53 protein-coding genes (1 of these 53 running past the window's edge) are annotated in these 54,230 nt (G+C 66.4%); 30 read left to right on the top strand and 23 right to left on the bottom strand.

The genetic code is table 11. The annotated features are described in order from the left end of the window. Window positions 1-442 carry the 5' portion of a lipoprotein insertase outer membrane protein LolB gene (gene lolB / locus PSEWESI4_RS10760; RefSeq protein WP_187671204.1) on the bottom strand. Its footprint begins 176 nt before the window's first position, so the window shows 442 of its 618 coding nt (coding positions 1-442); the start codon lies at window positions 440-442; its stop codon lies off the left edge, out of view. A gap of 3 nt (window positions 443-445) precedes the next feature. Next, complete coding sequence (locus PSEWESI4_RS10755; RefSeq protein ID WP_187671203.1) at window positions 446-2,176, bottom strand: tetratricopeptide repeat protein; 1,731 nt, start codon at window positions 2,174-2,176, stop codon at window positions 446-448. Window positions 2,177-2,358: 182 nt separating this feature from the next. Here PSEWESI4_RS10755 and hemA point away from each other — a divergent pair, with 182 nt between their 5' ends. The 6 genes from hemA to PSEWESI4_RS10725 all read left to right on the top strand — a co-directional run bounded on the left by hemA (window position 2,359) and on the right by PSEWESI4_RS10725 (window position 8,153). Beyond that, the gene (hemA, locus tag PSEWESI4_RS10750) at window positions 2,359-3,627 is read left to right on the top strand and encodes a glutamyl-tRNA reductase (RefSeq protein ID WP_187671202.1); all 1,269 of its coding nucleotides are present in this window, start codon (window positions 2,359-2,361) and stop codon (window positions 3,625-3,627) included. Continuing rightward, a complete protein-coding gene (prfA, locus tag PSEWESI4_RS10745) occupies window positions 3,624-4,706 on the top strand; it encodes a peptide chain release factor 1 (protein ID WP_187671201.1) in 1,083 nt (360 codons plus the stop codon). The genes hemA and prfA overlap by 4 nt, the downstream gene beginning before the upstream one ends. A 180-nt stretch (window positions 4,707-4,886) precedes the next feature. Next, complete coding sequence (prmC, locus tag PSEWESI4_RS10740) at window positions 4,887-5,714, top strand: peptide chain release factor N(5)-glutamine methyltransferase (RefSeq protein ID WP_187671200.1); 828 nt, start codon at window positions 4,887-4,889, stop codon at window positions 5,712-5,714. Window positions 5,715-5,931: 217 nt separating this feature from the next. Next, entirely contained in the window at window positions 5,932-6,690 is a 759-nt protein-coding gene (locus PSEWESI4_RS10735) for a molybdopterin-synthase adenylyltransferase MoeB (RefSeq protein WP_187671199.1), read from the top strand. Then, complete coding sequence (murI, locus tag PSEWESI4_RS10730) at window positions 6,680-7,474, top strand: glutamate racemase (RefSeq protein WP_187671198.1); 795 nt, start codon at window positions 6,680-6,682, stop codon at window positions 7,472-7,474. Before PSEWESI4_RS10735 ends, murI begins: the two co-directional genes overlap by 11 nt. Before the next feature lie 166 nt (window positions 7,475-7,640). Beyond that, window positions 7,641-8,153: an acyloxyacyl hydrolase gene (locus PSEWESI4_RS10725; RefSeq protein ID WP_187671197.1), complete on the top strand. Its 513-nt coding sequence runs from the start codon at window positions 7,641-7,643 to the stop codon at window positions 8,151-8,153. Between the two features lie 438 nt (window positions 8,154-8,591). On the opposite strand, the gene eco is transcribed toward PSEWESI4_RS10725, so the two are convergent. Both eco and PSEWESI4_RS10715 read right to left on the bottom strand, forming a co-directional pair. Further along, a complete protein-coding gene (gene eco, locus PSEWESI4_RS10720; RefSeq protein WP_187671196.1) occupies window positions 8,592-9,068 on the bottom strand; it encodes a serine protease inhibitor ecotin in 477 nt (158 codons plus the stop codon). A 384-nt stretch (window positions 9,069-9,452) separates the two neighbouring features. Next, the gene (locus PSEWESI4_RS10715; RefSeq protein ID WP_187671195.1) at window positions 9,453-10,439 is read right to left on the bottom strand and encodes an NAD(P)/FAD-dependent oxidoreductase; all 987 of its coding nucleotides are present in this window, start codon (window positions 10,437-10,439) and stop codon (window positions 9,453-9,455) included. A 196-nt stretch (window positions 10,440-10,635) separates the two neighbouring features. On the opposite strand from PSEWESI4_RS10715, the gene PSEWESI4_RS10710 reads away from it, so the two are divergent. The 3 genes from PSEWESI4_RS10710 to PSEWESI4_RS10700 all read left to right on the top strand — a co-directional run bounded on the left by PSEWESI4_RS10710 (window position 10,636) and on the right by PSEWESI4_RS10700 (window position 14,098). Beyond that, window positions 10,636-11,538, top strand: a complete 903-nt coding sequence (locus PSEWESI4_RS10710) for a TIGR01777 family oxidoreductase (RefSeq protein ID WP_187671194.1) — start codon at window positions 10,636-10,638, stop codon at window positions 11,536-11,538. Between the two features lie 12 nt (window positions 11,539-11,550). Continuing rightward, complete coding sequence (hemH, locus tag PSEWESI4_RS10705) at window positions 11,551-12,579, top strand: ferrochelatase (protein ID WP_187671193.1); 1,029 nt, start codon at window positions 11,551-11,553, stop codon at window positions 12,577-12,579. Between the two features lie 145 nt (window positions 12,580-12,724). Beyond that, the gene (locus PSEWESI4_RS10700) at window positions 12,725-14,098 is read left to right on the top strand and encodes a spinster family MFS transporter (RefSeq protein WP_187671192.1); all 1,374 of its coding nucleotides are present in this window, start codon (window positions 12,725-12,727) and stop codon (window positions 14,096-14,098) included. A gap of 201 nt (window positions 14,099-14,299) precedes the next feature. On the opposite strand, the gene PSEWESI4_RS10695 is transcribed toward PSEWESI4_RS10700, so the two are convergent. Further along, the gene (locus PSEWESI4_RS10695; RefSeq protein ID WP_187671191.1) at window positions 14,300-15,574 is read right to left on the bottom strand and encodes a uracil-xanthine permease family protein; all 1,275 of its coding nucleotides are present in this window, start codon (window positions 15,572-15,574) and stop codon (window positions 14,300-14,302) included. Between the two features lie 3 nt (window positions 15,575-15,577). After that, window positions 15,578-16,216, bottom strand: a complete 639-nt coding sequence (gene upp, locus PSEWESI4_RS10690) for a uracil phosphoribosyltransferase (protein ID WP_187671190.1) — start codon at window positions 16,214-16,216, stop codon at window positions 15,578-15,580. Between the two features lie 219 nt (window positions 16,217-16,435). Here upp and PSEWESI4_RS10685 point away from each other — a divergent pair, with 219 nt between their 5' ends. The 4 genes from PSEWESI4_RS10685 (at window position 16,436) to PSEWESI4_RS10670 (ending at window position 18,351) form a co-directional block, all read left to right on the top strand. Then, a complete protein-coding gene (locus PSEWESI4_RS10685) occupies window positions 16,436-16,993 on the top strand; it encodes a hypoxanthine-guanine phosphoribosyltransferase (RefSeq protein ID WP_187671189.1) in 558 nt (185 codons plus the stop codon). Between the two features lie 3 nt (window positions 16,994-16,996). After that, the gene (locus PSEWESI4_RS10680; protein ID WP_187671188.1) at window positions 16,997-17,470 is read left to right on the top strand and encodes a WbuC family cupin fold metalloprotein; all 474 of its coding nucleotides are present in this window, start codon (window positions 16,997-16,999) and stop codon (window positions 17,468-17,470) included. A gap of 82 nt (window positions 17,471-17,552) precedes the next feature. Continuing rightward, window positions 17,553-17,840, top strand: coding sequence for a PA4642 family protein (locus PSEWESI4_RS10675; RefSeq protein WP_187671187.1), 288 nt, complete (start codon window positions 17,553-17,555; stop codon window positions 17,838-17,840). Window positions 17,841-17,940: 100 nt separating this feature from the next. Then, on the top strand, window positions 17,941-18,351 hold the full coding sequence (locus PSEWESI4_RS10670; protein WP_187671186.1) for a VOC family protein: 411 nt from the start codon (window positions 17,941-17,943) through the stop codon (window positions 18,349-18,351). 75 nt (window positions 18,352-18,426) lie between these two features. Here the strand turns inward: PSEWESI4_RS10670 and mqo are convergent, their stop codons facing one another. Continuing rightward, the gene (mqo, locus tag PSEWESI4_RS10665; protein ID WP_187671185.1) at window positions 18,427-19,926 is read right to left on the bottom strand and encodes a malate dehydrogenase (quinone); all 1,500 of its coding nucleotides are present in this window, start codon (window positions 19,924-19,926) and stop codon (window positions 18,427-18,429) included. Window positions 19,927-20,368: 442 nt separating this feature from the next. Continuing rightward, on the bottom strand, window positions 20,369-20,599 hold the full coding sequence (locus PSEWESI4_RS10660; protein WP_187671184.1) for a hypothetical protein: 231 nt from the start codon (window positions 20,597-20,599) through the stop codon (window positions 20,369-20,371). A gap of 223 nt (window positions 20,600-20,822) precedes the next feature. Between PSEWESI4_RS10660 and PSEWESI4_RS10655 the strand changes: the two genes are divergently transcribed. Continuing rightward, window positions 20,823-21,407, top strand: coding sequence for a YajG family lipoprotein (locus PSEWESI4_RS10655; protein ID WP_187671183.1), 585 nt, complete (start codon window positions 20,823-20,825; stop codon window positions 21,405-21,407). 53 nt (window positions 21,408-21,460) lie between these two features. Here the strand turns inward: PSEWESI4_RS10655 and PSEWESI4_RS10650 are convergent, their stop codons facing one another. Further along, on the bottom strand, window positions 21,461-23,011 hold the full coding sequence (locus tag PSEWESI4_RS10650) for an AmpG family muropeptide MFS transporter (protein WP_187671182.1): 1,551 nt from the start codon (window positions 23,009-23,011) through the stop codon (window positions 21,461-21,463). A gap of 43 nt (window positions 23,012-23,054) precedes the next feature. Further along, window positions 23,055-23,402, bottom strand: a complete 348-nt coding sequence (locus tag PSEWESI4_RS10645) for an MGMT family protein (protein WP_187671181.1) — start codon at window positions 23,400-23,402, stop codon at window positions 23,055-23,057. 225 nt (window positions 23,403-23,627) lie between these two features. Between PSEWESI4_RS10645 and PSEWESI4_RS10640 the strand changes: the two genes are divergently transcribed. Further along, entirely contained in the window at window positions 23,628-24,656 is a 1,029-nt protein-coding gene (locus PSEWESI4_RS10640) for a DUF481 domain-containing protein (RefSeq protein WP_187671180.1), read from the top strand. 256 nt (window positions 24,657-24,912) lie between these two features. On the opposite strand, the gene PSEWESI4_RS10635 is transcribed toward PSEWESI4_RS10640, so the two are convergent. Continuing rightward, the gene (locus PSEWESI4_RS10635; RefSeq protein WP_187671179.1) at window positions 24,913-25,671 is read right to left on the bottom strand and encodes an SDR family oxidoreductase; all 759 of its coding nucleotides are present in this window, start codon (window positions 25,669-25,671) and stop codon (window positions 24,913-24,915) included. A 102-nt stretch (window positions 25,672-25,773) separates the two neighbouring features. Here PSEWESI4_RS10635 and PSEWESI4_RS10630 point away from each other — a divergent pair, with 102 nt between their 5' ends. The 9 genes from PSEWESI4_RS10630 (at window position 25,774) to PSEWESI4_RS10590 (ending at window position 33,286) form a co-directional block, all read left to right on the top strand. Further along, on the top strand, window positions 25,774-26,511 hold the full coding sequence (locus tag PSEWESI4_RS10630; RefSeq protein WP_187671178.1) for a HugZ family pyridoxamine 5'-phosphate oxidase: 738 nt from the start codon (window positions 25,774-25,776) through the stop codon (window positions 26,509-26,511). 65 nt (window positions 26,512-26,576) lie between these two features. Then, window positions 26,577-27,029 (top strand): FxsA family protein, encoded by a 453-nt coding sequence (locus tag PSEWESI4_RS10625; RefSeq protein ID WP_187671177.1) that lies wholly within the window; start codon window positions 26,577-26,579, stop codon window positions 27,027-27,029. Between the two features lie 429 nt (window positions 27,030-27,458). After that, window positions 27,459-27,752 (top strand): co-chaperone GroES, encoded by a 294-nt coding sequence (locus PSEWESI4_RS10620; protein ID WP_187671176.1) that lies wholly within the window; start codon window positions 27,459-27,461, stop codon window positions 27,750-27,752. 47 nt (window positions 27,753-27,799) lie between these two features. After that, window positions 27,800-29,440, top strand: coding sequence for a chaperonin GroEL (gene groL, locus PSEWESI4_RS10615; protein ID WP_187671175.1), 1,641 nt, complete (start codon window positions 27,800-27,802; stop codon window positions 29,438-29,440). Window positions 29,441-29,617: 177 nt separating this feature from the next. After that, window positions 29,618-30,301, top strand: coding sequence for a response regulator transcription factor (locus PSEWESI4_RS10610; RefSeq protein WP_187671174.1), 684 nt, complete (start codon window positions 29,618-29,620; stop codon window positions 30,299-30,301). Continuing rightward, window positions 30,291-31,607: a sensor histidine kinase gene (locus PSEWESI4_RS10605; protein WP_187671173.1), complete on the top strand. Its 1,317-nt coding sequence runs from the start codon at window positions 30,291-30,293 to the stop codon at window positions 31,605-31,607. The genes PSEWESI4_RS10610 and PSEWESI4_RS10605 overlap by 11 nt, the downstream gene beginning before the upstream one ends. A 45-nt stretch (window positions 31,608-31,652) precedes the next feature. Continuing rightward, window positions 31,653-32,330 carry a class I SAM-dependent methyltransferase gene (locus tag PSEWESI4_RS10600; protein ID WP_187671172.1) on the top strand — a complete coding sequence of 226 codons (678 nt, stop codon included), beginning with the start codon at window positions 31,653-31,655 and terminating at the stop codon, window positions 32,328-32,330. Between the two features lie 6 nt (window positions 32,331-32,336). Beyond that, window positions 32,337-33,053, top strand: a complete 717-nt coding sequence (locus tag PSEWESI4_RS10595) for a lipopolysaccharide kinase InaA family protein (protein ID WP_187671171.1) — start codon at window positions 32,337-32,339, stop codon at window positions 33,051-33,053. 2 nt (window positions 33,054-33,055) lie between these two features. Then, on the top strand, window positions 33,056-33,286 hold the full coding sequence (locus PSEWESI4_RS10590) for a hypothetical protein (protein ID WP_187671170.1): 231 nt from the start codon (window positions 33,056-33,058) through the stop codon (window positions 33,284-33,286). Between the two features lie 105 nt (window positions 33,287-33,391). Here PSEWESI4_RS10590 and PSEWESI4_RS10585 read toward each other — a convergent pair whose 3' ends face one another. The 6 genes from PSEWESI4_RS10585 to PSEWESI4_RS10560 form a co-directional block, all read right to left on the bottom strand. Then, window positions 33,392-36,457 carry a multidrug efflux RND transporter permease subunit gene (locus PSEWESI4_RS10585; protein WP_187671169.1) on the bottom strand — a complete coding sequence of 1,022 codons (3,066 nt, stop codon included), beginning with the start codon at window positions 36,455-36,457 and terminating at the stop codon, window positions 33,392-33,394. Between the two features lie 99 nt (window positions 36,458-36,556). Then, window positions 36,557-37,711: an efflux RND transporter periplasmic adaptor subunit gene (locus PSEWESI4_RS10580; RefSeq protein WP_187671168.1), complete on the bottom strand. Its 1,155-nt coding sequence runs from the start codon at window positions 37,709-37,711 to the stop codon at window positions 36,557-36,559. A gap of 220 nt (window positions 37,712-37,931) precedes the next feature. After that, window positions 37,932-39,026, bottom strand: a complete 1,095-nt coding sequence (locus PSEWESI4_RS10575; RefSeq protein ID WP_187671167.1) for a DUF1513 domain-containing protein — start codon at window positions 39,024-39,026, stop codon at window positions 37,932-37,934. Between the two features lie 13 nt (window positions 39,027-39,039). Then, window positions 39,040-40,104 carry an imelysin family protein gene (locus PSEWESI4_RS10570; protein WP_187671166.1) on the bottom strand — a complete coding sequence of 355 codons (1,065 nt, stop codon included), beginning with the start codon at window positions 40,102-40,104 and terminating at the stop codon, window positions 39,040-39,042. A gap of 10 nt (window positions 40,105-40,114) precedes the next feature. Continuing rightward, entirely contained in the window at window positions 40,115-41,533 is a 1,419-nt protein-coding gene (locus tag PSEWESI4_RS10565; RefSeq protein WP_187671165.1) for a di-heme oxidoreductase family protein, read from the bottom strand. Window positions 41,534-41,782: 249 nt separating this feature from the next. Further along, window positions 41,783-43,123, bottom strand: coding sequence for an imelysin family protein (locus tag PSEWESI4_RS10560; protein WP_187671164.1), 1,341 nt, complete (start codon window positions 43,121-43,123; stop codon window positions 41,783-41,785). Window positions 43,124-43,313: 190 nt separating this feature from the next. On the opposite strand from PSEWESI4_RS10560, the gene PSEWESI4_RS10555 reads away from it, so the two are divergent. After that, entirely contained in the window at window positions 43,314-43,886 is a 573-nt protein-coding gene (locus tag PSEWESI4_RS10555; RefSeq protein WP_187671163.1) for a LemA family protein, read from the top strand. Window positions 43,887-43,888: 2 nt separating this feature from the next. Beyond that, window positions 43,889-44,788 (top strand): GIDE domain-containing protein, encoded by a 900-nt coding sequence (locus PSEWESI4_RS10550; RefSeq protein WP_187671162.1) that lies wholly within the window; start codon window positions 43,889-43,891, stop codon window positions 44,786-44,788. Between the two features lie 316 nt (window positions 44,789-45,104). On the opposite strand, the gene PSEWESI4_RS10545 is transcribed toward PSEWESI4_RS10550, so the two are convergent. Beyond that, on the bottom strand, window positions 45,105-47,174 hold the full coding sequence (locus PSEWESI4_RS10545) for a putative bifunctional diguanylate cyclase/phosphodiesterase (protein ID WP_187671161.1): 2,070 nt from the start codon (window positions 47,172-47,174) through the stop codon (window positions 45,105-45,107). Between the two features lie 240 nt (window positions 47,175-47,414). Between PSEWESI4_RS10545 and PSEWESI4_RS10540 the strand changes: the two genes are divergently transcribed. Continuing rightward, on the top strand, window positions 47,415-47,579 hold the full coding sequence (locus PSEWESI4_RS10540) for a hypothetical protein (protein WP_187671160.1): 165 nt from the start codon (window positions 47,415-47,417) through the stop codon (window positions 47,577-47,579). Between the two features lie 51 nt (window positions 47,580-47,630). Here the strand turns inward: PSEWESI4_RS10540 and PSEWESI4_RS10535 are convergent, their stop codons facing one another. From PSEWESI4_RS10535 to PSEWESI4_RS10520, 4 genes are all read right to left on the bottom strand, one after another. Further along, window positions 47,631-48,212, bottom strand: a complete 582-nt coding sequence (locus tag PSEWESI4_RS10535) for a superoxide dismutase (protein ID WP_187671159.1) — start codon at window positions 48,210-48,212, stop codon at window positions 47,631-47,633. 212 nt (window positions 48,213-48,424) lie between these two features. Then, window positions 48,425-49,267, bottom strand: a complete 843-nt coding sequence (locus tag PSEWESI4_RS10530; protein ID WP_187671229.1) for an EamA family transporter — start codon at window positions 49,265-49,267, stop codon at window positions 48,425-48,427. Window positions 49,268-49,545: 278 nt separating this feature from the next. Further along, window positions 49,546-50,148 (bottom strand): LysE/ArgO family amino acid transporter, encoded by a 603-nt coding sequence (locus PSEWESI4_RS10525; RefSeq protein ID WP_187671158.1) that lies wholly within the window; start codon window positions 50,146-50,148, stop codon window positions 49,546-49,548. Window positions 50,149-50,153: 5 nt separating this feature from the next. Further along, the gene (locus PSEWESI4_RS10520) at window positions 50,154-50,561 is read right to left on the bottom strand and encodes an ACT domain-containing protein (RefSeq protein WP_187671157.1); all 408 of its coding nucleotides are present in this window, start codon (window positions 50,559-50,561) and stop codon (window positions 50,154-50,156) included. A gap of 95 nt (window positions 50,562-50,656) precedes the next feature. Between PSEWESI4_RS10520 and PSEWESI4_RS10515 the strand changes: the two genes are divergently transcribed. Both PSEWESI4_RS10515 and PSEWESI4_RS10510 read left to right on the top strand, forming a co-directional pair. Then, window positions 50,657-51,547 (top strand): LysR family transcriptional regulator ArgP, encoded by an 891-nt coding sequence (locus PSEWESI4_RS10515; RefSeq protein ID WP_187671156.1) that lies wholly within the window; start codon window positions 50,657-50,659, stop codon window positions 51,545-51,547. Between the two features lie 159 nt (window positions 51,548-51,706). Further along, entirely contained in the window at window positions 51,707-52,696 is a 990-nt protein-coding gene (locus PSEWESI4_RS10510) for an NAD-dependent epimerase/dehydratase family protein (protein WP_187671155.1), read from the top strand. A 24-nt stretch (window positions 52,697-52,720) separates the two neighbouring features. On the opposite strand, the gene PSEWESI4_RS10505 is transcribed toward PSEWESI4_RS10510, so the two are convergent. After that, on the bottom strand, window positions 52,721-52,993 hold the full coding sequence (locus tag PSEWESI4_RS10505; RefSeq protein ID WP_187671228.1) for a hypothetical protein: 273 nt from the start codon (window positions 52,991-52,993) through the stop codon (window positions 52,721-52,723). 373 nt (window positions 52,994-53,366) lie between these two features. On the opposite strand from PSEWESI4_RS10505, the gene PSEWESI4_RS10500 reads away from it, so the two are divergent. After that, window positions 53,367-54,179: an ATPase gene (locus PSEWESI4_RS10500; protein WP_187671154.1), complete on the top strand. Its 813-nt coding sequence runs from the start codon at window positions 53,367-53,369 to the stop codon at window positions 54,177-54,179. Window positions 54,180-54,230 lie beyond the last annotated feature (51 nt).

Raw genomic sequence — 54,230 nt, 5'->3', positions numbered from 1 at the left:
TCAGGCGGCTCCGGCTGTCCGGCGCGGGCAGGCCGCGTACCCACCAGACCAGGTGGGAGACCGGCAGGCGCCAGCCGAGTTGCTGTTCCAGCAGGGCTTCCGGCGAGGCGGCCTGGTAGCGGCCCTGGTTGGCCACTTCCAGCACCACTTCGCCACTGTGTCCGGTCAGGCGCGTGGCGCCACGGCCGAGCGGGCCGGACAGGCGGATGTCGAAGTAGTCCTGGCGCTGCAGCCAGAACAGGGTGCCGCTACCGGAGTCCTTGGGCGCACGGATGCCGACCTTGCCGCTGATCTGCCAGGCGTCGAGGTCTTCGGTCTGTTGCTTGTGGGTCTGCCAGCGGGCCGGGTCGCCCTGGCCTTGCAGGGCTTCCTGGGGGGCGAGGGCGGCGCAGCCGCTCAGCAGGGCGAGCAGGCCAAGGGCGAGAAAATGGCGTAGGTACATGGATCAGGGCGTCTCGGAACCGGTCAGGCGCAGCAGGGTCTTGCGCAGGATGCTGTTGTCGGGCTGTTTTTCCAGGGCGTCGGCCCAGACCTTGCGGGCCTCGCTCTGTTTGCCGGAGACCCAGAGCACTTCGCCCAGGTGGGCGATGACTTCGGGGTCGGGGTAGCGCTCGGCGGCCTGGCGCAGCAGGCGCTCGGCTTCGTCGAGATTGCCCAGGCGGTAATGGGCCCAGCCGAGGCTGTCGAGGATCGCCGGATCTTCGGGGTCTATCTGGTAGGCCTGCTCGATCAGCTCCTTGCCTTCGCTGTAGCGGGTGGTGCGGTCGACCAGGGTGTAGCCGAGGGCATTGAGCGCCATGGCGTTGTCCGGCTCGCGCTCGATGATGAAGCGCAGGTCCTTTTCCAGTTGGCTGAGGTCGTCGCGCTTCTCGGCCAGCATCGAGCGGGTGTAGAGCAGGTTTAGATCGTCCGGGAACTGTTCCAGGGCCTGCTGGATGGTGCGCCAGGCGGCTTCGTACTGCTCGTGGTTGGAGAGCGCCTCGGCTTCGATCAGGTACAACTGGATGGCGTAGTCGGGTTGGTTGTCGCGAGCCTTGGCCAGGCGCTGCGAGGCTTCGGCGCCGCGTCCCTGCTTGAACAGCAGGTCGGTCTGGCGCAGTTGTGCCGGCAGGTAGTCGTTGCCGGCGCCGACCAGGTTGTATTCGATCAGCGCGCTTTCCTTGTCGCCCAGTTCCTCGTAGGCGCGGCCGAGGTTGAAGTGGGCGGCGTCGACATGGCTTTGCCGCTCGACCAGTTCTTCCAGGTAGACGATGGCTTCCTTCCAGGCCTTGGCTTCCAGGCAGACCAGTGCCAGCGAGAAGCGCAGGTCGTCGTCATCCGGCGATTGCTGCAGCAGGGTGGTGAATTCTTCCTGGGCTTCGTCCAATCGGTCCTGTTCGACCAGCAGGCGGGCGTAGGTCAGGCGCAGGCGGCGTTCTTCCGGATGCTGTTTGATGCCTTTCTTGAGCAGGTCGATGGCTTCGTTGCTGCGCTGCATGCCTTGCAGCAGGCGGGCACGTAGCAGCAACGGGGCGACATCGTGGGTGGCTGCAGGCTGGTCTTCGAGCAGTTCCAGGGCTTCTTCCGGGCGGCCGTCCTGTTGCAGCAGCAGGGCCTTGCCGAACAGCAACTGGCCGTTGTCCGGGTGCTTGGCCAGCAGGTGGTCGAAGCTCTGCAGCAGGCCGGCGCGGGTATCCGGGTCGGTTTCCGCAGCGGACAGGGCGAGAAAGTCGAAATGGGTGTCGCCCTGGCCCTTGAGCACGCGCTCCATGTAGTCCATGGATTCGTCGTAGCGACCGGCGCGGGCCAACTGGATGGCGGCGGCGCGCTGGGCGTCGATGGTGTCCGGGGCGTTCTTCGCCCAGATCAGCGCGGTGTCCAGGGCCGCCTGGTCGGCACCGAGGTACTCGGCGATGCGGAAGCCGCGCTCGGCGATGCCGGCATCCTGGGTGGCCTTGGCCTGCTCGACATAGTTGCCGAGGGCGATATCGAAGCGGTTGCGCTGCCCGGCCAGTTCGGCGGTGAGCAGGGCGTACAGGGTTTCCGCGCTGAACGAGCCGTACACTTCCGGCTTGGCTTCGGCCTGCGCCGGGCCGGCATCCTCGACCGGCGGACTGCCGTCGGGCGATGGAGTGCTGAGTGATTGGCAGCCGCCGAGGAAGGCCAGGGCGGCGAGCAACGCGAGCGATTTGTTCATATGAATAAAGAGAGGGCGACTAGCCTGCGGTTTGCGCATGATGACACAAGCCGTTGGGCAAACCCATGGGACGAGTGCGTGTGCGGTCTGACCTGAAGGTTAGGACAATAAGTCGCAGTGGTTGTTCTCGATGGGGCGACGTAGGACAATTAGCGGCTTCCCGTTTTCGTCAGCGACCCTGCATGGCCTTCCTCGCCCTCGGTATCAACCACAAGACTGCCCCGGTGGAAATCCGCGAACGCGTGGCTTTCACCCCCGAGCAATTGGTCGATGCCCTGCAGCAGCTCTGCCTGTGCACCGCCAGCCGCGAGGCAGCGATCCTCTCGACCTGCAACCGCAGCGAGCTGTACCTCGAGCAGGACGGAGCGGCTGCCGAGCGCGTGCTGGCCTGGCTGGCCGAGTACCACCAGCTCAACCTCGATGACCTGCGCGCCTGCGCCTACGTGCATGAGGACGACTCGGCGGTGCGCCACATGATGCGCGTGGCTTCCGGGCTCGACTCCATGGTGCTCGGCGAACCGCAGATCCTCGGCCAGATGAAGTCCGCCTTCGCCGTGGCGCGCGAGGCCGGCACCATCGGCCCGTTGCTCGGACGGCTGTTCCAGGCCACCTTCAGTACCGCCAAGCTGGTGCGTACCGACACCGCGATCGGCGAGAACCCGGTGTCCGTGGCCTTCGCCGCGGTGAGCCTGGCCAAGCAGATCTTCAGCGACCTGCACCGCAGCCAGGCATTGCTGATCGGCGCCGGCGAGACCATCAGCCTGGTCGCCCGCCACCTGCACGACCAGGGGGTCCGGCGCATCGTCGTCGCCAACCGCACCCTCGAACGCGCCAGCCTGCTGGCCGAGCAGTTCGGCGCCCATGCCGTGCTGCTCTCCGACATTCCCCACGAGCTGGTGAGCAGCGACATCGTCATCAGCTCCACCGCCAGCCAGTTGCCGATCCTCGGCAAGGGCGCGGTGGAAAGCGCGCTGAAGCAGCGCAAGCACAAGCCGATCTTCATGGTCGACATCGCCGTGCCGCGCGACATCGAGGCCGAGGTCGGCGAGCTGGACGACGTCTACCTCTATACCGTCGACGATCTCCACGAAGTCATCGCCGAGAATCTCAAGAGCCGCCAGGGCGCCGCGCAGGCGGCCGAGGAACTGGTCGCCGCCGGCACCGAAGACTTCATGCAGCGCCTGCGCGAGCTGGCCGCGGTGGACGTGCTCAAGTCCTACCGCCAGCAGGCCGAGCGCCTGCGCGACGAGGAACTGGCCAAGGCCCAGCGACTGCTGGCCAATGGCAGCTCCGCCGACGAGGTACTGGCGCAACTGGCGCGCGGGCTGACCAACAAGCTGTTGCACGCGCCCAGCGTGCAGTTGAAGAAACTCTCCGCCGACGGCCGCATCGACGCGCTGGCCGTAGCCCAGGAACTGTTTAGCCTCGACGAAGGCGACGCGAAACCATGAAAGCCTCTTTGCTGAACAAGCTGGACACCCTCCAGGACCGTTTCGAGGAACTCACCGCGCTGCTCGGCGATGCCGAGGTGATCAGCGACCAGAGCCGCTTCCGCGCCTATTCCAAGGAATACGCCGAGGTCGAGCCGGTGGTCGAGGCGTTCCGCGCCTACCGCAAGGTGCAGGATGACTTGCAGGGCGCCCAGGCGCTGCTCAAGGACAGCGACCCGGACCTGCGCGAGATGGCCGAGGAGGAAGTCGCCCAGGCCAAGGAGCAACTGGTCGAGCTGGAGAGCCGTCTGCAACGCATGCTGCTGCCCAAGGATCCCAACGACGGCCGCAACGTGTTCCTCGAAATCCGCGCCGGCACCGGCGGCGACGAGGCGGCGATCTTCTCCGGCGACCTGTTCCGCATGTACTCGCGTTACGCCGAGCGGCAGGGCTGGCGGGTCGAGATCCTCTCCGAGAGCGAGGGCGAGCACGGCGGCTACAAGGAGGTGATTGCCCGGGTCGAGGGCGACAATGTCTACGCCAAGCTCAAGTTCGAATCCGGCGCGCACCGCGTGCAGCGCGTACCGGAAACCGAGTCGCAGGGGCGCATCCATACCTCCGCCTGCACCGTGGCGGTGCTGCCGGAACCGGACGAGCAACAGGCCATCGAGATCAACCCGGCCGATCTGCGCGTCGATACCTATCGTTCCTCCGGCGCCGGCGGCCAGCACGTCAACAAGACCGACTCGGCGATCCGCATCACCCACCTGCCCACCGGCATCGTGGTCGAGTGCCAGGAAGAGCGTTCGCAGCACAAGAACCGCGCCAAGGCCATGGCCTGGCTGGCGGCCAAGTTGCAGGACCAGCAGGATGCCGCCGCCCACAAGGAAATCTCCGAGACCCGCCGCCTGCTGGTGGGCTCCGGTGACCGCTCCGAGCGCATCCGCACCTACAACTATCCGCAGGGGCGGGTCACCGACCACCGCATCAACCTGACCCTGTACAGCCTCGACGACGTGTTGTCCGGCGGGGTCGACGCGGTGATCGAGCCGTTGCTCAGCGAATACCAGGCCGACCAGTTGGCGGCGCTGGGCGATTGACATCGGTTCTCTGGAACCCCGCGTGCGCGGGGTGGACGGGGTGGAAGAGACGAAGCGTGTTCAGACTCCGTCATTCCCGCGAATGCGGGAATCCAGTCCGCAAGGGTGGATGACGCTTTTTCATCCACCGGAAGCCTGCACGGTGGATCGGTGAAGCGCGATCCACCCTACGAGAGAAACATGGCCACCATCGAATCCCTGCTCAGCGCCGCCGAACTGCCCGACTCGCCCACGCCGAGGCTGGATGCCGAGCTGCTGCTGGCCGCCGCGCTCGGCAAGCCGCGTAGCTATCTGCGCACCTGGCCGGAAAAGGAAGTGGAAGCAGTCGTGGCCGAGCGTTTCGCCGCAGCTCTGGAGCGTCGCAGAGCTGGTGAGCCGGTGGCTTATATCCTCGGTCGCCAGGGTTTCTGGAGCCTCGATCTGGAGGTCAGCGAACACACCCTGATCCCGCGTCCGGATACCGAGCTGCTGGTGGAAACTACCCTGGCCCTGCTGCCAGGCACCCCGGCCAAGGTGCTCGACCTCGGCACCGGCACCGGTGCCATCGCCCTGGCCCTGGCCAGCGAGCGGCCGGCCTGGCAGATCACTGGCGTGGATCGTGTCACCGAGGTTGTGGCGCTGGCCGAGCGCAATCGTCTGCGCCTGGGACTGGGCAATGCCGATTTTCGGCTCAGCCAGTGGTTCTCCGCGCTGGCCGGCGAGCGCTATACGGCGATCGTCAGCAACCCGCCCTATATCGCCTCCACCGATCGCCACCTGGGGGAGGGCGACGTCCGCTTCGAGCCGGCCAGCGCACTGGTTTCCGGCCATGACGGGCTCGACGATATCCGCGCGATCATCCACGCGGCGCCGCAGCACCTGGAAGCCGGCGGCTGGCTGTTGCTCGAACACGGCTACGATCAGGACGAGGCGGTGCGTGGACTGCTCGTCGCGGCTGGCTTCCAGTCGGTGGAAAGCCGCCGCGACCTTGGCGGCCACGAGCGGATCAGCCTGGGGCGCTGGTCATGATGCCCTTCGCAGGCGTAACGATCCTGTCCCGACATCTGGACTCCCGCGTGCGCGGGCGTGACGAAGTGACGAGCGGCGCCGCCGTCAGTCATGCCCGTGCGCGCGGGAATCCAGGCAGCGTTCCGGCACCTGCACTGCGTGATGCCCCGTCATTCCCGCGCACGCGGGAATCCATTGAGCACCGGTCTGTGGGCGCTCCCGAATGCGTGAGGTGACGATGCTGACTGACGAAGAATTGCTGCGCTACAGCCGACAGATCCTGCTGGCGCAGATCGACATCGACGGCCAGGCACGCCTCAAGGCGAGCCGCGTGCTGATCGTCGGTCTCGGCGGGCTGGGCTCGCCGGTGGCCCTGTACCTGGCCGCGGCGGGAGTCGGCGAACTGCACCTGGCCGACTTCGACCATGTCGACCTGACCAACCTGCAACGGCAGATCGCCCACGACAGCCAGAGCATCGGCCAGGCCAAGGTCGACTCGGCGATGGCGCGTCTGGCGGCGCTCAACCCGCTGGTGGCGCTGGTGCCGCACCGCGCCGCCCTGGACGAGGATTCTCTGGGCGCGGCGGTGGCGGCGGTCGACCTGGTGCTCGACTGCACGGACAACTTCACCACCCGCGAGGCGGTCAACGCCGCTTGCGTCGCCGCTCGCAAGCCATTGGTCAGCGGCGCGGCGATCCGCCTGGAAGGCCAGCTCTCGGTGTTCGACCCGCGCCGTGCCGACAGCCCTTGCTACCACTGCCTGTACGGTCATGGCAGCGAGGCCGAACTGACCTGCAGCGAAGCCGGCGTGGTCGGCCCGCTGGTTGGCCTGGTTGGCAGCCTGCAAGCGCTGGAAGCACTCAAGCTGCTGGCCGGTTTCGGCGAGCCCCTGGTCGGCCGCCTGTTGCTGATCGACGCGCTGGGCAGCCGTTTCCGCGAACTGCGGGTCAAGCGCGACCCGGCCTGCGCGGTATGCGGGAGCGCCCATGGCGAGTGACGCGCCGGTCGGCGTGTTCGATTCCGGGGTCGGCGGCCTTTCGGTGCTGCGCGAGATCCGCCAGTTGTTGCCTGCCGAATCGCTGCTCTACGTCGCCGACAGCGGCCATGTGCCCTACGGCGAGAAATCCCCGGAGTTCATCCGCGAAAGAAGCCATCGCCTTGCCGGGTTTCTTCTCGAACAGGGCGCCAAGGCCCTGGTGCTGGCCTGCAACACGGCGACAGCGGCGGCGGTGGCAGAGCTGCGCACGCACTATCCCGAGTTGCCGATCGTCGGCATGGAGCCGGCGGTCAAGCCGGCGGCAGCGGCCACCCGCAGCGGCGTGGTCGGCGTGCTGGCCACCACCGGCACGCTGAAGAGCGCCAAGTTCGCCGCCTTGCTCGATCGCTTCGCCAGCGATGTGCGGGTCATCACCCAGCCATGCCCGGGGCTGGTCGAGCGCATCGAGGCCGGCGAACTGAACGGCACCGGCACCCGCGAACTGCTGCTCGGCTGGGTCGAGCCGCTGCTCGCCGAAGGCTGCGACACGCTGATCCTCGGCTGCACCCACTATCCCTTCATCAAACCGTTGCTGCGTGAACTGGTGCCGGCCTCGGTCAGCCTGATCGATACCGGTGCCGCGGTGGCTCGGCATTTGCAGCGTCTGCTGGCCGAACGCGACCTGCTGGCCGAAGGCGAGGAGGGGACGGTTCGCTTCTGGTCGACCGGCGTGCCGCAACGACTGGAAACCGTGCTGCCACGCCTGTGGGGCAAGGCGCTGCCGGTCGAGGCGCTGGCCTGTTGAGGTTTCGTCGCGGTCGTGGCGAAACCTCGGCCTGATGTTCGGAAATTGGAAAACTGTTTTTCTGAGACAGCTTGGGCGCAAAAGCGCCCTCTCTTAGAGCGCTCTTCTATAATTGCTTTCAGTGTCTCCGTAATTAGTCCTCCACTTCACGAAGAAGGAAGTTTCCATGCAATTACGCTCATTGACTGCACTTGCAGTATTGTCCCTGGGCTTTGCGATTCCGGCACAGGCTGCTGACGTGACCGTCGCTATCGGGCAGAGCGGCGATTCGACCATGGTGTATCGCCTCGGTACCCAGTTCGACTTCGGCACCAGTTGGTGGCAGAGCGACGTCGGCCGCCTGACCGGTTACTGGGACGCCGGCTACACCTACTGGGAAGGCGACGAGACCGCCAGCAACCACAGCATTTCCTTCTCTCCGGTGTTCGTCTACGAATTCGCCGGCGAGACAGTGCGTCCCTACATCGAGGCGGGTATCGGCGTGGCGTTGTTCTCCAGCACCGAACTGGAAGACAACGACCTCGGCTCTTCCTTCCAGTTCGAGGACCGCATCGGCCTGGGCCTGCGCTTTTCCGGCCAGGAAGTCGGCCTGCGCGCCATCCACTACTCCAACGCCGGCCTCAAGCAGCCGAACGACGGTGTGGAGACCTATACCCTGCATTACCGGGTGAGCTTCTAGTGTGTACGAAAAGTGCCTGCGCTCGGTGATGCTGCGTTAAAAAGAGGCTCGGAGTGCTCATTTACAGCCGTAAACTCCGCCTCCTCGCCTCTTTTCGCCTTGCCCGACCTTCGCTCGACGACTTTTCGTACAGAACCAGGGAAGAGGTTCCAGGCAAGGCTCGATGCCTCACCATGTTGATCTGATTCAGCAAGTGGCGGCAGATGACACTCTGCTTACCTGCCGCCCTTCAAGAATGTGATCAGTCAATAAGGCAAGGTGCTTTGCTCGACCATCCTCGGTGCTGACCTGCAACGGCATTCTCAACACCTTGGGCTGGATCATCGCCGGCCGCGGCATAGCTTCGTCGCGTTGGCCGGCGAGATGCCCGAGGAGCACCGCCACACCACCGTGGAAGAACCGATGGTGGTGAAACTTTGTTCAGCTCTGGCCAGCGCCTTATTGGCGCTGGGCGGTTTCGCTGGTTTCCGGCGCAGACCAGACCCGATAGCGCACTTCCACATCCTCGGGCGCGTAGATCACCACTGGCAGCTTGCTGTTGTAGCGAACCAGGAAGGTTTCGCCGCCTACCGGCACGAAGGCTTGTCGGCGGCTGTTGTCCGGGCAGGCCATCAGGGTGCTGGCGGCGGGGCCGACCTTGCTCAGTTCGTAGTAGTTGTAGCCCCAGCCCTGGACGGTCTTTTCCTGCCATTCGCCGCCCAGCCGGTGGGTGTTGCAGTCCACTTCCAGGGTCTTGCCGGCGATGATTTCGACCTTGTGGTCGGCTTCGTTGGGCTTGGCCGGCAGGTCGATCACGTGGCGGTTGTAGCCTTCGGGGGCCGATGGGTAGGGCTTGAGCGCTTCCGGCGTCGCGGCGCAGGCGCTCAGGGGCAGGAGGCAGGCGAGGATGGCCAGGGTCGGTTTGGTGTTTTTCATGGGAGTCCTTGAGTCAATGGGCCGTGGGGCCCTCCGTTCGATTTGCGGGTTGCCGCTTGGCGGCAACTCTCCACAGACGGGACAGGATGCTTCAAGTTCCAACTATTTGCAGGTCCGCGTGCGATGAGTGGGGGAGAAAGCGGCATTTCCGGCTAGGGATCGTCCAGCGACAGGCCAGTACATGCTGCCCGTATCTGGCTTTCCAGATGCCCGGCCGGTGCGGGACTGCGCCGAACGGCAAGTGGCCAGGTCATAGGCTGGATAACGTTCTGCCTACCCCCGCTCGTTGAAACGACCGGCTGGAAGACCTCTCAAGCCCCGCGCCAAAAAAACCGGGCTTCGCGCCCGGTTTTTTCATCCCCCGCGCATCCGCTGTGACTCGGCCTACGCCAAATGCTCCATCAACCGGCGCGCCGCATCCTGTCCGCTCAGCCAGGCGCCTTCCACGCGGCCGGACAGGCACCAGTCGCCGCAGGCGTAGAGGCCGAGGTCGGCGTCGGCCAGTACGCCCCATTGGTGGGCTTGTGCGGGGCGGGCGTAGAGCCAGCGGTGGGCCAGGCCGAAGGCGGGGGCCGGTACGGAGCAGCCGATCAGTTCGGCGAAGGCGCCGTGCAGTTGTTCGATGACCTGTTCCTTGGGCATGTCGAGGTGCTGCTTGCTCCATTCGTTGCTGGCGTGCAGCACCCAGGTGTCCAGCTTGCCGTCGCGGCCGGGTTTGCTGCGGTTGCGGGCCAGCCAGGACAGTGGGCTGTCCTGCACGAAGCAGCCTTCGATGGGCGTATCCAGTGGTTCGTCGAAGCCCAGCGCCACCGCCCAGACCGGTTCCATCGCCACGCTGGCGGCGGCGCCGGCGAGTTTCGGCGCGGCGGCCAGCAGGGTGGTGGCTTGTGGCGCGGGGGTGGCGATGATCACCTGGTCGAACGGGCCGTGGACCTGGCCTTCGGTGTCCTGCAGTTGCCAGTGTTGCTGGCCTCGGAACACTTCGCTGATCCGGCAACTGAAGTTCACCGGCAGGGCGCCGAGCAGGGCGCGGGTGATCGAGCTCATCCGTGGCGTGCCGACCCAGCGGGTCTGCTCGTCCGGCGAGTAGCTGAGCTGGCCGTCGTTGAAGTTGTACAGGGTGGGCGACCACTCGGCGACCCAGCCCCGGCTCTGCCAGCGTTGCACGGTTTCCAGGAAGCGGCGGTCGCGGGCGGTGAAGTATTGCGCGCCAAGGTCGAGGGAGCCGGCGTCGCTGCGCTTGCTGGCCATGCGGCCGCCGCTGCCTCGGCTCTTGTCGAACAGTTGGACGCTCAGGCCTGCGTTGGTCAGGCTGTGGGCGGCAGAAAGACCGGCAAGGCCGGTCCCGATAATGGCGATGCTTGAACTCATGGTCTACCTCGTTACCTCATGCATCCGGCTACGTTTTAGACAGGTTCCCTGGGTGCGTGTTGTGGAGCTCGGTGCCGATTCGGCTTTATTTCGCACCTCTACCATTCTGGACGTTGGATCGTCCGAAAAAAGGCACGCGATGGCTTCATGAACCACGCTTTTCTTTATTCAGCCTAGGCCATGCGAGGAGGATGCCATGCATATCTTGTTGACGGGTGGAACGGGCCTGATCGGCCGGGGGCTGTGCCGGCACTGGCTGGCCCAGGGGCATCGGCTGACGGTCTGGAGCCGCCGGCCGCAGCAGGTGGCCAGCCTCTGCGGGGCGGCGGTGCGTGGCATCGGGCGCCTGGAGGAGCTGGGCGACGAGCCGCTGGACGCGGTGGTCAACCTGGCCGGTGCGCCGATCGCCGACCGGCCCTGGACGCACAAGCGCAAGAGCACGTTGTGGGCCAGCCGGATCACGCTCACCGAGCAACTGGTGGCCTGGCTGGGCAGCCGTGGGCAGCGGCCGGCGGTGCTGATTTCCGGTTCGGCGGTGGGTTGGTACGGCGATGGCGGCGAGCGTGAACTGAAAGAGGACATGCCGCCGGTCAGCGAGGATTTTGCCAGCCAATTGTGCGTGGCCTGGGAGGAGAGTGCACAAAGAGCGGGCGAGCTGGGCATCCGCGTGGTGCTGTTGCGCACCGGTCTGGTGCTGGCGCGTGACGGCGGGTTCCTCAAGCGCCTGCTGCCGCCGTTCCGCCTGGGCCTGGGCGGGCCGATCGGCAACGGCCGGCAGTGGATGCCGTGGATCCACCTGGACGATGAAATCGCTGCGATAGATTTTCTCCTGCGCCATGAAGAGGCCGAGGGTCCCTATAATGCCTGCGCGCCGCAGCCGGTTCGCAACAAGGCGTTCGCCCGCGAGCTCGGCCGCGCGCTGCATCGCCCGGCGTTGCTGCCGGTGCCGGCGCTGGTCCTGAAGGTGGCGTTGGGCGAGTTGTCCGGCCTGCTGCTGGGGGGCCAACGTGCGGTGCCGTCGCGCCTCGAGGCGGCTGGTTTCATCTTTCACTACAGCGATTTGGACCGGGCCCTGGCCAGCATAGTGGGCCCGCATTGACTAGGACTGCGCATGACCGATCACGCCCTGCTGCTCGTCAACCTGGGTTCGCCTGCTTCCACCGACGTCGCCGACGTGCGCCGCTATCTCGACCAGTTCCTCATGGACCCCTACGTGGTCGACCTGCCCTGGCCGCTGCGTCGCCTGCTGGTGTCGCTGATCCTGCTCAAGCGTCCCGCGCAGTCGGCGCATGCCTATGCGTCGATCTGGTGGCCCGAGGGTTCGCCGCTGATCGTCATCAGCCGCCAGTTGCAGGAGGCGATGCGCTCGCACTGGCCGCATGGGCCGGTGGAGCTGGCGATGCGCTACGGTGAACCATCCATCGAGCGGGCGCTGCTCGGGCTGGCCGGGCAAGGCGTCAAGCGGGTGACCCTGGCGCCGCTCTATCCCCAGTTCGCCGAGAGCACCACCACCACGGCCATCGCCGAGGTGCGACGGGTGATCGAGGCGCGGAGCCTGCCGCTGGAGGTCAGCGTGCTGCCGCCGTTCTACGACCAGCCGGAATACCTCGATGCCCTGGCGGCCAGCGCCCGTACCTACTTGGCGGAAGACTTCGATCACTTGCTGCTGAGCTTCCACGGCCTGCCGGAACGGCATATCCGCAAGCTGGTCAAGCCTCTGGACGCGCACCACGATCTGCGCTCGGCCAGCAGTCACGGCGTGCGGCCGGAGGTGCTGGCGCTCTGTTACCGCAGCCAGTGCCTGCGCACCGCGGAACTGTTCGCCGAGCGCGTCGGCTTGCGTCCGGAGCAGTGGTCGGTGTCCTTCCAGTCGCGCCTGGGCCGAGACAAGTGGATCGAGCCCTACACCGAGGCGCGTCTCGACGAACTGGCCCGGCAGGGGGCGAAGAAGGTGCTGGTGATGTGCCCGGCGTTCGTCGCCGACTGCATCGAGACGCTCGAGGAGATCGGCATGCGCGGCCGCGAGCAGTTCGAGGAAGCCGGTGGAGAGCAGTTGCAGTTGATCCCCTGCCTGAACAGCCAGGCAGGGTGGGTGAGCGCGCTGGCCCGGCTGGCCGAGAGGGCCGACGGGGAACTGTGACCTTTCGGTCATTCGTGGAAGGCTAGCCTGTCGATTCAGGTTGCTGATAGTTGCCGAGCGGAATGCTAAACGGGGCTTATATCGGCCTAAGCTGGTACCACTTTTAACCGCTACGCCTCGTGCAAGCGGGGCGAGGAGAGTGCCAGTGAACAATAACAATAGCGCCTACCCCTCGAGCCTATCCGCGTGGACCACCGTGACCATCCTGATGGTCGCCTACATCCTCAGCTTCATCGACCGGCAGATCCTCAACCTGCTGGTCGGCCCCATCCGCCGCGACCTGGTGATCAGCGACACCCAGATGAGCCTGCTGATGGGCTTGTCCTTCGCCCTGTTCTACACCGTTTGCGGTATTCCCCTCGGCCGCCTGGCCGACACCAGGAGCCGGCGCGGGCTGATCGCCATCGGCGTGCTGTTCTGGAGCGCCGCCACCGCGGCCTGCGGCATGGCCAAGCAATACTGGCAGTTCCTGTTCTGCCGCATCGGTGTCGGCGTCGGCGAAGCGGCGCTGTCGCCGGCGGCCTACTCGCTGATCGCCGACAGCTTCCCCAGCGAGCGCCGTGCCACGGCGATGGCGGTGTACGGGATGGGCGTCTACCTGGGCTCGGGCATCGCCTTCCTGCTCGGCGGGCTGGTGATCAAGTTCGCTTCGGCGCAGGGTGACGTGGTGCTGCCGCTGCTCGGCGAAGTGCGCCCGTGGCAGTTGATCTTCCTGATTCTCGGCGCCGCCGGAATACTGTTCACCCTGCTGCTGCTGGCCGTGCACGAACCGAAGCGCCGTGGCGTCGGTGCCGGTGTCGCGGTGCCGCTGGCCGAGGTCGGCCGCTATATCCGCAGCAACCGCCGCACCGTGGTCTGCCACAACCTCGGTTTCGCCGGCCTGGCCTTCGCCGGCTACGGCAGCGCGGCCTGGGTGCCGACCTTCTTCATCCGCACCTATGGCTGGGACGCCGGCCACGTCGGCGTGGTCTACGGCAGCATCGTCGCGGTGTTCGGCTGCCTCGGCATCGTCTGCGGCGGCCGCCTGGCAGACTGGATGGCCAAGCGCGGGCGTAGCGACGCCAATATGCGCGTCGGCCTGTATGCCGCCATCGGCGCCTTGCCCTCGGTGCTGCTGTTCCCCCTGGCGGACAACGCCATCGCGGCCGCCGTGATGCTGGCGCCGGCGACCTTCTTCCTCAGCATGCCGTTCGGCGTGGCGCCGGCGGCGATCCAGGAGATCATGCCCAACTCCATGCGCGGCCAGGCTTCGGCCATCTACCTGTTCGTCATCACCCTGATCGGCCTGGGCATCGGCCCGACGGCGGTGGCGCTGGTCACCGACTACGTGTTCGGCTACGACGATGCGCTGCGCTATTCGCTGCTGATCGTCACCACGCTGGCGGTGGGTTGTTCGATCGTGCTGCTGGCCAAGGGCCTGAAGCCCTATCGGGAGAGCGTGGTGCGCTTGCAGCAGTGGAGCGTGGGCGACGGTGGTTCGGCCGCGTTGCGGAGCGCGGTCGTGGGCAGCCAGGGCTGAGTCCGCGAGGTGGTGAACCGCAATATAGGGTGGGCTTCAGCCCACCAGAGGGGTCTGGACAGGAGCTTGGTGGGCTGAAGCCCACCCTACCTTTGCTGGATTCCCGCGTTCGCGGGAATGACGGTTGGAATTGGAGTGTCATCCCCGCGAACGCGGGGACCCAGTAAAAACGCGGGGCCCCAGAAAAGAGCCCCTGCAGGATCAGATATCCGGCGCTTCGTCCGGCGCCTTGTGCTTCCAGGTCTGGTGGCCCGGCAGCAGCAGGTTGAGGGCGATGGCGACGATGGCGCACAGAGCGATGCCCTTGAGGCCGAAATCGTCCTGGCCGGTGCCGGTGCCGACCAGCATGCCGCCGATGCCGAACACCAGGGTCACCGAGACGATCACCAGGTTGCGTGCCTCGGCCAGGTCCACCTGGTGGCGGATCATGGTGTTCATGCCCACTGCGGCGATGGAGCCGAACAGCAGGCAGAGGATGCCGCCCATCACCGGCACCGGGATGCTCTGCAGGATGGCGCCGAACTTGCCGATGAACGCCAGGCCGATGGCGAAGATCGCCGCCCAGGTCATGATCTTCGGGTTGTAGTTCTTGGTCAGCATCACCGCGCCGGTGACTTCCGCGTAGGTGGTGTTCGGCGGGCCGCCGAACAGGCCGGCAGAAGAGGTGGCCAGGCCGTCGCCGAGCAGGGTGCGGTGCAGGCCGGGCTTCTTCAGGTAGTTGCGACCGGTCACGCTGCCTACCGCGATCACCCCGCCGATGTGCTCGATGGCCGGCGCCAGGGCCACCGGGACGATGAACAGGATCGCCTGCCAGTTGAACTCCGGAGCGGTGAACTTCGGCAGCTCGATCCACGGCGCGGCGGCGATCTTGGCGGTGTCCACCACGCCGAAATAGAACGACAGGGCGAAGCCCACCAGCACCCCGCTGATGATCGGCACCAGGCGGAAGAAGCCCTTGCCGAACACCGCGACGATCAGGGTGATGAGCAGCGCCGGCATGGAGATCCACATGGCGGTGTCGTAGGGGATCAGCTCGGTGCCGTCGCCGGCCTTGCCCATCGCCATGTTGGCGGCGATCGGCGCCATGGCCAGGCCGATGGAGATGATCACCGGGCCGATCACCACCGGTGGCAGCAGACGGTCGATGAAGCCGGTGCCCTTGATCTTCACCGCCAGGCCCAGGAAGGTGTAGACGAAGCCCGCGGCGACCACCCCGCCCATGGTCGCGGCCAGGCCGAACTGGCCCTTGGCGAGGATGATCGGGGTGATGAAGGCGAACGACGAGGCCAGGAACACAGGAACCTGGCGGCCGGTGACCATCTGGAACAGCAGGGTGCCGAGACCGGCGGTGAACAGCGCGACGTTGGGGTCGAGGCCGGTGATCAGCGGCATCAGTACCAGGGCGCCGAAGGCGACGAAGAGCATCTGCGCGCCGGCGACCACCTGCCGCCAGAGCGGGTCCTTGAATTCGTCCATGGATCAGGTGTCCTTCTGCTTGGTGCCAAAGATCTTGTCGCCGGCGTCGCCGAGGCCGGGAATGATGTAGCCGTGTTCGTTCAGGCGCTGGTCGATCGAGGCGGTGAAGATGGTCACGTCCGGATGCGCCTTTTCGACCGCCTGGATGCCCTCTGGCGCGGCGACCAGCACCATCGCGCGGATTTCCTTGCAGCCGGCCTTCTTCAGCAGGTCGATGGTGGCGACCATCGAGCCGCCGGTGGCCAGCATCGGGTCGATGATCAGCGCCAGGCGCTCGTCGATTTCCGGCGCCAGCTTCTCCAGGTAGGTGTGCGCCTCGAGGGTTTCCTCGTTGCGCGCCACGCCCACGGCACTGACCTTGGCCCCGGGGATCAGGCTGAGCACGCCGTCGAGCATGCCGATGCCGGCGCGCAGGATGGGCACCACGGTGATCTTCTTGCCGGCGATCTTCTCCACCTGCACCGGGCCGGCCCAGCCCTGGATCTCGTAGTGCTCCAGGGGCAGGTCGTTGGTCGCCTCGTAGGTGAGCAGGGCGCCCACTTCCTGGGCGAGTTCGCGGAAATTCTTCGTGCTGATGTCGGCACGGCGCATCAGGCCGAGCTTGTGGCGGATCAGCGGGTGACGAATCTCTCGGATGGGCATGGCGGGGTCTCCGGCGGGCGGGCAAAAATTGCCATAGAGTAAAGCATTGGCCATGCCAGATGCCGCGTCGACCGGCTGGTCACGAAAAAATCCTGTCCATCGGGACAGGGAATTGACCGGTGGGCTTGCCCGCACCCGGTCGGATCAGTACCTTTGCCGACCTTTATCGAACGCCCCGGAAGCCGGCAGCGCCGCTCCCGCCGCAAGAGAGGAAATGCCATGCCCGTCGATCTCGACCACATCCGCCAGGTGATGGCGGAAGCCGACTGTCTGTATCCCGAAGCGCAGGTCGAGGCGGCCATCGACCGCATCGCCGCAGCGATCAACGACGAACTGGCCGAGCGCAACCCGGTGGTGTTCTGCGTGATGAACGGCGGCCTGATCTTCGCCGGCAAGCTGCTGCCGAAGCTGAACTTCCCGCTCGAACTGTCCTACCTGCACGCCACCCGCTACCGCAGCGAGGTCACCGGCGGCGAGTTGTTCTGGAAGGCCAAGCCGGAACTGTCGTTCATCGACCGCGACGTGCTGATCATCGACGACATCCTCGACGAGGGCTACACGCTGGGCGCCATCGTCGACTTCTGCCGGCATGCCGGCGCTGCCAACGTGCACGTCGCCGTGCTGATCGACAAGGACCACGACCGCAAGGCGCGCCCGGACCTCAAGGCCGACTACGTGGGCCTGTCGTGCGTCGATCGCTACATCTTCGGCTACGGCATGGACTACAAGGGCTACTGGCGCAACGCGCCGGGCATCTATGCGGTGAAAGGGCTGTAGGCCATGAGCGCGCCGCGCTTCCTCGACCAGGCGTTGTTCGCCACGCTGGCCGACCAGGCCCGGAGCAATCCGCGCGGCCGCCAGCACCACAACTTCCACGCCATGGAGGAGCCCTGCCACCGACTGGCGGTGGGGCTGCAGCCGCACACCTACATCGCGCCGCACCGGCACCTGTCGGAAGACAAGGCGGAGAGCCTGCTGGTGCTCAAGGGGCGCCTGGGGCTGCTGACCTTCGACGAGCAGGGCAATCTCACCGGCACGCGCGAACTGGCGGCCGGCGGCGAGTGCGTCGGTGTCGACCTGCCGCCCGGTGTGTTCCATGCCCTGGTGGTGCTGGAAGCGGATAGCGTGCTGTTCGAATGCAAGGCAGGGCCCTATCGCCCGCTCGGCGAAGGCGAACAGGCCCCTTGGGCGCCACGCGAGGGTGAAGAAGGCGTCGCGGCCTATCTCGCCTGGATGCGCGCGCGGTTCGCATGAGCGCTCGCGCCGGGTGCGTTGAGCGCCGGGGCTGGGCGGGGGTAAACTGCCGCCCCTGTGAGAATTCCGGCCGGAGTGAGCGATGCGTAAAGACAAGAAACAGGTGATCGGCGAAGAGATCGCCGACGAGCAGATCAAGCTGTTCCTCGCGGTCGAGCCGGCGGACGCCACGCCGCCTTCGCTGCACAAGCTGATCAAGGCCTATCGCGGCCTGCGCGTCGACGACTTCGAGCGTTTCGTCGGCTTCTTCGTCGAGGCCGGCTACGACCTGAACGCCAAGGACGGGAAGGGCAATGACTTCACCGCCCTGATCCGCGACCAGCGCCAGGCCGAGCCTTATATCGAGGTAATCGAGGCGGCCCGGCGTTAAGGTCCCAATCGATACAAGAAAGCCCGCGCTCGTCGCGGGCTTTTCGTTTTCGGTCTTCTAGACTGGAGCCTTTGACTCACTGCCTGTCCGGAGACTTCCCATGCAAGTCCAACCCTACCTGTTCTTCAATGGCCGCGCCGAAGAGGCGCTGGCGTTCTACGCCAAGGCCATCGGTGCCGAGACCACCTTCCTGATGCGCTTCAAGGATGCCCCGGAACAGCCGCCGAGCGAGGAGTGCGGCAACTATTCGCCGGAGCACATCATGCACGCCAACATGCAGGTCGGTCCGACCCAGGTCATGGTGTCCGATGGCGCCGAGCCGAATTCGGCCTTCAACGGCTTCAGCCTGGCGGTCGCCGTGGACTCGCCGGAGGAAGCCGCCCGCGTCTATGCCGCGCTCGCCGAAGGCGGCCAGGCCACCATGCCCGTGCAGGAGACCTTCTGGGCCAGGGCTTTCGGCATGCTGACCGACAAGTTCGGGGTGAGCTGGATGGTCAATTGCGAGCGATAATGGCGCACCCTATCGGAGCGTATGCGTGAAATTAAAAAACCGCCCCGGAGGGCGGTTTTTCGTGGTGGGCAGCGATCAGGCCGCTACCGGGCTCTTGCTGGTCAGTTCCAGCAGTTGGTCGCTGCGGGTGCTGACTTCGTTGTACACGGCAGCGTCGGTCTGCAGGACTTTCTCGCGGGCGGGGAAGATCTCCGCCAGCTTGCCGCTCCACTCGCCGGCGCGGTCGGCGAAGCAGCGTTCGATCAGGTCGAGCATGATCGACACGGTCACCGAGGCGCCCGGAGAGGCGCCGAGCAGGGCGGCGATGGAGCCGTCGCCGGCGGCCACCAGTTCGGTGCCGAACTGCAGGATGCCGCCTTTCTTCGGGTCCTTCTTGATGATCTGCACGCGCTGGCCGGCGATCTCCAGGCGCCAGTCCTCGGCCTTCAGGGTCGGGTAGAACCTGCGCAGGGTGTCCAGTCGCTGTTCCTGGGACTGCATCACTTCCTTGATCAGGTAGCGGGTCAGGTCCATGTTGTCGCGCGCCACGGCGAGCATCGGGCCGAGGTTGCTCGGGCGTACCGACAGCGGCAGGTCGAGGAACGAGCCGTGCTTGAGGAACTTGGTGCTGAAGCCGGCGTAGGGGCCGAACAGCAGGGATTTCTTGCCATCCACCACGCGGGTGTCGAGGTGCGGTACGGACATCGGCGGAGCGCCGACCTCGGCCTGGCTGTAGACCTTGGCCTGGTGCAGCTCGACCACTTCCGGGTTGTCGCAGCGCAGCCACTGGCCGCTCACCGGGAAGCCGCCGAAGCCCTTGCCTTCCGGGATGCCGGACAGTTGCAGCAGCGGCAGGGCGCCGCCGCCGGCGCCGAGGAACACGAAGCGCGCCTGTACTTCGCGGGCCTCGCCGTTCCGGGTGTCCTTGATGGTGACGCGCCAGCCGTCTTCGTTGCGCTTCAGGTCGGTGACCTTCTGGTTGCAGGTGACGGTGGCGCCGCCCTGCTTGGCAAGGTAGGCCAGCAACTGCGCGGTCAGCGCGCCGAAGTTGACGTCGGTGCCGCCGAGCACGCGTGTCGCGGCGATGCGTTCGCCGTCGTCGCGGCCCTGCATCATCAGCGGCATCCACTCGGCCATGGTGGCGTGGTCCTCGGCGTATTCCATCGAGGCGAAGGCGTGGTGCTGGCGCAGCGCCTCGAAGCGGGTCTTGAGGAACTCGATGTCCTTGTCGCCGCGTACGAAGCTCAGGTGCGGGATCGGGTTGATGAAGTTCTTCGGCGAACCGAACGAACCCTTGGCGATCAGGTGGGACCAGAACTGCTTGGACACCTCGAACTGGCTGTTGATGAGCACGGCCTTCTTGATGTCTACCGAGCCGTCGGCGGCTTGCGGCGTGTAGTTCAGCTCGCACAGGCCGGCGTGACCGGTGCCGGCGTTGTTCCAGGGGTTGGAGCTTTCCACGGCTCCGGACTCCTGCAGCTCGACGATCTCCAGCTTCATGCCGGGGTCGAGCTCCTTGAGCAGGACGGCCAGGGTGGCACTCATGATGCCCGCGCCGACCAGCAGGGCATCCACGGTTTCGATGTTCTGCGCCATTAACGCTTCTCCAGGAATTGCAGCACTAGGTGGATGACACGCGCGGTCAGGACCGGGGCGTGGATCGATGAAGGTGCCGGGAATCCGGGGGAGGGTTATCGATAGCGCACTGTTCAGACGCAAAACTGTTCATTTTTTCGCCACACTCTTGTGAAGTTGTACAAACCCGTTTTTTCACGCTCTTTTGGAGACGTGAACCTCAAAAAATCGTGCTCGGGCGATGCGGCTGTCGAGAACTCGAGAGGCGTTGTGCGCCGGAGAGGGGACAGGCGGCAGCGCGGAGGCGGCACGAAGTGGGCGGCTCTCTGAGGGCGGGGGGCGTGGCTGATGCTGAGCTCATCAGAACGGATGCGGGGCCCGATCAGGAGACGTCCTTATAATCGGGGCGCGATTATAACGGCGAATGGCGCCTGTGGGGCGATTCTTTTGGCTAATGCCGTGCTCAGTTGGCGAGGGCCTGGCGCGGCCGGGAAGGGGGGCTGGATTCCAGGCGGGCGCTGGCCGGCAGGGGGTGGTGCAGCCAGGCGAGGCGGCACTCGCGGACCGCCACCCAGCCCTGGCCCTGCGGGGCTGAGCGCGACCGGCGCAAGGCGCGGCACACGCCTTGTCCGTCCAGCAGCGCGTAGTCGCGCCAGGGGCGGCGCCAGAACAGCAGGAGACCGAGCAGGGGCATGGTGGTCGTCGTCGCGGAGAGGGAGTCGCAACGGTTTATCCCACGGCCGCGTGACAACCGCGTGACAGGAACCTCCGTAGCACGCGGCGGATCGAATCCAGGGCCTGTCAACATTTATTCACGATCTCGCTGGAGCGTTGGCAGGCCCCGGCCTGTCGGGCGCCGATGCGGGTGGTTATACTGCCGCCACTTTTGCGCTTACCCCTGTCTGGAGAGCATGAACATGCTGCATCGTCTGTTGCTTGGTCTGGTCGCCGTCACCAGCCTGACCCTGGGCGGTTGTGCCCTCAGCCCGCAACAACTGAGTCCGCAACCCAAGCTGAACACTTCCTTCACCGCCGTCGGCCAGGGCCAGCCGGTGGTGGTTCGCGTGGTCGATGGCCGCCCTTCGCCGGTGCTTGGCACCCGTGGCGGGCTGTACGCCGAAACCAGCAACCTGAGCGTCGCCAGCGCCGACATCGTGCCCAAGCTGCAGGCCCAGGCCGAGGCGGCGGTGCGCCTGCTCGGCTTCACCCCGACGCCGAACGCCTACAACGCGCCGCAACTGACCATCACCCTGGCCGAGCTGAAGTACCAGTCGCCGAAGGACAGCCTGTACGTCACCGAGGCGGACATCAGCGCCACTTTCCGTGCCGACGTGCAGAACGCTTCCCGCCGCTACAGCGGCCGCTACGGCGCCTCGTTGAACCAGCGCTTCGGCACCGCGCCGAACCAGCAGACCAACACCAAGCTGGTCAGCGACGTGCTCAGCGATGCCCTGACCCGCACCTTCAAGGACCCGACCATCGCGCAGATGCTGGCGCAGTGAGTTTCGGATGAAATGAAAAAGGCCGGTCGACTGACCGGCCTTTTTCGTTTCCGCTATTCGCCCGGCGGGCTGGTCGCCACGTGGTTGGGCTGTGGCTCGGGCGGGCTGCGCCATTGCCAGAGGATCATGATCAGCGTCGGCACGCCGAGCAGGGCGGTGATCAGGAAGAACTGCGCGTAGCCGAACTTCTCCACCATGACCCCGGAATAGCCGCCGATCAGGCGCGGCAGCAGCAGCATGATCGAGCTGAGCAGGGCGTACTGGGTGGCGGAGAACTTCAGGTTGGTCAGGCTCGACAGGTAGGCGACGAAGGCCGCGGTGGCGAGGCCGGCGCTGAAGTTGTCGCAGGAGATGGTCACCACCAGCATTTGCAGGTTCGGCCCCATGCTCGCCAGCATGAGGAACAGCAGGTTGGTGGCCGCCGAGGCGGCGCCGCCGATGAACAGGATCGGCAGGATGCCGAAGCGGATGATCAGCAGGCCGCCGAAGCCGGCGCCGAGCAGGGTCATGACCAGGCCGAACAGCTTGCTGACGCTGGCGATCTGGTCCTTGGTGAAGCCCTGGTCGATGTAGAACACGTTGGCCATTACGCCCAGCACGGTGTCCGACAGCCGGTAGGTGGCGATCAGCCCGAGCAGCAGCAGGGCCTGCCAGCGGTAGCGCACGACGAAGTCGTTGACCGGGGTGAGCACCGGCGCCAGGCCGCGGCGGCCCATGGACGACAGGCACAGCGCGGTGAGGATCAGGTAGAGCAGGGCGCGCAGGAAGGCGCGATCTTCCTTGAGCAGGTCGAGCAGGCTGGCGCCTTCGAACAGCACGCTGTGGAAATCGGTGTTGTAGAGCTGGGTGAACAGCGCCGGCACCGAGACCAGCAGGACGATCAGCACCAGCACCGAGACCAGTTGGTGGGTCAGCCCGTAGCGGGCGGCGGCCAGTTGGGTGCGCAGCGCCACCGGTGGTTCGCGGATCAGCAGGCTGGTGACCAGGGCCGGGACCATCAGCAGGGCGAACACCAGGTAGGTGCCGCTCCAGGCGCTGGCGCTGTAGCTGTGCCCGGTGGAGCCGAACCATTCGGCGAAGTACAGCGCGCCGGCCGTGGCGAGCAGGGCGGCGACCCGATAGCCGGCCATGTAGCTGGCGGCCAGCGTCGCCTGGCGGTTGTCCTCGGCGATTTCCAGGCGATAGGCGTCCACCGCGATGTCCTGGGTGGCCGAGGCGAAGGCCACCAGCACGGCCAGGGCGATCAGCCAGGACAGGTGCTGCTGCGGATCGCTCAGGGCCATGCCGGTCAGGCCGATGGCCACCAGCGACTGCGACAGCACCAGCCAGGAGCGGCGCCGGCCGAGCACGCCGAGCAGCGGCAGGCGCCACTGGTCGAGCAGCGGCGACCATACCCACTTGAAGGCATAGGCCAGGCCGATCAGGCTGGCGAAGCCGATGGTCTCGCGGGCCACGCCGGCTTCGCGCAGCCAGACCGAGAGAGTGGAGAACACCAGCATGTAGGGCAGGCCGGCGGCGAATCCCAGCAGCAGCAGGGCCAGAGTGGCCGGGGTGGCGTAGGCGGCGAGCGCGGCACGCCAGGTTTGCGTGGACTGCGTGGACATTGGGCGTGAATCTGCCTGGGGGCTTCGAAACAAAGGGCGCACTCTAACCGTTGTCTTCCATCGGGCGCCAGCCGTGCCGACGCATGTCCACCCGTTCGTTATGGATGGTCACGCCCTCGGCCCGCAGACGGGCGCGTTGTTCGGCGCCGGACGGGCTTCCGGCGGGCAGGCTCAGGCGACCGCCGGCACCGATCACCCGGTGCCAGGGCAGGCGGGTGTCGTTCGGTAACTGGCTGAGCGTGCGCCCGACCCAGCGCGCGGCGCGGCCCAGCCCGGCCAGGGCGGCCAGTTCGCCATAGCTGACGACCTTGCCGGCGGGTACCTGCTGGAGGGTCAGGTACAGCGCCGCGCGGCGTATCTCGGCGGGTGAATCTTCCTGGGGTGCTTGCATGGGGCTACCTGACTGTGACCCGGCACGTGGGTTCTCGCGCTCCGACGGACGGCGCTCTTGCCCAGTATGCCGCCGTGTCCTGGCTATCGACAGTGCCGGCGACGCGGGGTTCGCCGGTCGATTGGATTGAACTCGAGTGGTTTGTGCCGGTCAGTCCTTGCTCACGCGCCGAGCTTACGGATAATGCCCGGTTTCCTTCGCATTCGAGCCGTTTCTCCGTTCATCATGTCGTCCATCAAAGCATTTTCCCCCCTGTCCCGAATCCTGTTGTGCCTCGCCGTCGCCAGCGCTTCCACGCCCGTGCTGGCGGATACCGTGTGGCTGAAGAACGGTGACCGCCTGAGCGGCACGATCCGCGTCTTCGACGGCAACAAGCTGGTGCTGGAGACCGGCTACGGCGGCACCATCGCCATCGACTGGAAGCAGGTGGCCACCCTGGAGAGCGAGCAGCACCTGCTGGTCAAGCAGGACGATGTCACCGGCGAGCACGCCAAGGCGCTGGTGCCGGCCGAGCCGGGTAAGGTGACCCTGGCCAACGACACGGCGCCGAAGACCGTCGAACTGGCCAGCATCGAACAGATCATGAAGCCCAAGCCGCTGATCGAGGATTTCAGTTGGAAGGGCAACATCGACGTCGGTGTCGACTACAAGCGTGCCGAGAAGGACACCGACGACTACGACATCGATCTCAAGACCCAGGCGCGCCACGGCCGCTGGCGGCACAACGCGGAAGCGGAATACAACCGCGAGAAGCAGAACGAGGTGGAGACCACCGATAACTGGAGTGCCGACTACGCCCTCGACCGCTTCCTCGACGAGAAGTGGTTCTGGCAGGGGCGCCTGGGCTACAAGCGTGACTATATCGAGGATCTCGCCCGCCAGCGCACTATCGGTACCGGTCCCGGCTACCAGTTCTGGGACGACGAACTTGGCGCCTTCTCCCTGGCCGGCCTGATCAACCGCCGCGACTACGAATACGCCAATGGCGACAAGGACAACTTCTACGCCCTGACGGCGCGCTGGGACTACAACCGCTACCTGGTCGGCAAGACCGTCGAGCTGTTCACCAGCGGCGAGGTCGGCAAGCCTCTGGGCAACGTGGCGGACTACGCGCTGGATGCCGAGGCGGGCCTGCGCTACAAGGTCACCGACTGGGCTTCTCTGAACATCAAGGCCGAGAAGGACATCGTCAGCGGCTCCGACGGCGACATCGACGAGACCCGCTACAGCCTGGGCTTCGGCGTGGGTTGGTAAGCGGCGTACCGTGAACCGGTAGGAAGCTGCCGACGAACGTCTTGTGATCGAGCGAGGTACCGGGCCGCTCCTTCATCGGTGCGCACGGCGCACCCTACGGGGGGAGGCTCTTGTAGGGAACACCGTGCGCACCGATCAGGGTCCCGAATGAAAGTGGCCGGCGAACACCTTGCGATCGGCCACCATGGGAAATGCATCGGCATGAAAAAACGCCGCGTACCGGGAGGTAGGCGGCGTTTTCGCTGGGGTGGAGAGGTTACAGGCGCAGGCCGCCGTCCAGCTCCAGCACGCGACCGGTGAAGTAATCGTTCTCGAGGATGTAGGCCACCGAGTGGGCGATTTCCTGCGGCTTGCCCAGGCGCCTGAGCGGGATGCCGGCGGTCATCTTCTCCAGGGCCTCCGGCTTCATGCCGGCGAGGATCTCGGTCTCGATGAAGCCCGGCGCCACGCAGCCGACGCGGATGCCGTAGCGTGCCAGCTCCTTGGCCCACACCACGGTGTCGGCGGCGACGCCGGCCTTGGCCGCGGAGTAGTTGGCCTGGCCCATGTTGCCGGCGCGGGAGATCGAGGAGATATTGATGATCGCGCCCTCGTTCTTCAGTTCGATCATCTTCGCCGCCACTTCGCGGGTGCACAGGAACACGCCGGTCAGGTTGACGTCGATCACCGATTGCCACTGGGCCAGGCTCATCTTGGAGAGCTCGCCTTCCTTGACCTTGATGGTCAGGCCGTCGCGGATGATCCCGGCGTTGTTGACCAGACCGTTGATCGCGCCGAAATCGTCGGAGATCTGCGTCACGGTGTGCACCACCTGCTCTTCGTTGGCGACGTTGCACAGGTAGGCGCGGGCTTCGACGCCGGCGGCCTTGCAGGCGGCGACGGTGTCGTCGAGGCGTTCCTGGTTGAGGTCTACCAGCGCCAGCTTGGCCCCCCTGGCGGCGAGATACTCGGCCATGGCGCGGCCGAGGCCCTGGCCGCCGCCGGTGATGACGATGACTTTGTCTTGCAGTTGCATGCGTTTGCCCCTCGAATGGTGGTGGTTAGCCCCGCTGGAGCCCTGAGTCGGTATGCTGGGCGCCTGTCCGTTTCTGACGAATTCTTAGCGAGGAGTCATATTGTGAGCGTGAAAGCCGGCAAGAATGCCCGAGAATTGCTGCTCAAGGAATACCGCGGCGTGCTCTCCACCCATTCCAAGGCCATGGCGGGCTTTCCGTTCGGCTCGGTGGTGCCCTATTGCCTGGATGCCAAGGGCTGGCCGCTGATCCTGATCAGCCGTATCGCCCAGCACACCCACAACTTGCAGAAAGACCCCAAGTGCTCGTTGCTGATCGGCGAGCGCGGCGCCGAGGACGTGCAGGCCGCCGGTCGCCTGACCCTGCTGGCCGAGGCCCGGCAGTTGAACGACGAGGCCGAGATCGCCGCGGCCGCCGAGCGTTACTACCGCTATTTCCCCCAGGCGCGCGACTATCACCGCACCCACGATTTCGATTTCTGGCGCCTGGAGCCGGTGCGCGCCCGCTACATCGGCGGTTTCGGCGCGATCCACTGGCTCGGCGTCGACGACCTGCTGCTGGCCAATCCCTTCGCCGGCGAGGCGGAGCGCAGCATGATCGAGCACATGAACAGTGACCACGCCAACGCCATCGCCCACTACGTCGAACTGAGCGGTCTGCCGGGCGAGCCGGCGGCGGAAATGGCCGGTATCGACAGCGAAGGCTTCCACCTGCGTATCGGCCAGACGCTGCACTGGCTGGCCTTCCCAACACCTTGTAACAACCCCGGCGCGGTGCGCCAGGCCCTGGTTCTGCTGGCTCGCGCCGAGGTCTGGCCGCGGGCTGAGGCGAGCGAGGCTTGAATTAATCCCCCGGCGGCGCCATCTGCTGGTCATTGGCAGGTGTTCTGCCGCAAAGGACCCGATAGATGCGCGCATTCTTTTTCCTGTTTCTGCTGTTCCCGCTGCTCGAACTGGCGGTGCTGATCAAGGTCGGCGGCGCCATCGGCGTGCTGCCCACCCTGTTGCTGATAATCGCCACGGCCGTGCTCGGCAGCGTGCTGCTGCGCGTCGCCGGGGTGGCCACCGCCTGGCGGGCACGTGAGCGCCTGGCGCGCGGCGAGTTGCCGGAACAGGAAATGCTCGAAGGCCTGCTGATCGCGGTGGGCGGCGGCCTGCTGCTGTTGCCGGGCTTCATCAGCGACGTGATCGGCCTGTTCTGCCTGCTGCCGCCGACCCGCCGCCTGCTGGTCGGCGTCCTGCGTCGCAAGGCCGAGGAGCAGGCGCTGCGCCAGCGCGCGTTCGCCGACGACCTGCAGGCGCGCTCGGGGCAGACCCGGCCGAACGTGATCGAGGGCGAGTACGAGCGCCGTGATCGTTGAGGTCTGCGGGAGTGGTTTTTCTGGGTTCCCGCGTTCGCGGGAATGACGGTCAAGCATCGGAGTTTCTACCACGTCATTCCCGCGAACGCGGGACGGTGCTTGCACCGAACGTCCTTCAGGGCGGCCCGAAGAGCGAGGCGAGTAACCCAACAAACAGTACCGGAGCGGCCGCCGACCAATCACGACCGTGGGTCTCTCCAGCAGGTGCGCCGTCTCCGCGACGATTCGGCAAAGATTTTTCGTCTCGGCCCTTGAAATCCCTTCGGCTGTCCCTATTTACCAGTCACCGCAAGGTCGATGTCGGCAACGACAGTCCGTCTTCTGCGGCCTGCCTCCGGCGGGTCGCATCCGGCGTAGCCGGAAATCACTGAAACCGCCGGTGAAGGCACCGGTTGATGGAAACCACACATTTGTTAGGAGAGATCGACAATGAAGCTTCGTCCTCTGCATGACCGCGTTGTCATCCGTCGCAGCGAGGAAGAGACCAAGACCGCGGGCGGCATCGTGCTGCCGGGTTCCGCTGCCGAGAAGCCGAATCGTGGCGAAGTGGTCGCCGTCGGCACCGGTCGCGTGCTGGACAACGGCGAAGTGCGTCCGCTGGCCGTCAAGGTCGGTGACAAGGTGGTGTTCGGCCCCTACTCGGGCAGCAACACCGTCAAGGTCGACGGTGAAGACCTGCTGGTGATGGGCGAGAACGAAATCCTCGCCGTCGTCGAAGAGTGATCAACGCGAATCTCCGTTTCCACCATAAGAATTGAGGATCAATCAACATGGCTGCTAAAGAAGTCAAATTCGGCGATTCCGCTCGCAAGAAAATGCTGGTCGGCGTGAACGTGCTGGCTGATGCCGTCAAGGCCACCCTCGGCCCGAAAGGCCGCAACGTGGTACTGGACAAGTCCTTCGGTGCCCCGACCATCACCAAGGACGGCGTTTCCGTCGCCAAGGAAATCGAGCTGAAAGACAAGTTCGAGAACATGGGCGCCCAACTGGTGAAAGACGTCGCCTCCAAGGCCAACGACGCCGCCGGTGACGGCACCACCACCGCTACCGTCCTGGCCCAGGCCATCGTCAACGAAGGCCTGAAGGCCGTTGCCGCCGGCATGAACCCGATGGATCTCAAGCGTGGTATCGACAAGGCCACCATCGCCATCGTTGCCCAACTGAAAGAGCTGGCCAAGCCGTGCGCCGACACCAAGGCCATCGCCCAGGTCGGCACCATCTCCGCCAACTCCGACGAGTCCATCGGCGAGATCATCGCCGAAGCGATGGAGAAGGTCGGTAAAGAAGGCGTGATCACCGTCGAGGAAGGTTCGGGTCTGGAGAACGAACTGTCGGTCGTCGAAGGCATGCAGTTCGACCGCGGCTACCTGTCCCCCTACTTCATCAACAAGCCGGACACCATGGTGGCCGAGCTGGAAAGCCCGGCGATCCTGCTGGTCGACAAGAAGATCTCCAACATCCGCGAACTGCTGCCGGTGCTGGAAGCCGTCGCCAAGGCTGGCCGTCCGCTGCTGATCGTCGCCGAAGACGTTGAAGGCGAAGCGCTGGCCACCCTGGTGGTCAACAACATGCGCGGCATCGTCAAGGTCGCCGCCGTCAAGGCCCCGGGCTTCGGCGACCGCCGCAAGGCCATGCTGCAGGACATCGCCATCCTCACCGGCGGTACCGTGATCTCCGAAGAAGTCGGCCTGAGCCTGGAAGGCGCCACCCTGGAGCACCTGGGTAACGCCAAGCGCGTCGTGCTGAGCAAGGAAAACACCACCATCATCGACGGCGCTGGCGCCCAGGTCGACATCGAAGCCCGCGTCAAGCAGATCCGCGCGCAGGTCGAGGAAACCACCTCCGACTACGACCGCGAGAAGCTGCAAGAGCGCCTGGCCAAGCTGGCCGGCGGCGTGGCGGTGATCAAGGTCGGTGCCGCTACCGAAGTCGAGATGAAAGAGAAGAAAGCCCGTGTCGAAGACGCCCTGCACGCCACCCGTGCAGCCGTCGAAGAAGGCGTGGTGCCTGGCGGTGGCGTGGCCCTGGTGCGCGCTCTGCAGGCCATCTCCGAGCTGAAGGGTGACAACGAAGACCAGAACGTCGGTATCACCCTGCTGCGTCGCGCCGTCGAGGCTCCGCTGCGCCAGATCGTCGCCAACGCCGGCGACGAGCCGAGCGTGGTGGTCGACAAGGTCAAGCAAGGTTCCGGCAACTACGGCTTCAACGCTGCCACCGGCGTGTACGGCGACATGATCGAGATGGGTATCCTCGATCCGGCCAAGGTCACCCGTTCAGCCCTGCAAGCCGCTGCCTCCATCGGTGGTCTGATGATCACCACCGAGGCGATGGTCGCCGAAGCTCCGGACGACAAGCCGGCTCCGGCCATGCCGGACATGGGCGGCATGGGTGGCATGGGCGGCATGATGTAAGCCGACCCGCTCCCTGAGCTGTAACGAAGAAGCCCCGTCTCGTGCGGGGCTTTTTCATGGGCGCCTGTAGGTGGGCGGGCTGCGCGCCTGGTGAAAAATCCGTCAAAAGCATCCATCCCCCGAGCGGCTTCGGTTATCGTTCGCCGCTATCGGGCTCGCGCCCATGAGGAATCGGCAATGCGCATCCTGCTGGTGGAAGACAATCGCGACATCCTGGCCAACATGGCCGACTACCTGGAGATCAAGGGCTACGGGGTGGACTGCGCCCAGGACGGCCTGTCCGGCCTGCACCTGGCCGCTACCGAGCACTACGACCTGATCGTCCTCGACATCATGCTGCCGGGGCTGGACGGCTACACCCTGTGCAAGCGCCTGCGCGAGGACGCGCGGCGCGACACTCCGGTGATCATGCTGACTGCCCGGGACCAGTTGGATGACCGCCTGCAAGGCTTCCGCTCGGGGGCTGACGATTACCTGGTCAAGCCGTTCGCGCTGTCCGAACTGGCGGCACGCATCGAAGCGGTGCTGCGCCGCAGCCAGGGCGGCGGCCGCCGTCAATTGCAGGTGGCGGACCTCGAGTACGACCTCGACACCCTGCAGGTCTGCCGCGCCGGGCGGCCGCTCAAGCTCAACCCGGTGGGCCTCAAGCTGCTTGCCGTGCTGATGCAGAAGAGCCCCCACGTGCTGCGCCGCGAGGTGCTGGAGGAGACGTTGTGGGGCGACGATTGCCCGGACAGCGACAGCCTGCGCAGCCACATCCACCAACTGCGCCAGGTGATCGACAAACCGTTCGACACCCCGCTGCTGCACACCGTGCATGGCGTCGGTTATCGCCTGGCCGAGGCTGACGATGGAGTTTAAGCTCAGCCTGTCGCGGCGCATCGTCATCGCCTTCGTGTTGATGAGTGCGCTGGTGGCGGGAACCTTCGCCCTGGGCATCGTCGAGGCGGTGCATGTGGTCGAGGAGCGCCTGATCTCCCGCGAGCTGGGCGGTGATCTCGACCGCTTGCTGCGGATGGAGACCATGGACGAGTGGCGCCTGCGCCCGGAGCCCGACCAACTGTTCTACTTCTCCGACGGCCAGAACGACTTCGCCCTGCCCGATGACCTCAAGGACTTCGGCCCGGGCTTCCACGAGCTGTTCCGTGGCGACTTGTCCTACCATGCCTTCGTACGCGTGGTGGATGGCCGGACCTATGTGCTGCTGCAGGACCAGAGCGAGTTCGAGAAGCGCGAGCAACTGCTGTTCGCCGTGGTCTGGGTCGGCTTCCTGTTCAGCCTGGCCCTGGCCATGGTGCTCGGCTGGCTGCTGGCGCGCAAGGTGATCGAGCCAGTGGTGCGGCTGTCCCGCCAAGTGCGCCATCGCGACCAGTTGCTGGCCCTGGCGCCGCCGCTGGCGCCGGACTATGCCGCCGACGAGGTCGGCGAGCTGGCTGCGGCCTTCGATACCACCCTCGGCCTGTTGCGCAGCGCGCTGACCCGCGAGCGGATGTTCACCAGCGACGTCAGCCATGAGTTGCGCACTCCGCTGATGGTCCTGGCCAGCTCCAGTGAGCTGCTGCTGGAGAACCCGGCCCTCGACCCGCGCGCGCGCAAGCAGGTGCTGCGCATCGCCCGCGCCACCGGGGAGATGCGCGAGCTGGTGCAGACCTTCCTGACCCTGGCGCGGGCCGAGCAGGACAAGGGCATGCCGACCGACGTCGCGTTGGGCGAGATCGCCGACGACCTGGTCGAGCAGTGGCGCGAGCCGATCGAGAGCAAGGGGCTCAGCCTCGACTACGATCCCGCCTCGTCGCTGCGTGGGCCGTTCAACCCCACCTTGCTGCGCACCGTGATGGGCAACCTGCTGCGCAACGCCTGGCACTACACCGAGCAGGGGCGGATTCGCCTGTTGCTGCAGGACGACGGCTTCATCGTCGAGGACTCCGGTGTCGGCATTCCCGAGAACGAGCGCGAGGCCATGTTCCAGCCCTTCGTGCGCGGCGGCGAACAGCGCGGCGATGGCCTTGGCCTCGGCTTGTCGCTGGTGCAGCGAATATGCGAATCGCAGGGCTGGGGCGTGCAACTGTCGGCGGTCGAACCCACCGGTTGCCGTTTCCGCGTCACCCTGAACCCCGCCGTCGGTACGCCTCAACGGAATTTTCACCTGCCGTTGACCGGACATTGACGGGGCATCGCATAGGGTCATGGCATAGCTCTTGAGGAGGTAGCCATGGGCGAGCCCATCGAACTCGAATTTTCCGCCAAGTACGACGATACGCATGCCCAGGCGTACCTGCGCAAGCATCAGGACGGCTTCTGGCGGCGCCTGTCCCACCGGCGCGACCTGCAGTTGGCCCGGCGTGCGCTGGCCCTGGCCGGCGAGCCGGGGCTGGTGCTGGACCTGCCCTGCGGGGCCGGGCGCTTCTGGCCGATGCTGGCGGAAAAGTCCAGCCGGGTGATCATCGCCGCCGACAATTCGGCGCACATGCTCGAAGTGGCCTGTGTCGCCCAGCCGCCCGAGGTGGTGGCGCGGGTCAGGACGCTACAGACCTCGGCGTTCGCCATTGACCTGCCGGACAATGCGGTGGACAGCATCTTCTGCATGCGCCTGTTGCACCACATCGGCAACGCGGAGCACCGTGTGGCGTTGCTGCGCGAATGCGCGCGGGTGACGCGCGACAGCCTGATCGTCTCGCTGTGGGTCGACGGTAATTTCAAGGCCTGGAAGCGCCGCCACCTGGAGCGCAAGCGAGGGCAGCGCGGCGAGGACGGTTATCGGAACCGCTTCGTGGTGCCGGCCGCACGGATCGAAGCCGAATTCGCCCAGGCGGGCTTCCGCGTGCAGCGACATCTGAACTTCCTGCCGCTCTACGCGATGTGGCGGGTCTACGTGCTGCGCAAGGGGTGAACTGACATGGGACAGGTACTGGGCCGAGGACTCGGGGTTTCCCCCGCGGAAGATTTCGAGCATTGGTGGCGGGTGCGTGGCGAGTGGGTCGAGGAGCCGAACCAGCGGCGCGGCGGTGAAAGCGGGGTCAAGCGGGTGATGGATGCTGCCGGTCGCTTGTTGTACGTCAAACGGCAGGCCAATCACCTGCACCGCTCCTGGCGATACCCGTTCGGCAGGCCCACGGGGCTGCGCGAGCGTGAGGCACTGCTGGCCTTGCAAGCGCTCGGGGTGACGGTGCCGAGGCCGGTCTACTGCGCCGCCCGGCTCGACCCGGATCGCCGTTGGCGGACCGTGCTGGTCACCGAGGACCTGGCCGGATTCCAGTGCATCGAGGACTGGTATGCCGGCGGCGGCCGGGAGCGTTGTGGCGAAGTGCTGCACACGCGGCTGCTGCACTGCCTGGGAGCCATGCTGGCGCGCCTGCATCGGGCGCGCTGGCAGCACGGATGCCTGTACGCCAAGCATGTGTTCGTCCGGGTCGGGGAGGGGGAGGACGGCCGGCCCCGGGTGGAAACCGCGCTGCTCGACCTGGAGAAGAGCCGCCGCCGGCTCAGTCGCCGGCGCGCAGCCCTGCATGACCTGCGGCAATTCAGGCGCCATTCGTCGTGGAACGATGTGGACTGGCAGCAGTTGGTCTACGGTTACCAGACGGCGTTTGGCAGCGCTATCAAAGGGTTATAACAATGAAGCTAGAAATCGCTCGAGGTCTGTTCCTGGTGGGGGCGCTCGGCGTCGCCTCCCTGGCGGCAGCCGCCTGGCACGAGCCGGGGCCGCAGGTGCTGAGCAGCGCTGGCCTGAAGCAGCATTGTCCATTGCCTCCACAGTCGCGGGGCATGCCGGTGGTCAGGGCGGATGGCAACCTGCTGTTGCTGATGTTCGGGCTGTCCCAGGGCGTGGTCGGTCCGCAGCGCTGAAGCCATTCTTCCGAGTTGCTTCCACAGGGACGTGGACCTGACTCGCCACGGGCGATCGGAACAGCGTCCAAAAAGAAGCCCCGCCGAGGCGGGGCTTCTTCGTGTTCAGGACCGCTGTGGCGCCAGCCTGTTTTCCGTGGTTGGTTCCGGCGTCTTGTCCGGGTGGGCCAGCAGGGTATACACGCAGGGCAGCACGAACAGGGTGAACAGGGTGCCCACCGACATGCCGGTGGCGATCACCAGGCCGATGTCGAAGCGGCTGACCGCGCCGGCGCCGGTGGCGATGATCAGCGGCACCATGCCGAACACCATCGCCGCGGTGGTCATCAGCACCGGGCGCAGGCGGATCGCCGCGGCTTCCTCGATCGCCTCGCGCAGGCTGCGGCCCTGGCGGCGCAACTGGTTGGCGAACTCGACGATGAGGATGCCGTGCTTGCTGATCAGGCCGATCAGCGTCACCAGGCCCACCTGGGTGTAGATGTTCATGCTCGAGGCACCGAGGAACAGCGGCACCAGCGCGCCGCATACCGACAGCGGCACGGTGACCAGGATCACCAGCGGGTCGCGGAAGCTCTCGAACTGGGCGGCGAGCACCAGGAAGATGATCGCCAGGGCCAGGGCGAAGGTGACGTACAGCGCGCTGCCTTCCTGCACGTACTGGCGCGAGGCGCCGGCATAGTCGAAGGCGAAGCCGCGTGGCGCCTCCTCGCGGGCGATCTGCGTCACGGTATCGATGGCTTCGCCCATGCTGACGATCGGGAAACCCTCGATGATCGCCGAGTTGAGCTGCTGGAACTGCTTGAGCCTGGTCGGCCGCGCGGTGTCGCGGACGTTGATCAGGGTGGCCAGCGGCACCATGGCGCCGCTCTCGCTCTTCACGTAGTAGTTGCTCAGCCAGCCCGGGTTGTCGCGGTAGGGACGCTCCACCTGGGCGATCACCTTGTAGCTGCGGCCCTCGATGGTGAAGCGGTTGATCTCGCCCTCGCCGAGCAGGATCGCCAGGGTGGCGCCCAGGTCCTGCATCGACACGCCCATCTGCGCGGCCTTCTCGCGGTCGATGTCGACCACCACCTCGGGCTTGTCGAAGGCCAGGTCGACGTTGAGGAAGGCGAACTTGCCGGATTCCTCGGCGCGCGCCTTGACCCGCTCGGCAACCTGCAGCAGCGACTCGTAGTCGTTCGGCGTGTTGATCACGAACTGGAAGGGCAGGCCCTCGCCGGTGCCCGGCAGCGACGGCAGGTTGAAGCCGAAGATCTGCAGGCCGGGAATCCGGTCGAGCTTGCCCTGCACCTCGTGGAGCAGTTCCATCTGGGTGCGGTCGCGCTCGTCCCAGGGCTTGAGCAGGAAGCCGCCGATCCCCGACTGCACGCCGTCGAAGCCATTGATCTGGAACGACGAGTAGTACTCGGGGAAGCTCTTGAAGATGTCGATGAACTGGTTGGTGTAGGCGTTCAGGTAGTCGAGGTTGGTCGGCTGCGGCGCCTTGGCCATCAGGAACACGATGCCCTGGTCTTCCTCGGGGGCCAGCTCGCTCTGGGTGAACTTGAGCAGCACCGGGATCAGCAGCAGCACGATCAGGGCGAAGACCAGCACTACCGGGCGGGTTTCCAGGGTGCCGTGCAGGGCGCGCTGGTAGCGGTTCTTCAGGCCCTCGAAGATCAGGTCCAGGCGGTGCGCGAGGCCCGAGGGGTTCTCCTCGTGGCGCAGCAGCTTGGCGCACATCATCGGCGACAGGGTCAGGGCGACGATGCCGGAGATGATCACCGCGCCGGCCAGGGTCAGGGCGAATTCCTTGAACAGCGCGCCGGTGAGGCCTTCGAGGAAGCCGATCGGCGCATACACGGCGGCCAGTGTGATGGTCATCGAGATCACCGGTACGGCGATCTCGCGGGCGCCCTCGATGGCGGCGTCGAACGGCGTCTTGCCTTCCTCGATGTGGCGGTGGATGTTCTCCACCACCACGATGGCGTCGTCCACCACCAGGCCGATGGCCAGCACCATGGCCAGCAGCGTCAGCAGGTTGATCGAGTAGCCCATCATCTGCATGAAGAACAGTACGCCGATCATCGACAGCGGGATGGTGATCACCGGGATCAACACCGAACGGAGCGCGCCGAGGAACAGGAAGACCACCACGATGACGATCAGCACCGCTTCGATCAGGGTCTGCACCACTTCGTCGATGGAAGCCTGGATGAACTCGGTGGCGTCATAGGCGATGGCGACGTTGAGGTTGGGCGGTAGCTGCGCCTCCAGCTCCGGCATGATGCCGCGCACTTCCTTGATGACGTCCAGCGGGTTGGAGGTCGGCGTGCCCTTGATGGCGATGTATACCGAGGGAATGCCGTCGAACGAGCTGATCGAGTCATAGCTCTCCGCGCCCATCTCCACGCGGGCGATATCGCGTACCAGCACGCGGCGGTCGCCCTCGGTCTTCACCGGGATGGCGGCGAAGGCTTCCGGCGACTTGAGGTCGGTACTGGCGTTGATGCTGGTCACCACGTACTCGCCCTTCACCTCGCCGGCGGCGGAGAGGAAGTTGTACTTGCGCACCGCTTCGCCGACGTCGCTGGCGGTCACCCCGTAGGCGGCCATGCGGACCGGGTCCAGCCACAGGCGCATGGCGAACACCTGGTTGCCGAGGATTTCCGCCTCGGCCATGCCCGGCAGGGTGGCCAGCTTGGGCTGGATGACCCGCGACAGGTAGTCGGTGATCTGCGGGTTGGACAGCTCGTCGCTGTGGAAGCTGATGTACATCAGCGCCGAGGCGTCGGCCGCCTCCTTGGACAGCACCGGATCCTCGGCGTCCTGGGGCAACTGGTTCTTCACCTCGTTGGCCTTGGCCAGCAGCTCGGTGAACAGGCGGTCGGTGTTGGCGCCGATGCGTGCGTAGATCTGGATGATCGAGACGTTCTGCTGGCTGGCCGAGGTCATGTAGTCGATGCCTTCGGCGCTGGCCAGGCTCTGTTGCAGCGGCTGGGTGATGTAGCCCTGGATGGTCTCGGCGTTGGCGCCCGGGTAGGCGGTGGTCACCGTGATCAGGGCGTTTTCCATCTGCGGGTACTGGCGGATCACCAGCTTGCCGAAGGCCTGCATGCCGAGCAGTACGATCAGCAGGCTGACCACGGTCGCCAGTACCGGGCGACGGATGAAGGGATCGGTAAATGCCATGACGATTTCCTTGGCTGCGGCATATCTGTAGGAGCGAACGCCGCTCGCGAACACGGTGGCCCAAGGGCTTCGCGAGCGGAGCTCGCTCCTACGAAGGTTCTAGCGCGAGTTGCCCGCTTGTTTATCCGATTCGAGTTGCAGCGCCTGGTCGGCGACGATCGCCACATGGGCGCCGTTGTCCAGCTTGAGCTGTCCGGCGGTGACCACCTGCTCGCCGGCGGTGAGCCCCTTGAGGACCACCACCTTGCCGCCACGGCGCGGGCCGGTTTCGACATAGCGGCGCTGTACCTGCAGTTGCGGCTCGCCCTTGTCGTCCTTCTCCACCTGGCCGTCCTCGCCGGTCTTCGGTTCGATCACGTACACCGAGTTGCCGTACAAGGTGTAGGTGATCGAGGTCTCCGGCACCACCACGCGAGGCGGGGCGTCGGGCAGCAGTACCTCGAGGCTGGCGAACATGCCCGGCAGCAGCTTGTCGTCTGGGTTGGGCAGCATGGCGCGCACTTGTACGTTGCGGGTGGCCTCGTCGACCTTGGGGTTCAGCGCGCCGATCTCGCCGGTGAAGAACTCGCCGGGATAGGCCGCCACGCTCACCTGCACCTTCTGGCCGACCGCGAGCTTGGGCACCGCCTGCTCGGGCAGGTGGAAGTCGACGTAGAGGGTCGACAGGTCCTGCAGGGTGGCGATCACGGTGCCGGAGGCCAGGTAGTCGCCGACGTCCACCTGGCGGATGCCGATGGTGCCGGCGAACGGTGCGAGGATGCGTTTCTTGCCCAGCAGTGCCTTCAACTGGGAAACGGTACCGGTGTTCTTCTGCAACTGTGCGGCGAGGCGGTCGAAGTCACTCTTGGAGATCATCTGCCGGCTGACCAGGCTGCGACCGCGCTCGAACTCGACGCGGGCCAGGGTGAGGTCGGCCTCGGCCGCTTCCAGGGTGGCCTGCTCGACGGCGCCATCCATCTGGATCAGCGGCTGGTTCAGGGTGACCTTCTCGCCGGAGCGGAACAGCACGTCACGCACGGTACCAGCGACTTCCACGGTCAGGTCGACGCCCTGGAAGGCGGTCAGGGTGCCGATGGCCGGCAGGCGTTCCTGCCAGGGTTGTGCCTCGGCGACGGCGGCCGACACGCTGATGGCCGGGCGCGGGGCGGAGAATGCTTGGATCTGCTGGTAGATCGAGAAGGCTTTGTAGCCAGCGAGGAGTAGCACCACGGCGAGTACGACCCCCAGCATGACGAGCATGCGGCGGAGCAACATATTCCGGTTCCTTGGCGGGGAGAAAAGGCCTGGGAATAGGCGAGGGGAGCACCATAGTCCCACTTTTTGGGCAAGTCAAAGGTACAGTTGGTAAAAATTTGCACAGTACATTTCCTGGGTATGGAACCAGGCATGTTTGCCGTCATTCGCTGAAAATGACGACAGGATCTCAATGCTTCATGGGCACCTTCCTGTTTCGACCCGGTAAGGCGCGCGGCGTTCAGGCCAGGTGCAGGTGGTTGTCCCAGAGCCCCGGTGGCAGCTCCAGCGGCTGGACGGCGATGCGTTCGCCGCGGCAGTCGTAGAGGCGGCAGCGACCCTGGCCGGAAGTGACCACGAAGCCGTCCTTGACCGCGCCGACGCCGGCGCAGTCGGGCAAGGGCGCGTCCAGGCGCACGGCGCCGCTGTCCAGGTCCCAGATGAAGAAGCGGTTGCCGCGCGGCGCGGTGAGGGCGACCAGGCGCAGTTCGTCGTGGATCGCCACGCTGGCGGTGTACTGGTTCATCGCCAGGCGCTGCTCCTCGCCCAGCGGGAAGGGCTGGAACGGCTGGCCGGGGCGCTTGATCGCCAGCAGGTCGGAGTGGTCGTGGGCCTCGCCCATGTATTGCTGGCTGGCGACCACGGTGCCATCGGCGGCGACCGCCAGGTGGCGGATGCTGTTCATCTGCTGCGCCAGGGTTTCCTTGGAGAGCAGGCTGCCGTCGCGGCGCATCAGTACCAGGCTGGGCTCCATGGCGTCGAGGTTCATCTCCACCCGGCTTTCCGCCTCGGTGCGGATGCCGCCGTTGGCCACCACCAGGGTCTCGCCATCCGGCAGCCAACTGACCTGGTGCGGGCCGAGGCCATGGGTGGACCGTTCGCCTTCGTGGACGAGCCTTTCGCCGTCGAAGCGATAGGTGCCGAGCACGCCACGGCCCGGGTCGCGGGTGTCGTTCTCGGTGGCGTACAGCCATTCGCCGTCCCGGTGGAACACCGCGTGGCCATAGAAATGGCGGTTCGGCTGCGAGGCGACGGTCTGCAACAGGCGGCCGTCGCGCAGGTCGATCAGGTAGCTCTCGGTGCCGGGGCGGCGGGCCACGAACAGGGCGACGGGCTGGTGCGGGTGCTCGACGATATCGTGGCAGCGCTGGGCGACCGGGGTGGCGAACACGCACTTGCCGTCCAGGCGATAGCCCACCGCGTAGTGGCCGCCGTCCGCGTCGTCACGGGCGGACAGCAGCAGCGGCGTCTTGGCCCGGCGGCTGAGCGTCCAGCCGCCGAGGCTGAGTGCGCCCAACAGGGCGCTGCCGAGGGTCAAGACGTGACGGCGCAGCATGTTGGTTTACCTCTCAGTCGCCATCGTTGGCGTTGAAGCCGAGTTGCACGCCCAGCGCCTTGGCCAGATCGCTTTCCTGCAGGCGATGCACGCGGTTGAGGCTGTCGTAGAAGTCGCTCACCTGCTGGCGGCCGGCTTCGCTGGCGAGCAGCTCGGACAGCGGCGGCTGCAGCGCGTCGAGCTTCTGGCGGGCTTCGACGTAGGCGGCGTCGATGCGCTGGACCAGTTCCTTCTGGTCGCTGCCCAGCAGGTCGCGGATGCCATGCTTGTCGGCCCCGCGCCACAGCGCCTCGGCGCTGCCCAGGGCGGCGCCGATGTTGGAGAGCGACGCCTCGCTGCGCCAGGCCTCGGCCTGCAACGGCTGCGGAATGCCCTTGCTGAGGCGGCCGAGCGGGGTGCCGAGCTTCTTCTTCAGGGTGTCGATGGCGGTGACCTGCACGCGCAGCAGTTCGGCGATCGCTTCCTGGGCGTCGGCGTAGCGCGGGTTGGGGAACTTGCTGAGTTGTTCGAGCATGCCGTCCTTGCTGTTCCAACTGGCGAGGATTTCCTCGGCCAGGCGCTGCTGGCGTTCGCCGATGGCTTCCAGCAACGGGCAGTAGCGGGCCTTGGTGGCGTCGTCGGCGAGGTCGATGTTGCTGTCGAACAGGATGTATTCGTAGGCGGTCAGGCCCTGCACCACCACGCTGCTCTTGGTCAGCACGTCGACGTCGATCTGCGGCTTGCTCTTGAGCAGTTGCTCGACCTGGCGGGCGACCAGGTTCTTCTTGTCCGGCCAGAACTGCACCTGCCAGGCGCGGTTGCCTTCGGCCAGCGGCCCGACCATCAGCGGCTGCAGCTCGGCCCAGGCCTTCTGCGCAGCGTAGAAGTCGGCGCGTGCCTGGGCCAGGTCGAGCTTGCCGGAGCAGTAGGCCAGGGCGCTCCGGGCCAACTGGCGGTCGGCCTCGACCCAGCGGCTGTAGGTCGGCAGGATCACCTGCTGGGCCAGAGCGGCGGAGGTCTGGGCCTGCTGGTCCTGGGGCGAGCAGGCACCGAGGGCGAGGGCGGCGAGGCTGGTGAACAGCAGTTTCGGTCGGAACATGCGCGGCTCCTTATAGGGAATTCAGGAAGGCCAGTAGCGCGCTGCGCTGCCCGGCGTCGAACTGGAGGACCTGTTGCCTGGCCGCCTCCGCCTCGCCGCCGTGCCAGAGGATGGCTTCCAGCAGGTTGCGGGCGCGGCCGTCGTGGAGGAACTGGGTATGGCCGGTGACCGTCTCGGTCAGGCCGATGCCCCACAGCGGTGGGGTGCGCCATTGGCGGCCGCTGGCCTGGAACTCGGGGCGGCCGTCGGCCAGTCCTTCGCCCATGTCGTGCAGCAGCAGGTCGGTGTAGGGGCGGATCACCTGTCCCGCCAGTTCCGGCTCGGCGGCATCGGCGGCGGTGGTGAACTGCGGGGTGTGGCACTGCGCGCAGCCGGCCTGGTGGAACAGGCCCTTGCCGCGCAGCACCTGGGGATCGTCCACGGTGCGGCGGGCCGGTACGCCGAGGTTGCGGGTGTAGAACAGCACCAGGCGCATGATGTTGTCGCTGACTTCCGGCACGCCGCCGTTGAGCGCTGCGCGACAGGTGGCTTGCGCCTCCGTGCATTCGTCGTGGGGCAACCGGCTGGTGGTCAGGCCCATGTCGGCGGAGAAGGCGTGGGCGTTCTGCTGGTCGAGGCTCGGTTGGCCGGCCTTCCAGCCGAAGCGGCCGAGCACGGTCCGCCCGCTGGCGTCGTCCCAGACCCGGTTGGGCTGGCCGGCGACGCCGCTGCCGCTGCGCCGCTGGGCCTCGGCGTTGGCGAGGATGGCCTCATCGGGAATCGCTTCGAGCAGGCCGAGGCCGATCATCGGCGGGGCGACGCGCGCGGAGAACAGGGTTTGCGGGTGGAGAGGGCCATAGCCGAGCCGGTCGATGCGCAGGATCGGTTTGCGCAGCTCCACTTCGTGGCCGTCGGCGAAGCGCACTTGTTGGGTCTCGTAATCGACGCGGACCCTGCCTTCGGGGGCGAAACCGGGGTTGGCCATGTCCTGTAACTGGCTGCCGTAGACCGGCTCGGGCACCACGCCGAGGCGTTCGATCAGGCGTTCCTGTTCGGCGCTGGTGGCGGGAATCGACAGGCGCACCAGCATCGACACCGCGTTGCTGGCGCCGGGCTTCGGCGGGTGGCCGCGGCCGTCGCGCACGTGGCAGTTCTGGCAGGCGTTGGTGTTGAACAGCGGGCCGAGGCCGTCGCGCGCCGTGGTGGTGGACGGCGCGATGACCCAGGGATTGCGGAAGAAGCTGTTGCCCACGGCGAAGTCCAGGCGCCGCTCGCCGGACAGGTTGGCCGAAGGCTGGGAAAACGCATTCTGGTCGTACTGGCGGACGCTGGCAGCTCCGGCCGACAGGGCCTCGCCGGGTTCGGCCCGGTCGAAACGCGGCGCCTGGTCGCAAGCCGCCAGACCCAGGGTCAGCAGCAGGAGCGAAAGGCGGCGGAGCGGGGTGCGCATCGGGACGATCCAGAAGGTATGGGCGGGCAAGCTTAGCAGGCTAACGTGTTTTAAATAAGATGAATTCGCGTTGGCCCAGGTGGCAAAAGGTCGCGGCTGCCACGCTTGTTGGGGTAGCCCGGATTGCATCCGGGCTACAGGGCTGGGTCGACACGGGTAGGATGGGCTTCAGCCCACCAATGAAAACTCGCAAAAGAAAAAGCCGGCGCGACCTCGTGGGTCGCGCCGGCTGGATGGCGCGGACGTCGATCAGAATTCGTGATCGGCGGTATCCGGCTGCAGGTCGGTGATGCCGACGGCGCTGGCGGCCTGTTCGATGGCGCTGGTCTGCTTGACCAGTGCGGCGATGGCGTCGCGGATGATCTGCTGACCGGCTTCGTTCTCCGGGGCGATCAGTTGGTCGAAGTGCTGGCCGTTGTTGGCGCTGTCCACCAGGGCCTGCAGCTTCTTCTCGGTATCGGCGAAGTCGGCCTTGAGGGTCTCGTCGACCTGCGGCGCGACCTTGGCGACCAGCGAGGACAGGCTCGGACCGGTCACGGTGCTGCCGTCGACGCGCTTGTATTCGCCGAGGTAGACGTTGCGGATGCCCTTGCCGTTGTAGAAGTGCGAGTTGTGGGTGTTGTCGCTGAAGCAGTCATGCTCGTCTTCGGTGGAGTTGGCCTCCAGGGCGACCTTCATGCGCTCGCCGGCCAGTTCGCCGAGGGACAGGCTGCCCATGCCGAACAGCATCTTGCGCAGGCCGCTTTCCGCCGGTTCGGCTTCCAGCTTGGCGCGGTAGTTGTCGGCGACGCCCGCTTGCCACTGGCCGACCATCCAGTCCAGGTCCTGGACCAGCAGGTCGGTGACGGCCTTCAGGTAGGTGCGGCGGCGTTCGTTGTGGCCACCGGTGGCGCCTTCGCCGACCACGTAGTCGGTGTACGGCCGCTCGCCGGCGCCGGCTTCGGTGCCGTGCAGGTCCTGGCCCCAGAGCAGGAATTCGATGGCGTGGTAGCCAGTGGCGACGTTGGCTTCGGAGCCGCCCAGTTCGTTCAGTTCGGCCAGTTTCTCGCCGGTGATCTCGCTGACGTCGATCTTGTCTTCGCCAACCTGGATCTCGGTGTTGGCGATGATGTTGGCCTTGGCGGCCGGGTTGCCCTGGGCCTCGGCGGTGCCTTCGGCGACGTAGTCGATCAGGCCCTCGTCCAGCGGCCAGGCGTTCAGTTGACCTTCCCAGTCGTCCACCACGGCGTTGCCGAAGCGGAACACTTCGGTCTGCATGTAGGGCACGCGGGCGGCCAGCCAGGCATCCTTGGCGGCCTGATGGGTTTCGGCGGTGGGGTTGGCGAGGAAGGCGTCGATCGCGGCCTGGAGGGCCTTGCCGGTGCTGGCGGCATCGCTGAACACGGCCAGGGCCAGGTCCGCGTAGTGAGTGACCACCGCCTTGGCGGCGGCCTCGTCGATCTTGCCGCTGGCCGCTTCGGCCGGGGCGCTGGCGGCAGCCGGAGCGGCTGGCGCGGCGGCCTGGGTGGCCGGGGCTTTGTCATCGCCGCAGCCGGCGAGGGAAATGGCGATAGCCAGCAGGCTGGCGGAGGCCAGGGGCATACGAATCATGGCGAGGTCCTTTACGTCGGATGATGAGTGAGCGCGCGAAGGCGCACGTAAAACCGCGACATAATGCGAAAGATTTGCATTTTGTGTAAAGGGCTGTGATGTCGCAGCGCCGTGATCGATATCCGCTGCTTGCTGGCCCGTTGCCTGTAGAATGCCGGCGTCCGATAGCCGTCGTAATGGAGAAAACCGCATGAGTCTGACCGGAGTCGCGTTGCTCGTCGTCCTCGTCCTTCTGGCCGCCTATGCGGTGTCCCTCTACAACGGCCTAGTGCGCCTCAAGCACGGGGTGAGCAAGGCCTGGGCGAATATCGACGTGCTGCTCAAGCAGCGTCACGAGGAACTGCCCAAGCTGGTGGAGACCTGCAAGCAGTACATGCAGTACGAGCAGGCCACCCTGGAGCGGGTGATCGCCGCCCGCGCCGCCGTGGCCAATGCCCGCGAGCAGCATGACGTCGGCGCCCTGGGCAAGGCGGAGAGCGGCCTGCGCGCCGGTCTCGGGCAACTGTTCGCGCTGGCCGAGAACTATCCCGAGCTGAAGGCCAACGACAGCTTCCGCCACCTACAGCAGCGCATCAGCGGGCTGGAGAGCGGCATCGCCGACCGCCGCGAGCTGTACAACGAGGCGGTCAACCTCAACAACGTGCGCGTCGAGCAGTTCCCCGACGTGCTGATTGCCCGCCTGTTCGCCTTCAAGGCGGCCGAACTGCTGGAGTTCAGCGAGGCGGAGAAGGCTGACGTCGATCTCAAGTCGCTGTTCGGCTGAGCATGGAAGATTTCGCTGGTCTGGCCGTTTCCCTGGCCTTCAGCGTCGGCGCCAGCCTCTGTGGCGGCTGGTGGACCCTGCGGCGCTGGTCGCAGGCGCGCCATCTGCTGGATACGCCGACCTCGAAGATCCGTTCGGCGGCCCAGGGATACGTCGAGTTGTATGGCGTGCTGGAGGAGCTGCCCGAGGTTCAGGTGCATGGCCCGCTGACCGGCAAGCCCTGCGTGTGGTGGCGCTTCCGCATCGAGGAATACCAGTCCAGCGATAACAAGAAGCGCTGGCGGCCGGTGGAGAGTGGCACCAGCGAGGCCTGGCTGCGGCTCAACGACGGCACCGGCGAGTGCCTGATCGACCCGCGCGGGGCCGAGGTGCGGCCGGTGGTGCGCGAGGCCTGGGAGGGCAACCTGCGCCACCCGCGAGGGCCGGCGCGGACCGGTTTCCTCGGCTGGCTGTCGAGCGGCAAGCGCTATCGCTATGTCGAAGAGCGCCTGCATGTCGGCCAGCCGCTGTACGCCATCGGCGACTTCCGCACGCTCGGCGGCGGGCGCCAGGGGCTCGACCTGGAGGCCGCGCAACGGGCGGTGATCCGCGAGTGGAAGGGCGACTTCGCCGGCCTGTTGCAGCGTTTCGACAACGACGGAAATGGCCATCTCGACGAGACGGAGTGGAACCGCGTGCGTCTCGCCGCGCAGCTCGAGGCCGAGGACCGCCACCGCCAGGTCAGCGCCCAGCCGGCGATGAACCGCATGGCCAGGCCGGGCGAGTCGCGCCCGTTCATCCTCGCCAACGCCGGCGAGGACGAGATCGCCCGGGGACTCTACTGGCAGGCCGCCGCTGGCGCCGTGCTGTGCCTCTGCGGCGCACTGGCCACGGCCTGGCTGCTGGGGATCAGGCACTTCTAGCTGGGTGGGCCGGGCGGCGTTCCGCCTCATTGGTGGGCTGAAGCCCACCCTACGCGGAACATCTCCCGCCGGAGTAGCCCGGATGCAATCCGGGAGGCGAGGGTGCCGGCTACCCCCGGATTTCATCCGGGCTACAGGGCCGGGGTGACACAGGTAGGGTGTGCTGCGCGCACCGTTTACTCGGGAGCCCGCACGGCGTTTCGCCGGGAAGGATCAGGTGTCGCTTCCTCATCGGTGCGCGCGGCGCACCCTACCAGAGCGGACCGCTTTTTCGTCCAGCCTTCTCGCCTCCAGCGTTTTTATCGGCTTACAGGGCTCAAAGCGTTGCCGGATTGGGATTGGAGGCGTTGCTCAGCCGGCGGGACTGCTTGAGGAACTGGGTCAGGTCGCGGGCGGGCAGCGGTTTGCTGTACAGGTAGCCCTGACCCTCGTTGCAGCCCTGGGCGATGATGTAGGCCTCCTGCTCGGCGGTCTCCACCCCTTCGGCGATCACCTGCATGCCGAGGCTCTTGCCGAGCTGGATGATGGCGCGAACGATGGTGGCGTCGTCCTCGTCTTCCAGCAGGTCCTGGACGAAGCTCTTGTCGATCTTGATCTTGTCCAGCGGCAGGCTCTTCAGGTAGCTCAGCGACGAGTAGCCGGTCCCGAAGTCGTCGATGGCGATCAGCGCGCCGGAGCGGCGCAGGCTGAGCAGGTGCTGGGCGGCGGTGGTGATGTCGTCCATCAGGCCGGTCTCGGTGACTTCCAGCTCCAGGCTGCGTGGTGGCAGACGGTAGACCTGCATGAGGTTGTTGACCACCCGTGGCAGCTCGGAGTGGTGCAGTTGCACGGTGGACAGGTTGATCGCCATGCGCAGGTCGCTGAAGCCCAGGTCGTGCCATTCGCGCAGTTGCTGGCAGCACTGGTCGAGAATCCATTCGCCGATCGGGATGATGGTGCCGTTCTGCTCGGCCAGCGGGATGAACAGGTCCGGCGCGACGAAACCATGCTGCGGGTGCTGCCAGCGCAGCAGCGCCTCGACGCCGACCACCCGGTGGTCGCGGTAGTCGACCTGCGGCTGGTAGACCAGGTGCAGTTGTTGCTGGGCCAGGGCGTCGCGCAGGTCCTTCTCCAGCTCGCGGCGGCGGCGCATCTCGCTGTCGACGCTGGCGATGTAGAACTGGTAGCGGTTGCGCGAGCGGCTCTTGGCCAGGGTCATGGTCTGCTCGGCCTTCTGCAACAGCTTCTCGGTGCTGTCGCCGTCCTCGGGGAACAGGGTGATGCCGATGGTGGCGCGCAGGCGTACTTCCTGCTGGTCGAGCCGGAACGGTTCCTCGAGGTTGTCGAGCACGCTCTGCGCCAGTTCGGCGGCTTCGTAGGGCTGCTCGATGTCGGCCTGGACCAGGGCGAACTGGTCGCCTCCCAGGCGCGCCAGGGCGCCGAGGCGGCCGCTGTGGCTGCGCAGGCGGTCGGAGAGGGCCAGCAGCAACTGGTCGCCGGTCTGGTAGCTGAACTGTTCGTTGATGCCCTTGAAGTCGTCGAGGCCGACGCACAGCACCGCCACCCGGCGTTGCAGGCGGCCGGCGTCGGTGAGGATCTGGTCGAGCTGCTGCTGCAGTTGCTGGCGGTTGGGCAGGCCGGTGAGAAAGTCGTACTGCGACATGCGCAGCAGGCTGTTTTCCGCCTCGCGGCGCAGGTGGGTGTTGCGTTCGATGGAGGCGAGCAACTGGTTGGCGGTGTTTATCCACAGGCCCAGTTCGTTGCTCTCGTGGCCACGCAGCATCGGCAGCTTGTGCTCGCTGGGACGGTCCGGGTTGATGCTGGTCAGGTGCTCGATGATCTTCGACAGCGGGCGGGTCAGCATCCAGTGGTAGACGAGGTAGAGCACCAGGCCCATGGCCAGCGCGCGCAGCACGCCGGAGATGAAGATGATCACCGAACTGGTGACGAAGTCCTCGCCGTAGGGCGCGGTGTCCAGGGTGATGGCGAGGTCGCCGTAGTACTCGCTGTAGGGCGCGCGGCCGATCAGCGGGATGGTGAAGGTCTTTTCCTGGCCGAGGATCGGGTCGGTCAGCCAGCGGGTCGGCAGCGACGACAGTTCGCGGCTCTTCTCCGCCAGCATCGGTTCGTTGGGATGGCCGATGGCGGCATGGCGCACCGCTTCGTTCTGGAACAGGCCCTCGATGACCTGCATGCCCATTTCGCGGTCCAGGCTGTAGACCGCCTGGGTCGAGGGGTCGCGGAACATGTCGAGGATGCGCTGGGCATCGTTGGCGATCGCCGAGCGGGTCTTGTAGGCGTCGAAGGTGATTTGCCCGCAACTGAGCACCACGCCGACGGCGAGGGCCGACAGCAGCACCACGCGTAGCAACTTCAGCGACAAGCTGTGTCCGGGTTCCAGCTTCAAATGCCTATTCCTTGTTCGGTGCCGGCGGGGTGCGACCGCCTGTGAGTATTGGCAAACAGCGGGTTGCAGTCAAAGGGCCATTAGCCATCATTCGACTCCCGTCTGCGCACGGCCCAAACGTCCGTATCGTCTCTTGCACTGTGTCGGTGCGAATCGCGGCGACTTGAATGCCATTTGCCGCTTTCCACCTGGCACAGGCATCGCGAAGGCTGTGGCTCCGCCCTTGGGAGGGGATGGGGGATGAAGAGGCTATGTCTGTTTATCGCAATGTCCGGTGTGGCGCCACTGGCGGAAGCGGCTGGCGGCGAGGCGCTGGGTATCGCCTGGGCGGTGCTTTCCATCGGTGCCGTGGCGGTCGGTGGCTGGGCCTGGGGGCGCCTGCGGTTGCGCAGTGCGACCGCGTAAAACGAAGAAACCCGGCATTGCCGGGTTTCTTCATGGCCCTGGGGCCGGGGATCAGGCAGCGTAGTTGGCTGCGACGAAGTCCCAGTTGACCAGGTTCCAGAACGCCTCGACGTACTTCGGACGCAGGTTGCGGTAGTCGATGTAGTAGGCGTGTTCCCATACGTCGCAGGTCAGCAGCGGGGTGTCGCCGCTGGTCAGCGGGCAGCCGGCGCCGATGGTGCTGGCCAGGGCCAGGGAGCCGTCCTGCTTCTTGACCAGCCAGGCCCAGCCGGAGCCGAAGGTGCCGATGGCGGTCTTGGTGAACTCTTCCTTGAACTTGTCGAAGGAACCGAAGGCCGCGTTGATCGCGTCGGCCAGGGCGCCGGTCGGCTGGCCGCCGCCGTTGGGCTTCAGGCCGTTCCAGTAGAAGGTGTGGTTCCACACCTGGGCGGCGTTGTTGAAGATGCCGCCGGAGGAGGTCTTGACGATTTCTTCCAGGGTCTTGCCTTCGAACTCGGTGCCCGGCACCAGGTTGTTCAGGTTGACCACGTAGGTGTTGTGGTGCTTGCCGTAGTGGTATTCCAGGGTTTCGGCGGAAATGTACGGCTCGAGAGCGTTTTTCTCGTACGGCAGCGGCGGCAATTCAAAAGCCATGGTGTATCTCCTCAGGTCTGGGCTTGGCGGACGGTCGTGTCAGGCTCGACCGGCCACCTGCGAGGCCGTTCACGGGCGGCCAGAAGTGCGGCGGTAGTTTTCTACTCGTTGCCGCGGGCCCCCGATCATAGCACCCGACCTGCGTCATAACCACGCAGCTTCTGTGTGGGAAAGCCCGTCTCAGAGCCTGTTCCCGACCTCGCAGGCCGCGTTCAGGCGAGCTTCATCAGCACCACGCCGAGGACGATCACCGCACAGGCGAGCAGGCGCATCACCGGTAGCGACTCCTTGAGGAACAGCCAGCCGACCAGCAGGGCGAACACCACGCTGCTTTCGCGCAGGGCGGAGACCAGCGCCACCGGGGCCTGGGTCATGGCCCAGATGACGATGCTGTAGGCGGCCATCGACATCAGCCCGCCGGCCAGCCCGCTGCGCCAGTACGCGCCGAGCTGGCGGAACACCCGGGGGCCGCGTTGGAAGGCGATCACGCAGGCCATCACCACGCCGTTCACCGCGAACAGCCACAGCGAATAGGACAGCGCGTCGCGGTTGGCCCGCGCGCCGGCGGCGTCGGCCAGAGTGTAGCCGGCGATGAACAGCGCGGTCATCAGCGCGTTGAACAGCAGCGCATTTTCCAGCCGGCCGCTGTGACCGCCGCGCAGGGCCATCAGCCAGATGCCGGCGACCAGGATCAGCAGCCCGGCGAGCTGGCCGGCGGACAGGCTGTCGTGCAGCAGCAGGACCGACAGCAGGGCGACGATCAGCGGCGAGCTGCCGCGCGATATCGGGTAGGCCTGGCCGAGATCGCCATGCTGGTAGGCGCGGGCGAGGAAGCTGTTGTAGCCGATGTGCAGCAGCGCCGAGAGGACGATCCACGGCCAGGCCGCGGCGCTGGGCATGGCCACCAGGGGGAGGGCGGCGAGGGCCAGCAGGCCGGCGCCGATCTGGATCAGCGAGGCGGTGAGGAAACGGTCGAGGCCGATCTTCAGCAGCGCGTTCCACCCCGCATGCAGGGCGGCGGCGGCCATCACGGCGAGGAATACGGGGGTGTCCAGGGGCGGCTTCCTTGGGGCTACGAGCGGGCGAGGATAGCATCCGGCAAGACCGGCCTCGCAGGAGTGAACGCTGCTCGCGAGGCTTGTTTATTGGGTCCCCGCGTTCGCGGGGACCCAGTGCAATAGCCCATCCTGCAAAAGCCGAGGGAAACATCGATTTTTCCCGTAGGGTGCGCCGTATTGTGCACCGCTTACCGGGGCTCGGTGTTCCAGAGTGAATGGTGACGCGGCACTGGGTCGGTGCGCACGGCGCACCCTACGACGGCCGTTCGTGCTGGCTATGGCTTGCCGAGGAGTTGCCAGGCCACGCTGAACATCATCAGTGCGACGCCCAGGTCGAGCAGGCGCCAGGTGGCCGGTCGCGCGAGGACTGGCGCCAGCCAGGCGGTGCCGAGGGCAAGGCCGAAGAACCACAGGGCCGAGGCGCTGGCTGCGCCCAGCGCGTAGGCGCCGGGCTCCGGTTGCTGGGCGCCGAGGGAGCCGATCAGCAGGACGGTGTCCAGGTACACGTGCGGGTTGAGCAGGGTCACCGCCAGGGCGGCCAGCAGCACCGCGCGGCGCGAGCGTGGGCCGGCGTCGGTCGCGCCCTGCAAGGCCTGCGGGGACAGGGCGCGACGCAGCGCCTGGGCGCCATACCAGAGCAGGAAGGCCGCGCCGCCCCAGCGGGCGATGCCGAGCAGCAGCGGGCTCTGGGTCAGCAGGGTGGCCAGGCCGAATACCCCGGCGGTCACCAGCAGCGCATCGCACAGCACGCACAGCGCGGCCACCGGCAGGTGGTGCTCGCGGCGCAGGCTCTGGGCGAGGACGAAGGCGTTCTGCGCGCCGATGGCGATGATCAGGCCGGCGGCGACCAGCAGGCCGTTGAGGTAGCTCTGCCACATGCTCGTCACTCCGGCCGGGAGTGCGCGGCGAGGGCGCGGAGTGTCGATAGGGCGCGCTCGGCGTCGGAGCGGGCGACGAACAGGTGGTCGTGGTAGTAGCCGGCGACCACGTTGCAACTGACGCCAGCCTGCGCCAGGGCGCTGGCGAACGCGGCGGTGAGGCCGACCGCCGCGAGCGAGGAGTGCACTTCGAGGGTGATCCAGGCGGCGATGTAGTCGTACGCCAGGCCCAGGCGATCGGCCTCGGCCTTGTCCAGGATCACCGTCAGCCCTTCGCGTTCGCGAAGGCTGCCCAGGGGGACGCAGCCATTCAGGGCGGCGGCGTCGGCCAGGGTGCAGAACACGTAGTCGCCGGGATTCAGTCGTGGAGACATGCTGCCCAGCAGCAGGGAGAGGGAGGTTTCGCCAGCCATGGTGGCCATCCTTGTGGAACGGGGGATGTGGCGAGTCTGCGGTGGCCAGGTGTATAAGGAAAACGAATTATCCATATGTATCATTAGGAAAATCGATGTTCGACTACAAACTGCTCGCCGCCCTGGCCGCGGTGATCGAGCAGGGCGGTTTCGAGCGTGCCGCGCAGGCTCTCGGCCTGTCGCAATCGGCGGTCTCGCAGCGCATCAAGCTGCTCGAGGCGCGGGTCGGCCAGCCGGTGCTGCTGCGTGCCACGCCGCCGGCGCCGACCGAGATCGGCCGCCTCCTGCTCAACCATGTGCAGCAGGTGCGCCTGCTCGAACGCGATCTGCAGGACCAGGTACCGGCGCTGGACGAGGGCGGGCTGCCGGAACGCCTGCGCATCGCCCTGAACGCCGACAGCCTGGCCACCTGGTGGGCGCGCGCGGTGGGCGACTTCTGCGCCGAGCGCGGGCTGCTGCTGGACCTGGTGGTGGAGGACCAGGACGTCGGCCTCAAGCGCATGCGCGCCGGCGATGTGGCCGGTTGCGTGTGCGCCGGCGACAAGCCGGTGGCCGGCGCGCGCTGCATTCCGCTGGGGGCGATGCGCTACCGGGCGCTGGCCAGCCCGGCGTTCGTCGCCCGGCATTTCGCGGCTGGGGTGACGGCGGCCGCGCTGGCCAGGGCGCCGGCCATCGTGTTCGGGCCGGACGACCAGTTGCAGCACCGTTTCTTCGCCATGCTGGGAGGCGAGGGCGGCTTCATCCACCACCTGTGCCCGTCCTCGGAAGGCTTCGTGCGCCTGACCTCCGGCGGCTTCGGCTGGGGCCTCGTGCCGGAGCAGCAGGTGCGGGGCGAGCTGGAACGCGGCGAACTGGTCGAGTTGTTGCCGGGCAGGGTGATCGACGTGCCTCTGTACTGGCATCACTGGCGCAACGGCGGCGAGCTGCTGGCCAGCCTGACCCGGCACCTGGAGAAGTACACCGGGCGATGGCTGGTGCAGGTGTGAGGCTTTGGTTATCGCCGTGGCAAGACGACCGCAGGATGGGTCGAGGAGCGTAGCGACGATACCCATCGCGCGACAGCCAGTCGCTTGGCTCGCTGCGCCAGCGCGGTCGCCGGGCGGCGCTGCTAGGATCGGCGTCACAACAACAGCAAGGAATCAGCCATGAAGATCCTGGTCACCGGCGCAAGCGGGTTCATCGGCGGGCGCTTCGCCCGTTTCGCCCTGGAGCAGGGGCTGGAGGTGCGGGTCAACGGGCGCCGCCGGGAGGCGGTCGAGCACTTGGTCAAGCGCGGCGCCGAATTCATCCAGGGCGACCTGTCCGATCCGGCGCTGGTCCAGCGCCTGTGCCAGGGGATGGACATGGTGGTTCACTGCGCCGGCGCGGTCGGCGTGTGGGGGACCTACGAGCATTTCCACCAGGCCAACGTGACGGTCACCGAGAACGTGGTGGAAGCTTGCCTCAAGCAGGACGTGCGGCGCCTGGTGCACCTGTCGTCGCCGTCGGTGTACTTCGATGGCCGCTCCCATGTCGGGCTGACCGAGGAGCAGGTGCCGGGGAAATTCGTCGACCACTACGGCGCGACCAAGTACCTGGCCGAGCAGAAGGTGTTCGGCGCCAGCGAGTTCGGCCTGGAGGTGATCGCCCTGCGTCCGCGCTTCGTCACCGGTGCCGGCGACACCAGTATCTTCCCGCGACTGATCGCCATGCACCGCAAGGGGCGCCTGTCGATCATCGGCAACGGCCTGAACAAGGTCGATTTCACCAGCATCCACAACCTCAACGATGCGCTGTTCAGTTGCCTGCTGGCGGCCGGACCGGCACTCGGCAAGGTCTACAACATCAGCAACGGCGCGCCGGTGCCGCTGTGGGACGTGGTCAACTACGTGCTGCGGCAGTTCGAGCTGCCGCCGGTCGAGCGACACCTGCCGTTCGGCCTGGCCTACGGGCTGGCGACGCTCAACGAAGGCGTCTGCAAGCTGCTGCCGGGGCGTCCCGAGCCGGCGCTGTTCCGCCTTGGCATGGCGGTGATGGCGCGGGACTTCTCCCTGGACATCAGCCGCGCCCGCCAATACCTCGACTACGAGCCGCGAGTCAGCCTGTGGACCGCGCTGGACGAGTTCTGCGACTGGTGGCGCGCCCAGCACGGTTGAGGAGCCCCGCCCAGGGCGATGGCCTCAGCCGCGTAGCGGACCGGCGTAGCGGGTGTACTTGGCGATCAGCTCTTCTTCGCTCAGGGCCGGCGGAGGCGGTGGGGCCAACTGGATGCCGCTGAGTTCGCCGAGGCGTTCGCCCAGCGCGCGGGTCTCGTCGACCTGCGACTCGGCGCAGGCGGTGAGCATGGCCTTGATCGCGCCGGGTTGGCTCAGGCGGATATCCACGCCCTGTTCTTCCCGCAAGCGCCGCCGCAGCGCTTGCATGCAGTCGAGTACAGCCTTGGTCAGTTCCATACGCATAGCCCCCTCTACATCAGGAAAGAAGGCTTCGAGTCGTTCGTCCGTACAACGCTCGAAGAAGACCGGCCCCAAGGCTCCCCCCTTGGACCGGCGAGGCGGACGGCTGGTGGCCGATCCGCGCGGGTGCCTCCTTGCAAGGCGCCCCCGGACGCCCAGGCCAAGGCTTCAGCAAATGCCGTACCAACGTTCCGGCGACGAAACTTCGCGGCCTCCAGGCTGTCGATGTGGACCGGCACTGCCCCGTGGCAGTGCGCCCCGCACCGTGCCGGCGCGAAGCGGATAGTGGAACAGGTCCTGAAGGGGACGTCCCGAGCCGGTATACTGGCCGGCATCTCGCGCCTGGCGCGTATCTTCCGAAGGTTTTGTCATGCGTAACGATGCACTCGATGAGCTGGACAGCGTGCCCAGCCTGACCACCGATGTGAGGGATCACGATTTCGGCCGTCACGCCGGCCAGAACGACTACGAGCCGGCCACCCAGCGCAAGGTGGTCAAGAGCGCCAGCACCGGGCCGCTGTGGGCGCTGGTCGGCGCCCTGGTGATCGCCCTCGGCGGGCTCGGCTGGTGGAGCCACCAGCAGATCGAGCTGATGGGTCAGCAACTGGTGGCGACCCAGGAGAGCTTCGCGCGGATCAGCGAGGAAGCGGCCGGGCGCATCCAGGACATCTCCGGCAAGGTGGTGGCCACCGAATCCAGCGTCACCAGCGGCAGCGAAGCGCTGCGCCTGCAGGTCAAGCAACTGGACAGCAAGCTGGCCGAGCTGAGCGGGCAGGTGCAGAACCTGGCCAGCCAGCAGGGCAGCCACGGCAAGCGTTTCGAGCAACTGACCGCCGATCTCAAGGCGCAGCAGGATGCTGTCGGCAAGCAGGACAGCAAGCTGCAGGGCCTGGCCAGCGAGCAGGCGGCGCTGAAAAGCGCGCAGGGCGAGCAGGGCAAGCTCGCCGAGCAGGTGAAGTCGCTCGTCGGCGATGTCGCGGCGCTGAAGAAGCAGGGCAATCCCAACGTGGCGATCAGCCGCCTGGAGCAGGACCTGCTGATCCTCAAGAGCGAACAGGAAAACCGTGGCGCGCAGAACAACACCGCCGAATTCGACGCCTTCCGCGCGCAGATGACGCGCAACATCAGCGCGCTACAAGCGCAGATGCAGAACCTTCAGCAACAGCTCAATGCGCGGCAGTGAGGGGTAGCCCGAGAGGCGGGTTTCCCGGATTTCATCCGGGCTACGGGGGGG

The organism is Zestomonas carbonaria (assembly GCF_904061905.1).
GTDB classification, from domain to species: domain Bacteria; phylum Pseudomonadota; class Gammaproteobacteria; order Pseudomonadales; family Pseudomonadaceae; genus Aquipseudomonas; species Aquipseudomonas carbonaria.
The sequence above is the reverse complement of the archived record's forward strand: the minus strand, read 5'-3'. Positions and strand labels throughout refer to the sequence as shown.

What these genes read in the sequence shown, in the direction of transcription:
- PSEWESI4_RS10755 (WP_187671203.1), bottom strand. Translation starts at nt 2,176, where the DNA reads ATGAACAAATCGCTCGCGTTGCTCGCCGCCCTGGCCTTCCTCGGCGGC.
- hemA (WP_187671202.1), top strand. Translation starts at nt 2,359, where the DNA reads ATGGCCTTCCTCGCCCTCGGTATCAACCACAAGACTGCCCCGGTGGAA.
- prfA (WP_187671201.1), top strand. Translation starts at nt 3,624, where the DNA reads ATGAAAGCCTCTTTGCTGAACAAGCTGGACACCCTCCAGGACCGTTTC.
- prmC (WP_187671200.1), top strand. Translation starts at nt 4,887, where the DNA reads ATGGCCACCATCGAATCCCTGCTCAGCGCCGCCGAACTGCCCGACTCG.
- PSEWESI4_RS10735 (WP_187671199.1), top strand. Translation starts at nt 5,932, where the DNA reads ATGCTGACTGACGAAGAATTGCTGCGCTACAGCCGACAGATCCTGCTG.
- murI (WP_187671198.1), top strand. Translation starts at nt 6,680, where the DNA reads ATGGCGAGTGACGCGCCGGTCGGCGTGTTCGATTCCGGGGTCGGCGGC.
- PSEWESI4_RS10725 (WP_187671197.1), top strand. Translation starts at nt 7,641, where the DNA reads ATGCAATTACGCTCATTGACTGCACTTGCAGTATTGTCCCTGGGCTTT.
- eco (WP_187671196.1), bottom strand. Translation starts at nt 9,068, where the DNA reads ATGAAAAACACCAAACCGACCCTGGCCATCCTCGCCTGCCTCCTGCCC.
- PSEWESI4_RS10715 (WP_187671195.1), bottom strand. Translation starts at nt 10,439, where the DNA reads ATGAGTTCAAGCATCGCCATTATCGGGACCGGCCTTGCCGGTCTTTCT.
- PSEWESI4_RS10710 (WP_187671194.1), top strand. Translation starts at nt 10,636, where the DNA reads ATGCATATCTTGTTGACGGGTGGAACGGGCCTGATCGGCCGGGGGCTG.
- hemH (WP_187671193.1), top strand. Translation starts at nt 11,551, where the DNA reads ATGACCGATCACGCCCTGCTGCTCGTCAACCTGGGTTCGCCTGCTTCC.
- PSEWESI4_RS10695 (WP_187671191.1), bottom strand. Translation starts at nt 15,574, where the DNA reads ATGGACGAATTCAAGGACCCGCTCTGGCGGCAGGTGGTCGCCGGCGCG.
- upp (WP_187671190.1), bottom strand. Translation starts at nt 16,216, where the DNA reads ATGCCCATCCGAGAGATTCGTCACCCGCTGATCCGCCACAAGCTCGGC.
- PSEWESI4_RS10685 (WP_187671189.1), top strand. Translation starts at nt 16,436, where the DNA reads ATGCCCGTCGATCTCGACCACATCCGCCAGGTGATGGCGGAAGCCGAC.
- PSEWESI4_RS10680 (WP_187671188.1), top strand. Translation starts at nt 16,997, where the DNA reads ATGAGCGCGCCGCGCTTCCTCGACCAGGCGTTGTTCGCCACGCTGGCC.
- PSEWESI4_RS10675 (WP_187671187.1), top strand. Translation starts at nt 17,553, where the DNA reads ATGCGTAAAGACAAGAAACAGGTGATCGGCGAAGAGATCGCCGACGAG.
- PSEWESI4_RS10670 (WP_187671186.1), top strand. Translation starts at nt 17,941, where the DNA reads ATGCAAGTCCAACCCTACCTGTTCTTCAATGGCCGCGCCGAAGAGGCG.
- mqo (WP_187671185.1), bottom strand. Translation starts at nt 19,926, where the DNA reads ATGGCGCAGAACATCGAAACCGTGGATGCCCTGCTGGTCGGCGCGGGC.
- PSEWESI4_RS10660 (WP_187671184.1), bottom strand. Translation starts at nt 20,599, where the DNA reads ATGCCCCTGCTCGGTCTCCTGCTGTTCTGGCGCCGCCCCTGGCGCGAC.
- PSEWESI4_RS10655 (WP_187671183.1), top strand. Translation starts at nt 20,823, where the DNA reads ATGCTGCATCGTCTGTTGCTTGGTCTGGTCGCCGTCACCAGCCTGACC.
- PSEWESI4_RS10650 (WP_187671182.1), bottom strand. Translation starts at nt 23,011, where the DNA reads ATGTCCACGCAGTCCACGCAAACCTGGCGTGCCGCGCTCGCCGCCTAC.
- PSEWESI4_RS10645 (WP_187671181.1), bottom strand. Translation starts at nt 23,402, where the DNA reads ATGCAAGCACCCCAGGAAGATTCACCCGCCGAGATACGCCGCGCGGCG.
- PSEWESI4_RS10640 (WP_187671180.1), top strand. Translation starts at nt 23,628, where the DNA reads ATGTCGTCCATCAAAGCATTTTCCCCCCTGTCCCGAATCCTGTTGTGC.
- PSEWESI4_RS10635 (WP_187671179.1), bottom strand. Translation starts at nt 25,671, where the DNA reads ATGCAACTGCAAGACAAAGTCATCGTCATCACCGGCGGCGGCCAGGGC.
- PSEWESI4_RS10625 (WP_187671177.1), top strand. Translation starts at nt 26,577, where the DNA reads ATGCGCGCATTCTTTTTCCTGTTTCTGCTGTTCCCGCTGCTCGAACTG.
- PSEWESI4_RS10620 (WP_187671176.1), top strand. Translation starts at nt 27,459, where the DNA reads ATGAAGCTTCGTCCTCTGCATGACCGCGTTGTCATCCGTCGCAGCGAG.
- groL (WP_187671175.1), top strand. Translation starts at nt 27,800, where the DNA reads ATGGCTGCTAAAGAAGTCAAATTCGGCGATTCCGCTCGCAAGAAAATG.
- PSEWESI4_RS10610 (WP_187671174.1), top strand. Translation starts at nt 29,618, where the DNA reads ATGCGCATCCTGCTGGTGGAAGACAATCGCGACATCCTGGCCAACATG.
- PSEWESI4_RS10605 (WP_187671173.1), top strand. Translation starts at nt 30,291, where the DNA reads ATGGAGTTTAAGCTCAGCCTGTCGCGGCGCATCGTCATCGCCTTCGTG.
- PSEWESI4_RS10600 (WP_187671172.1), top strand. Translation starts at nt 31,653, where the DNA reads ATGGGCGAGCCCATCGAACTCGAATTTTCCGCCAAGTACGACGATACG.
- PSEWESI4_RS10595 (WP_187671171.1), top strand. Translation starts at nt 32,337, where the DNA reads ATGGGACAGGTACTGGGCCGAGGACTCGGGGTTTCCCCCGCGGAAGAT.
- PSEWESI4_RS10590 (WP_187671170.1), top strand. Translation starts at nt 33,056, where the DNA reads ATGAAGCTAGAAATCGCTCGAGGTCTGTTCCTGGTGGGGGCGCTCGGC.
- PSEWESI4_RS10585 (WP_187671169.1), bottom strand. Translation starts at nt 36,457, where the DNA reads ATGGCATTTACCGATCCCTTCATCCGTCGCCCGGTACTGGCGACCGTG.
- PSEWESI4_RS10580 (WP_187671168.1), bottom strand. Translation starts at nt 37,711, where the DNA reads ATGTTGCTCCGCCGCATGCTCGTCATGCTGGGGGTCGTACTCGCCGTG.
- PSEWESI4_RS10575 (WP_187671167.1), bottom strand. Translation starts at nt 39,026, where the DNA reads ATGCTGCGCCGTCACGTCTTGACCCTCGGCAGCGCCCTGTTGGGCGCA.
- PSEWESI4_RS10570 (WP_187671166.1), bottom strand. Translation starts at nt 40,104, where the DNA reads ATGTTCCGACCGAAACTGCTGTTCACCAGCCTCGCCGCCCTCGCCCTC.
- PSEWESI4_RS10565 (WP_187671165.1), bottom strand. Translation starts at nt 41,533, where the DNA reads ATGCGCACCCCGCTCCGCCGCCTTTCGCTCCTGCTGCTGACCCTGGGT.
- PSEWESI4_RS10560 (WP_187671164.1), bottom strand. Translation starts at nt 43,123, where the DNA reads ATGATTCGTATGCCCCTGGCCTCCGCCAGCCTGCTGGCTATCGCCATT.
- PSEWESI4_RS10555 (WP_187671163.1), top strand. Translation starts at nt 43,314, where the DNA reads ATGAGTCTGACCGGAGTCGCGTTGCTCGTCGTCCTCGTCCTTCTGGCC.
- PSEWESI4_RS10550 (WP_187671162.1), top strand. Translation starts at nt 43,889, where the DNA reads ATGGAAGATTTCGCTGGTCTGGCCGTTTCCCTGGCCTTCAGCGTCGGC.
- PSEWESI4_RS10540 (WP_187671160.1), top strand. Translation starts at nt 47,415, where the DNA reads ATGAAGAGGCTATGTCTGTTTATCGCAATGTCCGGTGTGGCGCCACTG.
- PSEWESI4_RS10535 (WP_187671159.1), bottom strand. Translation starts at nt 48,212, where the DNA reads ATGGCTTTTGAATTGCCGCCGCTGCCGTACGAGAAAAACGCTCTCGAG.
- PSEWESI4_RS10525 (WP_187671158.1), bottom strand. Translation starts at nt 50,148, where the DNA reads ATGTGGCAGAGCTACCTCAACGGCCTGCTGGTCGCCGCCGGCCTGATC.
- PSEWESI4_RS10520 (WP_187671157.1), bottom strand. Translation starts at nt 50,561, where the DNA reads ATGGCTGGCGAAACCTCCCTCTCCCTGCTGCTGGGCAGCATGTCTCCA.
- PSEWESI4_RS10515 (WP_187671156.1), top strand. Translation starts at nt 50,657, where the DNA reads ATGTTCGACTACAAACTGCTCGCCGCCCTGGCCGCGGTGATCGAGCAG.
- PSEWESI4_RS10510 (WP_187671155.1), top strand. Translation starts at nt 51,707, where the DNA reads ATGAAGATCCTGGTCACCGGCGCAAGCGGGTTCATCGGCGGGCGCTTC.
- PSEWESI4_RS10505 (WP_187671228.1), bottom strand. Translation starts at nt 52,993, where the DNA reads ATGGAACTGACCAAGGCTGTACTCGACTGCATGCAAGCGCTGCGGCGG.
- PSEWESI4_RS10500 (WP_187671154.1), top strand. Translation starts at nt 53,367, where the DNA reads ATGCGTAACGATGCACTCGATGAGCTGGACAGCGTGCCCAGCCTGACC.